The sequence below is a fragment of the Campylobacter sp. JMF_01 NE2 genome (assembly GCF_027737365.1).
Lineage (GTDB): Bacteria > Campylobacterota > Campylobacteria > Campylobacterales > Campylobacteraceae > Campylobacter_B.
On record NZ_JAOVTR010000003.1, the window covers coordinates 173,015 to 230,685 of the forward strand.

The window sequence follows — 57,671 nt, forward strand, 5'->3', positions numbered from 1 at the left end:
GCCGAGGCACTTGGTGGATTTTACAAGGGCAGGGCACTTGGCACGATTGGCGCGTGTGGTGCGCTAAGCTTTAATGGCAACAAAATCATCACTACAAGTGGTGGCGGAATGCTAATTTCGAACGACGAAGCCTTAATCGCCAAAGCAAGGTATTACAGCACGCAAGCCAGAGAGCCACTTTTGCATTATGAGCATTTGGATTATGGCTATAACTACCGATTAAGCAATGTTTTAGGCGCGATTGGCGTGGGACAAATGGAAGTTTTGGAAAAAAGAGTTGAGCGAAAAAGAGAAATTTTCGCACTTTATAGTGAGCTTTTAAAAGACTGCGCCGAATTTATGCCAGAAATCGAAAATTCACGCGGAAACAGGTGGCTTACAACCTTGGTTTTCAAAGAAAAAAATGCTCACTTACGCGTAATCGACGCACTCAATAAAGCCGATATCGAAAGCCGTCCGCTATGGAAGCCAATGCATTTGCAGCCAGTTTTCAAAGGCGCATTAAGCGTGGTTGATGGCACGAGCGAGGATCTATTTAGTCGCGGAATTTGTCTGCCAAGCGGAAGCGATATGAGCGACGAGCAGGTCGCAAAAGTCGCCGAAATTGTAAAGAAAAGCTTATGATTTTTAGACCGACCAAGCTCAAACGCTTCGCATTTTTTCTGATTTTAGATATTTTAATTTCGATTTTTAGCGTCGCAATCGCCTTTGTTTTGCGTTTTAGTGGCGATATTCCAAACGAATTTTACAAAGGCTTGCTACTAAGCGCGACCCTAATTACCGCTATTCGCATTGCGTATTTGTGGTTTATGAAAATTTACCTTGTGCCGTGGCGATTTTTCGGGCTTTACGAAGCGCGCAAAATTTTCTACACGCACATTTTCACAGCTTTGACATTTTTGGCGATTTTCTTTTTAATGGAAAAGATTTTCAATCCCTTCCCGCGCTCTGTGATTGCCATAGACGCGGCGATTTGCTTTATTTTAATCAGTGGCGTAAGAATTGCAAAACGCATGTTTTTACTCCACGAAAAGTCAAATTCTAACGCCAACGAACCCTGCGTCGTCGTGGGGGCAACTAGCAAAACCGTGCATGTGCTAAAAGGTATGCGCCAACACCACATAAACTACTATCCTGTGGGCGTCGTCGATGGTAGAAAAGAGCTAGTGGGCACATACTGCGAAAATTTCGTTGTGCGCGCAAAAAGCACAATCCCTGAAATGATAAAAGAAAGTGGCGCCAAAACCGCTATCGTGGCACTTTCCCTGCACCCAGAAGATCTCAAAGAGCTCTACGACGAGCTAATCGCGTATGGGCTAAAAGATATCAAGCTATTTTCGCTACTAGAAAACGAGCAGAAAAAAATCCGCGACATTTCGATTGAAGACCTGCTCGCGCGCAAACCAAAGGATTTGGATAAAGAGGCGATTAAAAATTTCATCGACGGCAAGGTAGTTTTAGTAACTGGCGCAGGTGGCACGATAGGAAGCGAGATTTGCAAACAATGCTTGAATTTCGGTGCAAAACGGCTGATTATGGTCGAGCATAGCGAATTTAACCTTTATCAAATCAACGAAGCCACGAACGCAGATTCTCGCAACGAATTAAAAATGATAAATATCGTTTATCGCGATGAATTCGATGAAATTTTTGCTGAATTTAAGCCTGATGTCGTGGTGCATGCAGCAGCGTATAAACATGTGCCACTTTGTGAATTTAACCCGCATTTAGCGGTGAAAAACAATGTCCTTGGCACGAAAAATGTCGTGGATTTATCCAAAAAACATGGCGTTAAAAAGGTCGTTTTAATCTCCACCGATAAGGCCGTGCGCCCTACAAATATCATGGGCACGACAAAGCGAATTTGCGAGCTTTACAGCCTAAATTCGAGCGATGAAGCCACTCAAATCGTGGCTGTGAGATTTGGAAATGTGCTAGGAAGTAGCGGAAGCGTAATTCCGAAATTTAAACGCCAAATCGAAGCAAACGAGCCACTCACCGTTACGCACCCTGATATCGTGCGGTATTTTATGCTAGTGAGCGAAGCTTGTCAGCTAGTGCTTCAAGCAGCCTCAATCGCCAAAGGTGGGGAGCTTTTCGTGCTTGATATGGGCGAACCTGTCAAAATCGCAGACCTTGCCAAACGCATGTTGCAGTTAGCCGGTAAAGAGGAACTTGGGATTAAATTTGTAGGACTTCGTCCCGGCGAGAAGCTTTACGAAGAGCTTTTGATCAACGAAAACGATAAAAGCACAAAATATCAATCGATCTTTGTTTCAAGCTTTACAAAATACGATTTAGAAAAGCTAAATTTGCAAATTTCAGAGCTTGTAAATGCCCAAAACTGCGAAGTTGCCGCAAAACTCAAAGAGATTGTGCCGGAATTCGACCATAAATTAAATAAGGATTGATTTTGATAGGGATTGTTGATTATGGTGCTGGAAATATACGAAGCGTGAAAAATGCCCTTAGCTTTTGTGGGGCGAAATTTGAGTTAGTGAGTGAGCCAGAAAAGCTTTTAAAATGTGATAAAATTTTACTTCCTGGCGTTGGGGCATTTGGCGAAGCAATGGCTAAGCTAAAAAGCGCAAATTTAGACGAAGCGATAAGAGAATTTGTCGCAAGTGGGCGGTATTTTTTGGGAATTTGCCTTGGCATGCAACTTCTATTTGACAAAAGTGCAGAATTTGGTTCGAGTGAGGGGCTTGGGATAATTAGTGGCGAAGTGGTGAAATTTGATGAGAGCAAATTTAGCGATAGTTTAAAAGTCCCGCACATGGGCTGGAATACACTAGAATTCACGCGCGAGGCGCCCATAAATTCGGGGCTTGAAAGCTCTGTTTATGCGTATTTCGTGCATTCTTATCACGCGCTTTGCGATGAAGAGTTTATCCTAGCAAAGACGGCGTATGGGTATGAATTTCCTAGCGCAGTTTGCAAGGAAAATGTCTTTGGCTTTCAGCCACACCCCGAAAAAAGCCACGAAAATGGCATAAAAATAATTAAAAATTTCACGGAGTTATAATGGAAATTTTACCTGCGATTGATTTAAAAGAAGGCCTTGCCGTGCGCCTTAGCAAGGGCGAAATGGGAAGTGCTAAAATTTATTCAAAGACCCCTTGGGAATTAGCTAAAAAATTCGAAGACATGGGGGCGAAATACCTGCATTTGGTAGATTTAGACGGAGCGTTTGCGGGAGAGCCGATAAATTTCAAAACGATTGAGAAAATCGTAAATTCGACAAATTTAAAGGTCGAAGTAGGTGGTGGAATCCGCGATGAAAAGCGCATAAAAGACTACCAAAATTTGGGCGTTTATAGATTTATTTTAGGCTCAGTTGCGCTAAAAAATCCAAATTTTGTCAAAGAAATGTCGCCAAAATACAATATCGTCGTAGGAATCGACGCGCTTGGTGGCATGGTCGCAACCGAGGGCTGGGCAGATGTGAGCAGCATTAAGGCGACTGATTTGGCTAAGCTTTACGCAGGAGCGGGAGTTGGCGCGATAATCTGCACGGATATCGGCAAAGATGGCATGCTATGTGGCGTAAATGTGGGATTTACCGAAGCAATCGCCGAAGCTAGCGGGATTGATACGATAGCTAGTGGCGGCGTGAAGGACATTGGCGACATTTTGGCGTGCAAAAACAGCGGCAAAATCGCGGGCGTGATTGTCGGCAAGGCATATTACGAGGGCAGTATAGATTTAGAAAAAGCGTTTAAAATTTTGTGATATCGTAATGGCTTTTAAGGTTTTGAGATGAAAGAATTTTATAATGAAATGAGTGTAAAGAGCCAAAACGGCTTGGAATTTTTCAAAGATTTTGTCTTTGAGCTTGGGATTTCGTGTATAGAAGAGCGTGAGGGCGAGTTTATCGTGCGCGACGAAGATAGCCTAGAAATGGTAAAATTCGCGCTAATCGAATTTAAAGAAGCCTTGCAAAAATCCACAGGGGCGCAAATTTCACTAGAAATCGAAATTTCGCAAAAGAAAAATCAAGATTGGATAAACGAGTATAAAAAGGGCGTAGAGCCGATTGAGGTGGGTAAATTTTATGTCCGCCCTAGCTGGTGCGAGAGCAGAGCGGGGCTAATAGATATTTTAATCGATCCAGCACTCGCCTTTGGCTCAGGGCACCATGAGAGCACGAATATGTGTTTGCAAATTTTAAGCGAGATTACCAAAGAGGGCGCAAAAGCCCTTGATGTGGGCTGTGGAAGCGGAATTTTGAGTATCGCGATGAAAAAGCTTGGCGCAAATGTCAGCGCGTGCGATACTGACGAGCAAGCCACTGATGCTAGCGTGCAAAATGCGCAAAAAAACGGCGTGAGCTTGGATAAAATTTGGACAGGAAGTATCGCAGGAGCGGGCGAAAAATACGATTTAGTCGTAGCAAACATAATTGCTGATGTGATTTTGATACTAGCCAGCGATTTGAAAAACGCGTTAAACCCGGGCGCACACCTCGTGCTTTCTGGAATTTTAGAAAATTACAAAGATAGAATAAAATCTGCATTTTCGGATTTGCGCTTCGTGAAAATGGAGCAAAAAAACGAGTGGTGTAGCTTTGTTTATGAGAAAGGTGAAAATGAATAATCAAAATAACAAAAATCAACAAAACGGCGGAGGAAATTTTTTCAACAAAAATCCTATTGGTATGTTTGTGGTTTTTGCGCTGATTTTAATTGTGATTTTTAGGGCAATTAGCCCAAATGGTGGCGGTTTTGGCGAGGGTGCGACCCTTGGAAATTTAGGCGTGGGACAGACTAGAAATGTCAGCTACTCAGAGCTAAAATCACAGCTTAAAACAGCTCAAATTTCAATGGTTTCTATCGGCAAAACCACGATAAAAGCCCAAAGTGGCGATACTATGTATGTAGCCCAAAGGGTCGATGATAACGAGCTTGTGAGTATTTTAGAGAGCAGAAATATCCCTTATGGCGCATATAACGAAACAAATTTACTCACAGATTTGCTTTTTAGCTGGGTTTTACCGCTTGTGATTTTCTTTGGAATTTGGATGTTTTTGGCCAATCGTATGCAAAAAAATATGGGTAGCGGTATGCTAGGAATCGGCAGTTCTAAAAATTTAATGAGCGCAGAGAAGCCAAATGTCAAATTTAGCGATGTCGCCGGTGTCGAAGAGGCCAAAGAAGAGGTCAAAGAGATAGTCGATTTCCTCAAAAACCCTGAGCGATACATAAGCTTAGGAGCAAAAATCCCAAAAGGCGTTTTGCTCGTAGGCCCTCCTGGCACAGGTAAGACACTGCTTGCAAAGGCTGTCGCAGGAGAAGCAGATGTGCCGTTTTTTTCGATTTCGGCTTCTAGCTTTATAGAGATGTTTGTAGGCGTGGGCGCAAGTAGGGTTAGAGATTTGTTTGAAACAGCCAAAAAGCAAGCACCCGCGATTGTTTTTATCGATGAGATTGACGCGATTGGAAAAAGTAGAAATTCAGGCGGAATCGGCGGCGGAAACGACGAGAGGGAGCAGACACTAAATCAACTTTTGGCAGAAATGGACGGCTTTGGCACAGAGTCTAGCCCAGTCATCGTCCTAGCAGCGACAAACCGCCCAGAGACGCTTGATGCTGCGCTTTTGCGCCCGGGTAGATTTGATAGGCAGGTTTTGGTCGATAGACCTGATTATGACGGCAGAATCGCGATTTTAAAGGTGCATATGAGAGATGTCAAATTTGCCCGTGATATCGATATCGAAGATATTGCGCGCCTTACCGTGGGCTTTGCGGGAGCGGATTTGGCAAATATCATAAACGAAGCTGCGCTTTTGGCAGGTCGAGAGGCGAAAAAAGAGGTTGAGCAAAAAGATCTGCTTGAAGCAATCGAGCGCGTGGCGATAGGACTAGAAAAAAAATCGCGCCGTGTAAATCCTGTGGAGAAAAAAATCGTCGCTTACCACGAGAGTGGTCATGCGCTCATCGCCGAGCTTACCAAAGGCGCAATGCCAGTTAGCAAGGTTACGATTGTTCCGCGCGGGCTTGGCGCAGCTGGATATACGCTAAATTCGCCGTTTGAAAATAGATTTTTGCACCAAAGATATGAAATTTTCGCTGAAATTGATGTTTTGCTATCTGGTAGGGCGGCCGAAGAGGTTTTTTTAGGCGAGATTACAGACGGGGCTAGTAATGATTTACAACGCGCGACTGATTGGCTAAAATTTATGGCGGCTAAGGTCGGTATGACGGACGAGCTAGGCTTAATCGTGCTTGAAAAACAGCAATATTCGTTTTTAAACGGTGGTCAGAGCATCAAGGATTACAGCGAGGAGACGGCGGTAAAAATCGACAACTATGTCCGCACAAAGCTCGATGAACGCTACAAAGCTGTGAAAGAGACCTTGCGAGTTTATGCGCCTGCAATCGAGGAAATGGTAAAAACTCTGTATGAAAAAGAGACCGTCGCTGGCGAGGTTATCGTGGAGATTATAGATAAATTTGAAAAAGAAAACAACTTGCCGACGCGTTTGGTGCGAAATTTAGCCAAAGAAAATCCAGAAGAAGAGGCGTAAAATGGAAGAAGAAAGAGGAAAATTAGTATATATTTTGCCAAATCTTTTCACCGCGGCTAGTATATTTTTGGCTATGCTAAGCATTTTTGCTTCGATAAATGGCCATTATGCTAGTGCGATTGCGTATATAATTTTTTCTTTGATTTTTGACGGACTTGACGGGCGCGTGGCAAGGCTCACACACACGACGAGCAAATTTGGCGTAGAATTTGACAGCCTTGCCGATATAGTGGCGTTTGGCGTGGCGCCAGCGGTGCTGTTTTATTTCGTAATCGGCAAGGATTATGGGCAGGTTGGCACTTTAATTAGCGCGCTGTATGTGATTTTTGGCGCTGTGAGGCTAGCGAGATTTAATGTCACTGTGGGCACCTACGAGCCAAATGTTTTCATTGGTTTGCCGATCCCAACTGCGGCTATTACGATTGCTGTGTGGATTGGGATTTACCTTAAATACGAGGTTTCATCTGTGTGGGGTGGCGTATTTATCATCGGCATGGCAATTTTGTCGTTTTTAATGGTTAGTAATATCCGCTTTCCAAGCTTTAAAAAGATAAATTTAAAACGGCCAAATGCGATTAAAATTTTGGTTTTACTCATTGTGGTGTTTTTTTCGTGTCTGTATCTTTTCAAGCTCGAATTCCCTGCATTTATCATTTTGCTATACATAGGATATGGGCTCGTGCGCGCGGGGCTAACGCTTATCGGGGTTAAATTTAACAAACAAAGCAAAGAGAACTAAATAATAAAATTTATCAATTCCAATTAAATTTAAGCTTAAAATTGCTATAATCGCCAAATTTTATCAAATGAAAGGGTAGGTTATGGATAAAAATAAAATTATTATTTTTGATACGACATTGCGCGACGGCGAGCAAAGCCCGGGCGCTTCGATGAATACAGAAGAAAAAATCCGCCTTGCACTCCAATTAGAAAAACTCGGCGTCGATGTTATCGAGGCTGGGTTTGCAGCGGCTAGTCCGGGGGATTTTGACGCGATTAATCAAATCGCAAAGGCTACTAGCAAGATTAGGGTTTGTTCGCTTTCTCGCGCGCTCGAAAACGATATCAAGGCCGCAGCGCAGGCTATCGCGCCAGCGAAATTTCAGCGCATACACACCTTCATCGCCACTAGCCCGATTCACATGGAATTTAAGCTAAAAATGAAGCCTGATGAGGTCATCAAACGCGCAGTTGCGGCTGTGCAATACGCGAAGACTTTCACAGATGATGTGGAGTTTAGCTGTGAGGATGCGTGCAGAAGCGATGTGGGCTTTATGAAGGAAATTTGTGAGGCGGTTATCGGCGTGGGCGCAACTACGATAAATTTACCAGACACCGTGGGATATCGCCTGCCAAATGAAATTTACGCTATTTTTAAAGAAATGGTCGAATTTATAGATGGTAGAGCGATAGTATCTGCTCACAATCACAATGATTTAGGGCTTGCCACAGCAAACACACTAGCGTGCATTGAAGCTGGCGCGCGCCAAGTCGAATGCACCATAAATGGCCTTGGCGAGAGGGCTGGAAATACTGCGCTCGAAGAGATTGCAATGGTCGTAAAAACCAGAAATGACCATTTCTCGCCACTTTATACGGATATAAATTTCAAAGAAATTTATCCTTCAAGCCGTTTGGTTGCAAGTATCACAGGTATCGAACCACAGCCAAATAAGGCAATCGTGGGCAAAAATGCCTTCGCACACGAAAGCGGAATCCATCAAGACGGCGTTTTAAAACACCGCGAAACTTACGAGATTATGAAGGCCGATGATATCGGGCTGGATAAAAACTCTCTCGTGCTTGGCAAACACAGCGGACGCCACGCTTTCAAGGATAAATTAATCGCCCTTGGCTACGAGCTAGACGAGGCGCAGTTGCAAGTAGCATTTGAGAAATTTAAAATTTTAGCCGATAGCAAAAAAGATGTCTATGACGAGGATTTAAGAGAGCTTGTAAATGACGAATTTATGGGTGCGAAAACCAAGGCTTACGAAATCGCGCTTCTTAGCTCAAATGGCTGCAACAAAGGCCACGCAAGCGCGGCTGTCACACTAAATCACGATGAAATTTTGCTAAGCGATAGTGCGCTTGGAAATGGTGGGGTCGATGCGATTTTTAAAGCGATTGATCGCATAAGCAAGGTTAGTGGCGAGCTCAAAGATTATCAAGTCAAGGCTGTATCCAGAGGCAAAGATGCTCTGGCCAAAGTAACCGTTAAGGTCGAATTTGAGGGCACTGGCGCGATTATGGGGCATGGGCTTGATGTCGATACGATGCTAGCCTCAGCTAAGGCTTATGTCGGCGCACTAAATACATATTTGGCTTCGAAAAAATAAAATTCATAAAGTGGCGAAATTTGGGCGAATTTTGCCACTTTTTTAAACTAATTAAAAGCAAAATTTCACTAGAATACCGCACTCAAAATGTTCTTAGTAGGGGACAGATCCGAAAGGCGTTTTGAAATTTTATTTTGGAGACTTTTATGAAAAAAGTTTTGGTTTTACTTTTCGCGCTTTGTGGCGCAGCATTCGCAGGTGAGGAGCTTAGCGCTTATACTCAAATCGTATCATACTCAGCAATCGCTGTTGGTATCGTTCTTGGTTTTGCCGCTCTTGGTGGCGCTGTTGGTATGGGTAATGCAGCTAATGCAACAATCCTTGGTATCGCTCGCAACCCAAGCGTAGCTAGCAAACTATCAACTACAATGTATATTTCGCTAGCGATGATCGAAGCACAAGTTATTTATGCGCTTGTTATCGCATTTATCTTGCTTTTCGCTAATCCTTTCGTTACAGACGCTCTTACAAAAGCAGCTGCGTAATCACTCGCCCGCACCTTCGCGGGCTTTCTCATGCGACCATGGTGGAATTGGTAGACACGCTATCTTGAGGGGGTAGTGCGCTTCGCGTGTGCGAGTTCAAATCTCGCTGGTCGCACCATTTCAAAAACTTAAAAGTCAATAAATTTTAATATCCGTTTTGAATTTTTCGTTTTCACTTTCGATAAATTTGACATAACGATTAAAAACCATTTCTGTGCTATTGTGTCCTAATTGTTTTGAAAGCTCATAAGGTGTTAAATTTGCGTTTTTAAGTATATTTGTAGCAAATGTATGACGCATAGTATAAAGCTTACGATATGGCAAATTTAACTCTTTTAAAATAGGTTTCCAAAAGTATTTTAAAAACGATGAAACGCAGTTATAAGGTTCTCTGTATTGATTGATAAAAAGGTAATCGCTTTGCAAATTTAAAACATAATTTTTCAAATCATCATAAATAAAATCATTTATAGGGATTATGCGAATACTTCCGAAAGTTTTAGGCGTATTTTCACCATAACGAGAGCGAGATTTTAAGATATTTATAGTTCGATTTTCTAAATCGATATTTGATTTTTTAAGAGCTAAAATTTCGCCTGTTCTCATACCTGTAAAAAAGCCGATTTTTAGGAAAATTTGATATTTAATTTGATACTTTTTTGAAATTTCTAAAATTTTAATTACTTCCGAAGCTGAAAACGGCTGAATTTTAGGCTTTATAAGAGCTGGATTTTTTACAAAATCAATCGGATTTAATTTTATTTCATCATCGTATTTCGCAAGTAAAAAGATTTGATTTAAACAGCTTTTGTAATCTCGCAAAGTCTTACCGCTTAAAATCTTGCTATTTTGCGAAAACCACAAACGCAATTCACTAGCTTTAATACTTTTTATATCTCTATCGAAAAGAAAATTTAACTTATGATTTACGATAATTGAATATTTACTAAAAGTTGATTTTTTCACTCATTAGATCCGATTTTTAAAAACATATCAGCAAAATATTTAAACTTCATAAATTTGCCTTAAAATGGAAAAGGTATCAAACCACGATTAGCAAATTCGTTTTGCAAAAGTTCAAAATCATCTTTAAAAGGCTCAATATGATTTTTAAATCTTTGCAAAAATCCGCGTTCAATCATTTCATTTTCTAATTTTGCAAAATCAATAAAATCAAAGCAATCATCGCTAATTTCATATTTATTATCCCTGTAATAGCGTTTTAAAAGCTCATCACTCATATTTTCCCAAGATTTTCTGAAAATTTTGCGTGGATTGTATCGAATAATTTTATCAGAATTAGCATTTTTAATATTTTCAAATTCAGCTGAATTGATTTTTAAATTTTCCTTGACACTAAAAGTCGATTTTTGATATTCGTGTTTTAACCTACCGCAGACATAATAAAGCAAATGACCATTTTCATAAATGAGTTCTTCGCTAGTATATGGGATTGAAATAAAAATCGATTGACTTTTATAATCCCACTCAATTAAAGTGTCATCAATATCAGTTAAAATATTTAAATTTGCAAAATCTCGCAATCCTTTTATAAAATTAATTTTGCGATAAACCCACAAAGGAATAGGAGTGCGAGAGCTTAAAAAACGCCTAATTTTATGTTTTATAAACCACGCTTGAACTTCGTTTATTTCATCGGTTTCATTGTAGTTTATAAAAGTTTTTGTAATGTATTTCATAACATAGCCAGTTGCATTTTTAAGCGTTGTTTGAAAGCCGTTAATTTCGCCGTTTTTGCGTTGTTCGATTGAAATTCTATCATTTCGCAAATTTTGCGGAGCGTAAAAAATATCCTTATAAGATTTTAAAAGATAAGGAATTGTAAATTTTGGCACATAAATTAAAGCGTGGATATGTGGCACTCCGTCCTTTTTATGTGGTTCAAAAGTGCGGATATATTGCATTTTTTCAGTCGGATAAATTTTACGAAATCGTTTATTAAATTTATCGAAATTATAATTTAGCACATTTACCAAATCCCTTATATTAAAGCACTCATTAGCATTTAATTTTCGTTTTTGCTCCAAAGGTAAGCTTTTTATATCCTTTGTCGTAAAAGTGCTAAAATTTCCAACTAACGCTTTACGAAAGCAACCGTTTAGAGTAATTGTCAAAAATACAGGCACAAGGGCATTTTTAACGGTTAAACTATGGATTGTATTTGTGCGATTAGCAATTTCAGCGTAATAATTACCGCTAAAATTAGCAGACCTTGAAACGCTTAAAAGCGTTTTTTCCTCGCCATAAGCATTAATAAAAGTATGAGTAAGCAAAAAATTCTTTTGTTTTTGCAATTTTTCACAAGCGAAATCAAGGTCAAATTTTGATAATCCGTAACGCATATTTTAAGCTTTATTTAATAGTGAGAGTTTTTTATTAAATTGACAAGGGGCGTTCTTTTCGCTCCCACTCACAGGCTCGCGGTCGCTCAAAGAAACGCCAAACAAAGCAAAACAAACATATAAATTCGCGCTTATCATCTTAATTTACTTCTATTGTCAAAGTTATAATATTTGTGCTTTTATAATCTTGCTCGATTGAAAACAAATATTTCAAAATAGGTATATCTTTTAAAAGCGGTATTCCATTACGCTTTGAATACTCGACATTTTTATTTATACCACTTAAAACCAAAATCTCGCCGCGCTTTAAGCTATAATTTGATTTTAACTCCTTTTTACTAGTGCGTGGAGTTAAAGAGCTATTATCGATAATATCTTCAACGACCAAATCCAAATCAAAATCAACCATATTTTCTAAAACAACAGGGCGAATTTTGATTTTAAGTCCGACATCTTTATAATCATAAGTATTTTGGGTAGTAGTGCCGTTATTAGAATAAGATGAAGTATTTCTAAGATAAGGAATATTTTCAACAGAGCTAAAATAAGCTTCTTTTCCGCTTTTTGCAACCAAAAAAGGGCTTTGTTTGATTGTAGTTACGCCGTTTTGTTCGAGTAGTGATAAAACACCATAAAAGCCTTTTTTCTTGTTTGTTATGATATTTGTTTCAGCAGTAAATGGCATAGTGATCAAATTTATAAAATAGTTTAAATCGCTATGAGTTACAAGATCACCAAGCGAATTTATGTGAGTTCCTAAATCTCTGTAATCATTTGAATTTGTTTCAAGTATAGTAAGCTTAAAATTTACCTGTTCTAGCTTTTTATCAGCCATTTTTGAAAACTCTAAAATTTCTGAATACTCTTCATCATCAGCCATAAACACCGCCGAATTTGTAGAGCTAATATAAGTCGTGTTTGTATCAATGCGAGCGGAAATAATTCCGTTTATATCATCAAATGAATTATTTTCAAGTGGTAAATAACGAAGTTTTTTATCAGCAAAAGTTACATTTTCATCATTTTTTGGCACAACATAATAAAAATCATCAGTTAAAATGAGTTTTAATCCTTTGCTCTCTATTGCCTTGCGAAAATGATTGATTTTAATCAGAGAATTTTTAGAAGTGAAAAAATAGTAATTATTTGGGTCTATTTCATCACTTATTAAAATATCTGTTTGTGAATTTTCACTAGCTAAATTTGCGAAATCGTGCAAATTTACTTCAATCTCATTTGCGCTCACTACTATAAACGCTAACACTATCAAAAATAGCTTTTTCATTTCTCTCTTCCTTTTTTAAATTTTCAAAAACAGGCTTTTCAAAGCCAACTAAATAAATCAAAACTCCTTTTCCCATAGTTTTACGCTTGACAAATTCAGGGGGCGAATTATTTAAAATAAAATTAAAATATGAAATATCAAATTTTTCATATTTAGAGCCAATATTGCATTTATCGTAAAAGCACCTAACTTCATAGATAAAAGGTAAAATTTTAGCTTCCTTTTTCTCTTGAATTACAGGGCGAATTTCGGCAGTTTTTACAGGATCAGTTTTTACTTCTTTTTTAGGATTTATGTAATTTACAAAAATTTTAAATCCAAAAATTGAAATTACAGAAAGCACAAGAGCCAAAGTAAAAAATTTAAGCACGACAGATGAGCCTTTAACCTTTGCGCCTGCAACATACATTTTAAAGACTTCATCGAGCGCAGGAAGCGTAAAGCCACCGCCTTTAATCAAATCAACACCGTTCATTTTATAGCTTGAAAATTGCTGATAACGAAAGCGAGAAGTTATAAGTCTTCTTGCAGGTTCAACAGCTTTATAAAAGTATTCAGCAACGGCTTTATAGCCTGTATCGATTAGGCTTAAATCTTGTGTTATAAGCCAAATATCTTGGTATAAATGGGCGTGATAAGTAAGCCACCAAGTCAAAATATCATCTTTTTTGGTAAAAAAGTTGTGCGCTTCATCAATTACGATTAAAGCGTGATTTAAACGAAATTCATCGGCTTTTAAATTTAGCTCCGTATCGTTCGCACCAGCTTGATACAAATCATAAAGAAGCGAAAGATTATATTTAAAATCATCTACTTTTAAAAGCTCGATTTTATCGCTTTTTGAAAAATCGAATTCATTTATATTTGTATAGCAAATTTCATATTTATTTTTTGGCGGTTCTTTTGCAAAAAGAGATTTTTTAGGCTCTTTTACGAAATTCTCCCAAATCTTATAAACAGCAAGGTAAGTTTTTCCGCTTTTTGGTATGCCTGTAAGATATGAAATAGCCATTAATCAATCCTTGAAATAAACAGATATAAAAGCGTTTTTCTAAAATGTTCAATAAATTTAATTACAATTTTAAGAGCGATTGCGACAATTAAAGAAAAGAAAATAGGCTTAAAAAGATTGTAAGCATCGCTGAAAGCATCGATAATACCAAGAGAGCATAAAACAGAAAAGAAAAGCGAAATCATATCATCGGTTGAACTCATACGAGAATTTATAAATTCAAGTAAAGAATTAACCTGCGAAAGTCCAAAATAAACAGCGTAAATAACAGAAGCAAAGAATAATAAACTAAATCCAATCAAAAAAACGCTAATACTAAGCATTGCACCAAAGCGAAAAATCGCAGAAGTCCATTTTTTAACATAAGCGCCAAAAAATCCAATAATAGCTAAAATAGGCATTAAATCAACCTTATAATAATTTTAAAAAGACTTACAGAAAACAAAGTTACAAAAAACGCATAAAAGACCAAATAAAGGACATTTTTTACGCTATCAGTAACACTACACAAATTTACTTCAATAGGAATTGTTTTATATTTTGGGATAGTAAATTCAAATTTACGACCGCAATTCATACCGCAAAATGAATTAAAAGAGCTTAATTCTCCGCCTTTGATTTTATCATAAACGCCAATTACACTATCTTTTGCATTATCAAACATATCAAGGATCTTGCCGACACCTTCACTGACATTTTTATTTAAATCATCAATTCCGTTGTAATCTACATTTCCGCAATCTTCGCCTTCGCAATCACCGGAAGGGGTTTCAGAGTTTTCTGGGTTTTCTGGGGCAGTAGTGCCAGAATCGCCAGAAGTTCCTGAATTTTCACCGCCAGAAGTTCCAGAATTTCCACCACCGGAATTTCCACCACCGGAATTTCCACCGCCTGAACTTCCACCGCCTGAACTTCCACCGCCTGAACTTCCACCGCCTGAACTTCCACCGCCTGAACTTCCACCGCCTGAACTTCCACCGCTAGGATCTTCATTGTCATCATTATTTGGGTTATTATTGCCACCGCTAGGATCTTCATTGTCATCATTATTTGAATTGTTATCGCCATTTGAACCAGTGCTACTATCGGATTGTTCGAGCAAAGTATCATCAACACTACAATAAATTTCTTCTGCATCAAATTCGCCATTACTACAAGTAACCTTACAAACAGTAGAAGAAGTTCCTTCATCATCGTCATCGCTATTTGTAAAAGTTGTAACTATACGAGAAGAAACATAAGAGCCTAAATTTTGTTGTTTGCAATGACAATCGGCACGAAATTTTAAATTTGGGATAATTTCACAATCTTCGGAACATGAACCAGTATCAGAATTAAAATATTTGCCATTACTACCATCACAAATAGCACATTTTTTATGACCATGAATACAAACGCCCTTATCATCATATTTTAAACAAGGATCAAGAACATTATCATAAATAATTAACAAATTTTCAGAATTAATAGCATAAACACCAGAAAATCTATAATCATAAGTAATTTTAGTCCATAAACCAGAAGAACTAGAACCATAAGTTATAAAATAAGTAAGATTATCTATATTGTTATTATTTTTATAAGCGCAATATTTATAATATGTTAATTCGGGGTCACTAGAATAAGGGTCTAATACATAAATTTCACTTGAATTAGCAGAAGTTAAAATATCTGAACTAGGAATAGGCTTTAATTGAAGATCAGCGCAAAAAGCTAAATTTAAAGCTAAAATCAAAAATAAAATAATCCGTTTCATTACTTACCATTTACGAGTAAAAAGAACAAAAACAAGCATTAAAGGCAAACAAAGAACGCACAGCCAAAAGAAAAGCGAAAAGAAATAATCAAAAGAGCCAAAGCCAGTCAAGGGGATAACTACAAATTCCATATTTCTACCTTAAATTTGCTATAAAAATAAAAACGCTCATACAAAACGCAAAGCCAAACAAACAACCGCAAAGGCTCATAAACCAACAAAATTCATTATAAGAAAGACCTGTGAGCTGATAAATTTCATAAATTAATTGCGGATTTTGCATAAAGCTACCTTTTTAAAATATCAAGTCCAACCAAAACGGATTTAACAACCAAAAATGCAATTATCAAAATTACAAAAAATGAATTTAAAATCAATCCTGCTTTAATTAGATCTATTTGCATTTAAACACCTTGAAATAGGAAGGACTACGCCCTTACCCTTTTTTTTAATGGCATTTTTTGTTTTGGTGCAAGTTCTGCGCTACACTTCGTTTCGCTTGAAATTGCACGCAAAACTAAAAAATGCCCATTTAGTTCAAAACGCTTCGAAAATTGAAAATTCGCCGTAATTTAAACTTTTTAAATTTGTTTTTTAGGGGCGAAAATTTGACGACTGCAAATATAATTGCCTTACGCAAGCAACAAATTTAAAAGATTTAACTTGCAACACACGCTCACCAGCTAAAAGCTTACGCTTTTTTAACGCTGGTGGCGTTGGTATATATGGGGGCAAGCCCCCATACCCCCAAGATTAGCGTAGTAAGCGCAAGCCTGCTTTTACTGCAAAAACAAGACCAAGCAAAACAACAACAATACCAGCCATTGAAGTAAATGGAGTAGTATCGATTGTGCCTGAAAACGCGCCGTTTGCAAATGAAACATCAGCCATTGCAGAATTTGCACCCACAAGAAGTGCAGAGCCAACAGCTACAACTTTTGCTTTCCCAGTTTTTAAAAATTCTTTAATTTTCATAAAGAACTCCTTTAAAAAAAATTTTTCCATATATGGTCTAATCAAGCCGACTTTTTTTTAAAATCGGCTTTGTTAGACTATTTAGTCTTTGATTTATCGACATTGTTTAAAAAATTGATAAAATACGCATCATCTTCATCAGTAGTAAGTGTGTAATTACCTGAATTATAAGAAGGAAGCCCAGCGGTGATTTTTAAAATACCGCCATTGCGAAAATATGTGTTAAATTTGTTTGTCAAAACCCCAGCGGTTAAGTCATCTTTACAAGGGATTTTAATTGTAAGTTCAGTTTCTTTGACATCGACGCAGTTTGTAACTTCGTTTTCTGCTTCAAAAAGGTTTCTAGTAGTTATGCGAACACTAGCCGAATAAGCTCTTCCGTTAATCTCACCCTTTGCGGAACTTTTTGCAATAGCCTTGTGAATTTCGTAATCCACCTTTAAATTTTGTTCTAAGTAATTCATACTCTCTTCCTTTTTCAATTTGATTTTCTCTCTAATTAAAACAACAGAGCGGAAAGAAAGAGAGTTTTCTAAAACCGCTCCGAAGCAGTTTTTTGAGAATACTTAGCTCAAATTCAAATTTACGCTAACTTCAACCCATAAGAACACACAAATCTTACGGCATAGCGTAAAGTGATTTTAATTTAAGTAAGAAATTTGTATAATTTTCTTGGTCTTTGGAATTATTGCAAATTTCTTAATGGAATTATTGCAACAATTTACTAAAAATTTACTTAAATTTTGGGAATATTTACAAAATGGACAAAAAAGAAGTTGCAAAATTCATCAAAAAAGATATAAAAACACTTTATAACTGGGAAAAAGAAAATCCAAATTTATACAAAATTATAGAATTTTATTTCCAAAAAGACAAAGAAATAAATCCAAAATTTAAAGAACTGAAAGAACTTTTTTCGCAATTATCAGAATTAGAGCAAGAATATTACATATCAGATATAAAAACACGAATTTTAAAAAAAGAGATTGAAAAAGAAGAATAAATGATAAATTTTTATACATTTTTATTTATATTATCAATTATCATAATTTTCGCATTTTTAAAAATTTTAATTATTTTAATAAAAAGAAAAACACATAATAAAACTACATATAAGCAAAAAATACAAAAAGGCAAAGAATACGAATATCAAATAATGCAATTTTACAAAAATAAAAATTACACAGTATATCCAAAAGGATACATAGAAAAAAAGCAAGATGAAGGAATTGATATAATAGCATACAAAGAAAACGAAATTTTATTAATACAATGTAAAAACTGGACTAATGCGCCAAAACAAAAAGAAATTAAAGTTTTTATAACAGACTGTGAAGTCTATTTAAACAAAAATAAAGAAACAATAAAAAACAAAACAATAAGAAAAATTTTCGTTACAAGTTACGAAAAAATAGATTATGGAGTTAAACTATTTTTAGATAAATTTAATAAAGAAAATCAAATAAAAATAGAATATATAATAATTCAATATAATAAAAATTAACAAAAAAAATAACAAAGATATTATAAATTTTCCGAAAGATCTTTGTATTATTTCTATACAATTTCAAACTTATAATTTTAAAATTCAAAGCGTAAGTCAAATTCAAATCTCGCTGGTCGCACCATAAATTTTATCCAAATTTACTATTTCAAATTCACCCGTTAACAAAATTAAACAAAAATCATATTTCTATCCTATGTCAAAAAACAATAATGTAAATATAATTTATGTGTTTTAATTTTTAAATCTAATTTAAGGGGGGGGGGGGGTATAATGGCTGAATTTTTTAAAAAGGCCATGTTGTGTATGAAATAAAAATAAAAAATCATTTCAAACGATAAAACCTAAGCAAACTCCAAAGATAGATGATTTTTATAAAATCAAAAAAGATTTTTTAGTTGCTAATGCGATTTTGATTTTCGGCTTGGTTCTTAAAGTGTTTTTTGAAAATTCAGATGATACGAGTATAGGTAAATTTTTTCTATTCATTGGGGGGTTATGTAGAATTTATGTGATTTATATGATTGGCAAATTTGCAAGTAGCAAAAAACTATTTGCATTTTTCATAGCATCAGGCATAGGGTCTAACTTGCTAGGAGGCGCAATTTTAGTAACGCAAGAATCAGCCTTATCTATTTCTATCGTCGCTGGAATATGTGGTGTTACTTGCTTTCTTTTTTACAAAGAAATGGTTGAAATTCTTCTTCAAAAGCTATTTTATATCCCATTTTTCGCTATTGCTTTGGGTATTGTGAGTGAGGAGTATATGGGGTATCTGCTAATTTTAGCTTTTGCGAGCGAGTTTGTCGTTATGATTTTTACAAGAGCAGGTGCGCAAAAACAAGAGAATTTTAAAGAAAATGATACAAATTACTCAGCGAAATATATCAATGTCGCCGACACTCAAAAAGAAGAAAATTTTAAAATTTTAGATAAAACACAAAAATTTAAGCAGAAAATTTCAAATTTACAACTTAATGAAAATTTTGTGATAAATATTTTTAGGATTTTATATTTTGTTGCGTTTGTATGTTTCTGCTATTTTCTTATCCGTTGGTCTTTGACAGAATATAGAGGAAGTGCTAGGTATTATTTGGGTAGAGTAAAAACATCTGCGATAGTGTTTGGTATAGTATATGTCCTTCAAATAGTAGTTTTGGGGCAAAAAATATAGTTTATTGTTTTAAAAATTTATTTTCTAGCATTATTAAAAAATAAAATTTGGAGAAAAAATGAAAAATTTATTTAGTATTGTTATATTATTTATGGCTTTTATGCTGGGAAAATTCGGATATATACAGTTTAAACAAAAATTTATGGGTGATGAGGAAATTTGCAGATTGCAAAATGAAATAAAGACAAAATTGCCAACTAGACTAGATGATGCAACCACTTTAACAAATATAGAGTGCAATCCGAAAACAAAGAAAGTAAGTTATTTTTATGATTTAAACGATGTGCAAAATATGCAAAATATCTCTTGGCGGGATTTCGTGGAGCAAGATTTTGATTTGTTTAAACAAAATTTTAAAAACGGCATAAAAGAACAATATTGTAATTCGGATATTAAAAATAAAAATTTCAAGGCTACATTTACTTATAATTTTGATAATGAATATTTCATGGATTTTACACTAGGTCTCTCTGATTGTCGCTAAATTTTAAAAGGCCAAATTCTGCCAAATTCAGCCTTTAAAAAGAGGTAAATTTAGATATTTAAACTACCGCCGTATTTGATTTTTTTGATTTCTGGTTCTTCGTCGATTTTTTGCATAATCTCTTCTATATTGTTGCTGTTCGCGGCGTCGATTTGCTCGTCTAGGTCTTGGTATGAGTATATCATAGCTACATCGCTTACGCCTTTTAGGGCTTGCATAGCCTTAAACGCGCCCAGCTCTTGATCTAGGCTCTCAGTTTGGATAGTCGCTACGATTTTGCCATCTTGTGCAGCCACGACTTCGCAAAACTCTATCTTTGCCACGAGAGCGCTAAGCTCGTCTAAATTTGTCTTATTATCTGTGTAGATTATCACACTTGAAATGTTCATTTATAACTCCAAAAATGAATTGTTTTGTCGTATCCTGCGCCAACTAAGTGATCGCCATAAAATGTCATGTTGTTTATGATTTCGCCATCATAAGGGATTTTTTTGATGATGCTTCCAGCTTTGTTTATGATATTTATGCCATCAAGTGTCGTAAATGCGCCAAAATCCTCGCTTAATGCCACGCTATACACGATAAAGCCAGTTTCGAAAAGCTTAGACTCTCTTGCGTTTTCGTAGTAGCAGGTTTTGTCGTTTGAGCCAGTTATCACCCTCTCGCCTACAAAGGCTACATTGAAGACATTGTCTTTGTGGATACTTTTTTCGCGTAAGAATTTTTTCTCTTTTGTGTCAAAAAAGTAAATCATACCGCCTTCGTTTGAAAGAAGCAATAAATTTTTCTCGCGGTCAAAGCTCACGCCACCAAAAGGCGAATCTGAAATTTTGTGCTCAAATTTCACAGATTTTGAGGCTATGTCGTAGTATAAAATTTCGCTTCCTACGCCTAGTAAAATGATAGTATTGCTATCTAGCAAAAATAGTCTTTTGATACCAGTTATCGGCAAATCAAAGGTGTCAAGCGTGCCATTTTCATACACGGCGAGTTTTTTGTGCATATAATCGCCATTTATCAAAAGGGCAAATTTTTCACCTAGTTTATCGACATCGATAACCTTAGAATCGATATCGCCATCGACATAGCTTTTGACTTGCGGAAGAGCTAAAACAAGAGTAGCGTTCTCATCGCTCCCGCTTATACTAAAAAGCTTTCCGGTGTCCGTGCCAGCATAGATTTTTTCATCCATTTGCTTTAAAATCGCGATGTTGCCATCTACTATGACTTTGTCATTTGCAAAAAGAAAGGTTGCTAAAAAGATAAAAGCAACGAATAATTTTTTCATTTTTTACCTCGTAAATTTTGTGTGAGTTTGGAAGTCCAAACTCACAACAAAATGGTTATTTGATATCAGCACCCTGATTTAAAATGTCAAGCAAATTTGAGCTAGTATTTGAGTCTGCAAAGCGACTAAAATCTGCTTCAAATTTGTTTTGAACTAGCTCGGTTGCGTTTGTTTGAATAACATGGCAAGAAACGCAGTCATATCTAGCCATAGAAAGTGCGCCATCAAGGCTCTTTTGATTCTCATCACGCAAATCTGCTAAGTGGCTTTGTGGGACTGATTTTATCTGCATAGCCTGTGCAGCCTCTGGAAGGTGGCATGTGGTGCACATGTTGTTTTCGGCCGTGATAGGTAGCATATCGTCCAAAGTGTGTGGGATTAGCGGAGGAGCGTTCTCGAAGCTTCTCTCGAATACCATATTTTCGCCTGGTGCGCCACCTTTTACCTCATAAGTAGGCAAGGTTAGGTTTTCGTTAGTGTAATCCTCTCTAAATTTAGGACTTTGCGCAAGCTCTAAATTTGGTATATCTTCCTTTTTCTCGACAACCGGCGCTGGTGCGGCTGGCTCTTGTGGTGCAGCAGCTGGCGCTACCTCTGCCTTAGGCGCTTCTGCTTTTACTTCGTTAGTAGCAGCAGGTGCTGAGGCGGCTTGTGTTTGCGCTACTGGTTGGTTTGTATTTGAGCTCGCTTTGCCTTTTTCATCTTGGCAACCGCTCAAACCCAAACAACAAATTGTAGCTGCAACAAGGCTTAAAAAAGCAAATTTCTTTTTCATTTTTTTACTCCTAGTATGCTAAAATTTAACGCATCATCATCGCAAATTTGGACACATCTACCGCAACTTATGCACTCAGAATCGATTTTAAAACTCTCTTTTGAGACCATTTTTAACACCTGAACCTCAGGGCAAACGCTCTTGCATTTGTTGCATTTGGTGCATTTGTTTGCATTATGATAAATGCGAATTAAGCTAAATTTACTTGCTATCGCCCAAAATCCCCCTAGTGGGCATATATGGGAACATATTATTCTATTTCCTGCGAAAATTTCAAATATCACAATGATTGCGGCTATACTAAATGCGCTAACGCTAAGGCTAACGACCGCTCTTGTGAAAAATCCGACGAAATTTAGTATCTCAAAGGCTGCTATACTAAATAATCCGCTACAAAGCAGGACTAAAACTAACAAATAGTATCTAGCGTTTTTGCTGACGCTAAACATTTTGGTTTGGATATTTAAAACTTTTCTTATCCAAGCTGCCAAATCTGTTAGGATATTGATAGGACATACCCAACCGCAAAAAGCTCGTGGCGCAATCAAAGCGTAAAACGCAAATATGATTAACGCGCCAACTATGCTAAGCGCACCTAGGCTAAAACTTGCTAAAAATAGTTGAAGCACGGCAAAAGGATCGCTTAAATTTATAACTCCAAAAAGCACTGACGAACTTAAATTTCCTTGCAAAATTTTAAATCCATAGCAGTTTCCGGCTATGAAAAGGCCAAGGATTAGGAATTGAACTAATCTTCTTAAAAGTGTGTATTTCATAGCTCGCCTCCGTTTAAGTAATCAATACCTTTTTTCAAATTTAAGTTGATTTGGCTATCAGCGTCTTTTAGCTTCGCGTCATCGCCTTCGATCCAACCTTTGACATAGTTGTCATTTACCTTGCCTAAAACTGAATTTCGTGGTAGCACCGTAATGGCTGCTTTTTCGGTTATACAGGCTTTTTCGCATTTTCCACACCCTGTGCAGTAATCGCTATCTACAACAGGTAGTAAAAATGCGTGTTTTTCTGTCCTTGTGTTGCGTTTGTATTCGATAAATAGTGCCTTATCCATGACAGGGCAGGCTCTATAACATGCGTCGCATTGAATTCCAAAGTATGCAACGCAGTTTTTCTGATCTACTACCGCAACGCCCATTTGTGCTTTGTTGATATTTAATTTGTCATTTTCGCTAACATTTTGTTTATCTAACGCGCTAGTCGGGCACGCTACTGTGCAAGGTATATCTTGGCACATATAGCATGGAGTTAGTCTTGGCTGGAAAAACGGAGTTCCGTTTGGCACTCCGCTATCGCCAAATTCTGCTAGTTTTAGCGTATCAAATGGACATGCTTCGACGCACAGCCCGCAACGAATACATTTGCTCATAAATTCTTTTTCATCAAGGGCACCTGGCGGTCTTAGACGGATTTTATCCTCTGCTCTGGCAAATTCACAAAATCCACTTCCGCCTGCTACAAGCAGTCCTAATAAACCTAAAACTTCGCGTCTTTCCATAATTATGCCTTATAAATTTTTACTGCGCATTTTTTATAGTCTGTCTCTTTTGAAAGAGGGCAGGTCGCGTCTAGACAAACTTTGTTGATAAATACATTTTCATCAAACCAAGGAACATAAACAAGACCCACAGGCGGAACATTTCTACCTCTGAAATCTACTCTTGCTTTAACTTTTCCTCTTCTTGATTCTACCCATACAATATCATTTTGAGCTATGCCCATTTTATCGCCGTCTGCTTTGTTCATAAAGCATAGAGCTTCTGGAACAGCGCGGTAAAGCTCAGGAACACGCATTGTCATAGAGCCTGAGTGCCAGTGTTCTAGGACGCGTCCAGTACATAGCCAGAACGGATACTCTTCGCTTGGCATTTCGCATGGATCCATGTAAGGGCGGAAGAAAATTTTACCTTTGTTTTTAAATGAAGTTTTCTCATCGCCTGAGGTTGCACTTTTCATATCGCCTGTCGGAAGTGCGCCTTGGTTACCATAAAATGCGAAATCGCCGTCTGGATTAGCTTTTTTAGCGTAAGTGTCGTATTTGGTATTAAATCTCCATTGAGTCTCTTTACCATCGACAACTGGCCATCTAAGACCTCTAACTCTGTGATATGTATCAAAATCAGCTAAATCGTGTCCGTGTCCGTCGCCGAAAATTCTATACTCTTCGAATAGATATTTATGCACGAAGAATCCATAGCCTTTAAATACCTCTCCGTCGCTTCCTACGACATTTCTGCTATCGCCGAAAACTTCGGTGCAGTCAAAGCCTGCGATGATTGGATCATCTGCTTTGTATTCAAGTGCGCGTTTGTTAGCGAACAATACATCAAATAGAGTATCTTCTGGATCGTAACCCATTTTTTTCGCTTCTTCTAAAACATCTGGCAAGGTTAGCTTATCATCGATTTTTCTCTCGCCCCAGAAATCTTTAATTTTAAAGCGTTTTGAGAATTCTAAAATTTGCCATGTATCACTCATCGCTTCGCCTACTGGTAATACTTGTTGTCGCCAGTGTTGAGTTCTACGCTCAGCATTACCATAAGCTCCCCATTTCTCATAAATCATAGCAGTTGGTAAGATCAAATCCGCTACTTTTGCAGATACGCCCGGATATGGATCGCTTACTACGATGAAGTTATCCATCTCTCTTGCTGCTTTGATCCAGTGGTTAGCATTTGCAGTGTTGTGCCATGGGTTATTTACATGAACCCAAGCGAATTTAACCGCGCCGTCTTCAATATCTCTCATTAGTTTTACATAAGGGAAGCCTGGGCGTGGGTTGATTGTGCCAGCAGGGATTTGCCATACTTTTTCTGTCATTTCTCTGTGTTTTGGATTTGCTACGACCATGTCAGCTGGCAATCTGTGGCAGAAAGTTCCTACCTCGCGCGCAGTTCCGCAAGCGCTTGGTTGTCCTGTTAGCGAGAAGGCGCCTTCGCCTGGTTTGGCTTGTTTGCCTAGCAAGAAATGCACCATATAGCTTTGCTCATTTACCCAAGTTCCTCTTTGGTGTTGATTCATACCCATTGTCCAGAAGCTTACTACTTTTCTACCTTTTTCGACATATAAATCAACTAAGCCTTGAAGTTTTTTCTTGAAAGTTTCTAAATCCTCGTTGTCATCGCCTTTGGCAAGCTTGGCAACGAAATCTAGTGTATAAGGCTCTAATGCTTTTTTGAAATCTTCAAATCCTATTAGCCAGTGAGCATCAGCTTTGCCATTGTTTTTATTTTCTAGCGTATCTCCTGCTTTCATGCCAAGATAAGCTAGTGTTACGCCCTCATCTTCGCTAAGAACTTTTGATAGCTCTTTTTCTACTGTATCGACCTCTTTTGGATCAAATTTAGGGTGTTTTGGATTTGGTCTCATACCATAACCGATATCAACTGGACCTGTTGCAAACACACAGTGCTCTTTGACAAATTTCTCATCAAACGCTTCTGGGTGGTTATATACAATCTCGTGAGCGATTAAATTCCAAATCGCAAGGTCAGTATGAGGTTTGAAAATAATCTCAATATCAGCTATGCTTGAAGTTCTGCTTGAAAAAGTTGATAAATTTACAACTTTGTATTTATCAGGATTTTTAAGTTTAGCGTCATTTACGCGAGACCAAAGCACTGGGTGCATTTCTGCCATATTGGCACCCCAGCAAACAACTGTATCAGTTAGCTCGATATCATCGAAACAACCTGACGGCTCATCTATGCCAAATGTTTGCATAAACGCAACAACCGCACTTGCCATACAGTGGCGAGCATTCGGGTCGATATTGTGAGATCTAAAACCTGCTTTGATAAGTTTGACAGCAGCGACACCTTCCATGATAGTGTATTGACCGCTACCAAATACAGCTAAACCGCTTGGACCTTTTTCCTCGTAAGCTTTTCTGAATTGCGCTTCCATGACATCAAAAGCTTTTTTCCAGCTAACTTCGCCGAATTTACCTTTTTTGTCAAATTCGCCTTTTTCGTTCATGCGCAAAAGAGGTTTTGTGATACGGTCCTCGCCATACATAATCTTAGCATTAAAATAACCTTTAATGCAGTTAAGACCACGATTTACAGGGCATAGTGGATCGCCTTTTACAGCTACGATTTTTCCGCCTTTTGTGGCAACCATAATACCACAACCGGTTCCGCAAAAACGACAAGCCGCTTTGTCCCAGCGCCAGTCTTTTTCGCCATCCGCTGCACTAGCTAGGCTTGGGGCAGAAATTCCAGCGGCACTACACGCAGCAGCAGCTGCTGAACTTTTGATAAATTCTCGTCTGTCCATAGAATTATCCTTTCTTTCAAAGAAATTTGTGAAACACAAGGCAAATTATAACAAATTATTAATCAATTTTATTGATTTAAATCAATAAAATTTGCAATAAATCCCTAAATTTCTAATATGTATAAAATTATAATTTTTAAATTTAAATAAATTTAGCACGATTTTGTGCTAATAATCGAATTTCTGCAAATTTTGTATTGATATAGAATATTAATGTATGTGGATAAAATTAAAATTTGATATTTTGGAAATTTGGGCGGAAATTTGAGCTAGCAAGCTAGCTCAAATTTTATTTATTCGACTTCTGCGTCGATGACATCATCGTCTTTTTTAGCGTTGTTTGAATTTGCGCCTTGGTTTTGGTTCGCGCTAGCTGCCTTGTAAAGATCCTCGGCCGCCTTGCTTAGGGCATTTACCTTGGCATCTATTTGATCTTTTGTCGCGTTTTCGTTTTTGAGAACTTCTTTTAGATCATTTAGTGCGCTTTCGATATTTGCTCTTAGCTCGCCTGGGACTTTTTCGCCCATTTCAGCAAGTGATTTTTCTGTTTGGTGAGCGATAGCGTCAGCATGGTTTCTAGCATCTACGCTTTCTTTGCGTTTTTTATCCTCTTCTTTGTGAAGTTCGGCGTCTTTTACCATTTTGTCGATTTCCTCGTCGCTTAGACCGCTTGAACCAGTAATGCGAATATCAGTTGCCTTGCCTGTGGCTTTGTCTTTTGCGGTAACTGTTAAAATTCCGTTTGCGTCGATGTTAAACTCAACCTCGATTTGAGGCACACCGCGAGGGGCTGGCATAATGCCTTCTAGGTTGAAATTTCCTAGCGATTTGTTATCTCTGGCAAACTCTCTCTCGCCTTGCAAGACATTAATAGTAACGGCTGATTGATTATCCTCAGCAGTCGAGAAGACTTGCGATTTTTTAGTTGGGATTGTAGTGCCTTTGTCGATAATCTTTGTCATTACGCTGCCAAGTGTTTCGATACCAAGGCTAAGTGGCGTAACATCAAGCAAAAGCACATCTTTTACATCGCCTTTGATAACAGCACCTTGCACGCTTGCGCCGATTGCGACGACTTCGTCAGGATTGACGCTTTTATTTAGCTCTTTGCCAAATGCTTTTTTGACCTCTTCTTGCACAAGTGGCACGCGAGTCGAGCCACCGACCATAACGACCTCTTTGACATCGCTCATACCAAGACCTGCTTCGCTAACGACGCGTTTTAGAGTGTCGATTGTCTCATCTACCAAACTATCAATCATACTTTCAAATTTAGCCCTAGTTATGGTTTTCATAAGGTGTTTTGGGCCTGTGGCATCGGCTGTGATGAAAGGTAAATTTACCGTTGTTTCCATTGCGCTTGAAAGCTCTTTTTTAGCGTTTTCTGCGGCCTCTTTTAGGCGTTGCATAGCCATGACATCGCCTTTAAGGTCAATGCCGTTTTCTGCTTGGAATTCGCTTGCTAAAAAGTCGATTACTTTGTTATCAAAATCATCGCCACCAAGGAAGGCATTTCCGCCAGTTGAAAGCACTTCGACCACGCTATCGCCGGTTTCTAGCACGGTGACATCAAATGTTCCGCCACCCAAATCATAAACTACGATTTTTTCGGCTTCTTTTTTGTCTAATCCATACGCCAAAGCTGCCGCGGTTGGCTCATTTACGATACGAAGGACATTTAGCCCTGCGATTGTGCCGGCTTCTTTTGTCGCTTTTCTTTGGCTATCGTTGAAATACGCAGGCACAGTGATGACTGCATCGACCACAGGCTCGCCCAAGAAGGCCTCTGCGTCCTCTTTTAGCTTGATTAAAACTTTTGCTGAAATTTCTTGTGGGGTATAGACTTTGCCTGCGATTTCAACCGCACACGCGCCGTTTCTATCGACTATCTTATAAGGAAGTCGCTTTTTGGCCTCTTGCGCGTTTTTCTCGTTCATCATTAAACCCATAATTCTTTTGATTGAATAAATCGTTTTTTCAGGGTTTGTTACGGCTTGGCGTTTGGCGCTGTCGCCGACTAAAACCTCGCCTTTATCTGTAAAAGCGACAACTGAGGGAGTTGTGTTTTTGCCCTCTTTGTTTGGTATGATTTTGCTCTCGCCTCGTTCAAAAATGCTAACGCAAGAGTTGGTTGTGCCTAAATCAATTCCAATGACTTTTCCCATTTTTTATCCTTTTTATTAAATTTTGTTTTCTTTAAATTTTGTAAATTTGCGAATTTACTTCGCCAAAATAACCATTACAGGGCGTAAAATTCGCTCTTTGTAAAGGTAACCTTTTTGCAAAACTTGGACTATGTCGTTTGTTTTGGCTCCCTCTTTTTCTACGAGTTGGATTGGGTAAAATTTACCGCTTTCGCTCTCATAGCCCTCATCGGTCGAAATCGGCGTAATGCCGTATTTTTCAAATGTGCTTAAAAACAAATTTATGCATTGCTTCACGCCTTCTTCGATTTTATCGGCTAGTTCGTTGCCCTCAATGTCGATTTTCGCGGCTTCTTCGAGTGCGTCGATTATCGGCAAGAGATCTTTTGCAAATTTTTCCGCCGCATATTCCACGGCTGTGGTTTTTTCGCGCTCCAAACGCTTTTTGATATTGTCGAAATCGGCACTAGCGCGGTAAAATTTATCCGTAATCTCGCTAAGTTCGTTTTGTAGCTTAGTGATTTCATCATCTTGCGCGCTTTCGCACTCACACTCGCTTTGTATCTCTTCGCTAAATTCATCGCCGTCGTCCGCTAGCGGGCTTTGGCAGCCGCAACCAGCCCCGCAGTTTTTGTGCTCTTTTTCCTCAAATTCACCTGCTGAATTTTGCATTTTTTCGTCAAATTCTTGGCTCATGCTACTCCTTTACTAAATTTAAAAAATTTTTCATAATCCTCATAAACACTTCCAGCGCAAATCATCGTAGCGTCCTTGTTTTCGAATTTTACTGGGCATTTTATCCCCATAAAACCAGGCTCGAAATAGGGCGCAAAGATTAAATTTTTGTCAAAATTCACGGCGATTGAGGGGTTTAACAAAATTTTAAATCTCTCATCTTTAAAAATTTTATACGCCATAACTTCGTTTGCGATAAACTCGATTTTTGAGTTTTTCAGCTCGCGGATTTTGGTGTTTAGCTCCCTAAGACCGATTTGCATAGAGGCGACTTCCAAATCTTTGAGCGAAATTCCGATTAAATTCGACAAAAGCTCGAAAATTCTGTTATCAAATTTCAAAATAATCTCATCTTTGTCGAAAACCAAAATCATAAAACGCTCATCGTGCTTTATGACCTCGGTCAAACACTCGCTTTCTGCGCTAAAAATCATACAATAAATATCAAAATCCTCTAAGATTGCTTCTAACTCATCGCCGTCTCTTAGCGATAAAATCTCGCTAAAATCGAGTTTAGCGCGCCAGTAATCTTGCATTGTCGCTACTGTGGGGATACGCCCGCCACTGACATGAAGCTGCGTGATTGCGCCCTCGTCGCTGAGTTTTTTGAAATACACCCTAATCGTCGAGGCTGGTATAGCGACCTCCATGCGCCCGCCTAACTGCGACGAGCCAATCGGAGCGTTGAGGTCCAAATAGGCTTCGATGATAGAATCAAGTATCAAATCACGCTTGTTTGTTTTCATTTATTAGCACTCTTTCGTTTTGATTGCTAATATTATACAACATTGAGTGGCAAAATGTCAAGGTTTTTTAAAAATTTTAGCACTTTACTTCTTTGTTTGCTAAAATTTTGAAATTTCAAAATTTGGTTTTGAGTGCAAAATTCGGCGGTTTCATAGCTAAATTTCCCCCTTGAAATTCTTGGAAATTTTGTAAAATTTTATGTTTGTTTTATGAGAAATTCTGTATAATTCACACGATATAACGCAAAAATTTACTAATTTTGCTTATAAATAATACAAAATTTAGATAAACTATACAGATTAATGTATAATTAATCCTAAAACTTGTATAATTTTGGCATGTTAGAAACGAGCGATATATTCAATATTTTGCATAATGCCGTAGAGGCAAAAAATATGGGCAAAAAGATTTCTCACGCTGTAATGGCGAAAAAGCTTGGCGTGTCGATGAGGACATACCAAGATTGGCGCCTTGGCACGACCAAACCGCAGGCAGCGACCGCGATTTGTCAAATGCTCTGCGAGCTCGATAGCGACGAGGCGTCTTTTGTGCTACATAAAATAAAAAAATTATTAGGAGACTGATATGTATAAGATCACATTGCAAGAAAAAATGGATTTACAAAGTGTATTTTGCGCAATTTATGCAAAAAAAGAGTCAAAATTTAGCGCATTTTATCGCGCGTTTTTTAGACGAATTTTGGCTAGATAATTTTGCTAAATTTTTATAAAAATTGCAATCATTGATAGTTTTTTAGCTATCGATGATACTTTTATGTCTGAATTTGATTTTTGCAAATTTAAATCTAACGCATTGGGTTTAAATTTTTTAATTTTATAGCCGTAAAAATCGCAATTAAAAGTAATAATATTCCTAAAAATGCAGTTATCTTGCGTTCCAAAATCCATGTGTTTAAATGTCTGAATAAATATATTGTTTCGCCATTGCAATATTCCATTTTTAAAATCGTGCTATTGTAATATTCTATAAATACACACTTCTTTTCATAATAAGCAATCTTCAATAAATCACTTAAATTTGCCCTTTTAAGACCATTTTCTCCATTATTAAAACTATCTACAAAATCGTTTCTAAAAAAATAATTATCTATTTTTACTTTGCAATGTGCCGAGTGTTTAAAACCTGCTGGATAACATTTTAACTCTGTTATTATTCCAGCAACAGCCATTTTTTCATTTTCATTTGGAACATTATTATACGCCATTAAAAAGCACACTGGCGATAAAAGTGCCGACATTAAAAGTGCAATTCCTAAAAAAATATGATTATTTTTAAAAGCAAATTTGATTAAATTATTAAATTTATCCACATAGTAAATCGGATTTTTAAATTTCATATTTTTCCTTATTTTTTTATTATTGCAAAAATTTATAAAACAAAATTTAAAGTAACTTCTAGTAATCAAATTTGCGAATTTTAAAATTTATATTATATAAAAAAATCAAGCTTTATGATGAAATTTAGGTATTGATTAGGATTTTGACCCGTCAAGAGAGTTAGCGACGGGTCAAATTTAAAGTTAAAATAAAATTAAAAAGCCAAATTATGCTTTTTCGCCTTCTTTTGCGATCTGCTCTTTTAAGGCGCGTTTTAGAACCTTGCCAGTGGCGTTGCGTGGCAGGTCTGGTACGAAATGCACGACCTTTGGAATTTTGTAGTTTGCTAGGTGATTTTTCAGATAAGTTTTGATTTCGCGTTCGCTTAATTTTTGATTTTCTTTGAGTTGCACGAAGGCTACGACTTCTTCATCAGCGTATTCGTCTCTGATACCCACGACTGCGCAGGCTTCGACTTGTGGCATTTTGTAGATGATTTCCTCGACCTCGCGCGGATAGACATTTATGCCTTTGGCGATGATGATATCTTTGATACGATCGACGATATAGATAAATCCCTCATCGTCCATATATGCAAGATCTCCCGTGCGAATCCAGCCGTTTGTCAGCGTCTCTTCTGGTGGGATGTTTAGGTAGCCTTCCATGACGCAATCCCCGCGCACGATAATCTCGCCGATCTCTCCACGAGCTACTTCCATGGTTTCATCATTTACGATTTTGACCTCGTATCCGTCAAGCGGTGTGCCTACGCTTAGGATTTTTTGTTTGTCGTAATAGTTTAGCGATACGATAGGCGAACACTCGCTAAGTCCATAACCCTCGATAAGGTGGGCTTTTGGGAATTTTTTGTAAAATTCGTCGATTGTTTGTTGTGCAAGAGGGGCTGCACCCGACATAAATACTCTAAGCTTATTAAACCATCTGAATTTCCAGCCAAGTTTTGCCTTGCCTAGCATTGTATAAACAGACGGAATTCCCAAAAATACCGTTGCTTTGCGTTTTAGGGCGGTATTTAGGACATTTGTGATAGGGAAAACTGATTTTAGAGCGATTATGCTCGCGCCGTTGTATAGCGATAAAATCAGCGTCGCAGTCAGCGTGAAGCTATGAAACATCGGTAAAAATACCAAAAATCTATCCTTGCCACTCACATTGTAGCGAGGGGTTGCTTTATCGGCGTTTGAGAGTATGTTTTTGTAGCGAATCATAGCGCCTTTTGGCCTGCCTGTCGTGCCTGAGGTATAGACGATATGGCTTAAATCGTTTTCGGTCGGAGATTTCGCTATTTCTAGTTTGGTTTTACAGGCTAGCACAGTATCAAAGCTGACATTGTGCTCGCTAAGTGCGCCTTGTGTTTGCGCGTTTGGAAGGGCTGAATTTGGGGTTGGTTCATCGCTTTTGCCCTTGACCCAAATTATGCGTCTGATATCTGGTGCGCTAATGCTTTTAAGCTCCTTGCTAAGGGCGGTCGAAGCGAAAATCATGCGTGAGCGCGAATTGTCTAAAATATACTCAATTTCCTCGTTTTTAAGGAAGGTATTCATAGGCACAGCGACCGCGCCGATTGAGGTAATACCTAGAAAAATGGTGAAAAACTCATAGCCGTTTTGCACATACATAGCCACTCTATCGCCGAAGCGAATTCCGCTATTTTGCAAATACGCGCCGATTGCATCGACTTTGGCTTTAAGCTCTGCGTAGCTAATCTCCATATCTTCGTCATAAATCGCTATATGGCGAGATTTTTCGCTCGCATAGAAACTTAAATTTTGGTATAAATTTTCGAATTTATATGTCATGTTTTACCTTTGTGTGGTTTGGTTTCCCGCGAATTTTATCAAAATTTATATAAATTTAGTTAAATTAAATCAAAAATTTAAGAAAAGATAAATTTAGACGCACAAACGGCGTCTAAATTCGGTTATTTTTTATCTTTTGGCTTACCTGTGCCTAGTTTTACCTGTTTTTCGGCTTTTTGCGCTTTTTTTAGGGTTTCTAGTTTTTCCAAGCCCTCGTTTCTAAGGCTATTTTCCATAAGCATGATTTCTTCTGTGCCGGTTCTGACCAAATCCACATCGACTTTAAATTCGTTAGGATCGATTTTTTCATCATAATCAATTCTGGCTAAAATGCAGCGAAACGCATTTAGTCTTGCGGCTTTTTTGTCATTGCTATCTAGCACGATCCATGGCGCGATATCGGTGTTTGAGGCTAGTAGCATTGAGTATTTTGCCAAAGTGTATTGCTCCCAAAGTTCTTGCGATTTGGCATCTACTGGGGAGAGTTTGTATTGTTTAAGAGGGTCTGTGCGGCGCGCTTCGAAGCGTTTTTGTTGCTCCTCTTTTGAAACTGAGAAATAAAATTTGAATAAAATAATGCCAGAATTTGCTAGCATTTCCTCGAATTTTGGCACTTGTCGTAAAAATTCTTTGTGTTCAGCATCGGTGCAAAATCCCATTACAGGCTCGACCATAGCGCGGTTATACCAGCTTCTATCAAAAATCACAATCTCGCCCGCACTTGGCAAATGCGCGACATAGCGTTGGAAATACCATTGTGTTTTTTCGACATTGCTTGGTTTTTCAAGTGCGACTATACGGCAGCCGCGTGGGTTTAGGTGCTCGGTTAGGCGTTTGATTGTGCCGCCTTTGCCCGCTGCGTCGCGACCTTCCATGATGATTAGGACTTTTAGCCCTTTATCTTTGACATAGCGTTGAAGTTTGAGTAACTCGATTTGAAATTTTACAAGCTCGCTCTCGTAAAATTCTTTGTTCATTTTTTTGATTTTTTTGCCCTCGTATGCGATTTGTTTGAGTTGTGTATCGCTAGTTTGTTCAGCCATTTTGTTCTCCTTTTTTGAAAATAAAACTTAGATTATACATTTAAAAGAATTAAAATTTAATATCTTTTTGATAATATTAGGAAAAAATTTCAAGGCAAATAATGAGAATTTTATCTTTTATTTTTCTATTTTTTATCACGCTTTTTGGCGAAGTAATCGCGCCAAATGAGGCTTTCATCGTCGATACAAACACAAGCGAAAGTGAAATTAGCTTAAATTTTCGCGTCGCAGATGAGATTTATATTTACAAAGATGAGATAAAAATTTTCATTGATAGCGCGGAAGTTAGCACACTTTTAAATTTACCAGAGCCAAAAGAGTATAAAAATCATCAAATTTATGACGGAAATTTCAGCATTGCTCTGCCTATGGGGCTGGTGCTTGCAAACGCAAAAGATAGCAAAAATTTTCAAATTTTAGTGAAATTTCTTGGTTGCACTGTGGGTGGGTTTTGCTACGAGCCACAAAACAGAGGCTTTGCGCTAAATAAAAGTGGCAAGAGCTATGAAATTTCGGCGTTGAAAAATCCCGGCGCAGGTATTTCGGGGCAAAATTTAAGTCAAAATTTAGAACAAAATTTAGAACAAAATTCGGGGAATTTTGGCTCAAATTTAAGCCAATTGCAAATTTTAGAAATTTTCGAAAACAAAAGCTTTTTTATGACCTTGATTTTGTTTTTTGGTTTTGGCGTTTTGCTATCTCTGACACCTTGTATTTATCCGCTCATACCGATACTCTCGTCGATTATCGTGGCTAAAACAGCTAGCAAGCCAAGCGTGAAATTAAGCCTGATTGTAAGCGTGATTTATGTGCTTGGCATGGCGAGTTCGTATGCGGTTTTGGGCGCTGGGGTGGCAGTTTTGGGCGAAAATTTGCAAGGGATTTTGCAAAATAAAATCGCCTTAATCATCACGGCTGCCATTTTTGTGGCTTTGGCGTTTTCGCTTTTTGGGCTTTATGAGATTAGGCTTCCTGGCAGATTGCAAAATTTCCTAAGTGCCAAAAGTGACGCGAGAAGCGGATTTGTGGGCGTTTTTTTAATGGGGGCGATTTCATCACTTATGGTTAGCCCTTGCATTTCAGCCCCGTTAAGTGCTGCGCTAATATACATCGCAAATAGTGCAAATATAGCACTTGGTGCTAGTGCGCTTTTTGCCTTGGGGCTTGGAAGCGGGGTTTTGCTCATTATAATCGGGCTTGGAGGCGCGCTACCGCGTCCAGGCGAGTGGATGGAAGTGGTGCCAAAAATCTTTGGATTTTTGCTTTTGTTTATGGCGGTTTGGATAGTGCGCTTCATAATCGGAGAAAATTTAGCACTGCTATTTTACGCTATTTTGTGCGCTTTAATGGCTGGGGTTTTGGGACTGTTTGATGCGCGCGCAAACGCACTAAAACGCGCGCTCGCGCTTTTAATGCTAGTTTATAGCGTGCTTTTGCTAATCGGATTTGCAAGCGGGGCGAGGGATTTTACTAAGCCACTTAGTGAAATTTCGCTACAAAAGGGCGTAGCTATGCAAAAAGGCGATATGACGCAAAGTGCGAAAAACGGGGAAAGATTTATTTTCGTGCGAGATTTGGGCGAGTTGCGCGAGATGATTAAAGGCTCGCAAAAGCCCGTGATTGTGGATTTTTGGGCGCAGTGGTGCAAAAACTGCGAAGAGAGTGAGGCGGCGTTTGGCGATGAGAGTTTGGCTGAAATTTTGTCAAATTTCATGCTTATCAAGGTTGATTTGACCCAAAATAGCCCCCAAATGAGCGAGATTAAAAAAGAATTTGGCATTATGGGACCGCCTGCGATTTTGTTTTTCAAAAACGGTAGCGAGTTAGAAAACCTGCGCCAAATCGGCTCGCTAAATTCAGCGAAACTAGCGCAAATTTTATCACGGATTTAGGTGCAAAATGCAAACAACTCTTGCTTTGGCGTTTCTTGGATTTTTACCACTTTTATGGTTGATTTCGCTTTGTTTTGTGATTTTTTATATCATAAAATTTGCGCGCACGCCGAATTTTAGCGACCAAAGAGCGTATTACAAAAGGCGAATAAAAAGTGCGCTTTGCATTTTTGCGATAATCTTGCCGATTTTGTTTTGTTTGGTTTATATTTTTTCGATTTTTATTTATTAACCAAAGCTTTAAAATTTTACTTTAAAATGGCTGTTTTATAAGCAAAATTTGGCTAAAATCATTAGCTTTTAAATTTACAAATTATGGGAAAATTTATGATAAAAATTATTTTTTTAGATGTCGATGGTTCGCTCACTGACGGCGCGCTGTATCACGCAGAGAGTGGCGAGACGATGAAGAGATTCGATGTCAAAGACGGCTTTGGGATCCAAGAGTGGCAAAGGTGCGGTCTTTACGCTGCCATAATCACGGGCAAAAGCTCGCAAATCGTGGCAAATAGGGCAAAGGAGCTTAAAATTCCTTTTGTTTTCCAGGGCGAAAAGGACAAATTCGGCAGAGCTAGCGAAATACTTGCGGAACTCGGGCTCGATTTTAGCGAGGCTGCGGCGATTGGCGATGATTTAAACGACGCGAAACTGCTAAACGCCGTTGGCATGAGTTTCAAGCCAAGCGACGCGCTAAATTCGCTAAGGGCTGATTATACGCTAAATGCGCGTGGCGGGCATGGGGCGGTGCGCGAGATGATTGAAATCTTAGTCGATAAAAACAATATGCGAGAGATTTGGAACTCTAAATGGTTATAAAAATTTTCTATGTCGTAATCGCGATTTTTAGCGTCGCTATGGTGTTTCTAAGCGTGCAAACTCCGTATTTCGAGGAGATGTTTAAGGAAAATTTAAATGTCTCAAATCTCGAAATGCAAGGCGTGAGAGATTATCAAGTGGGCGAGAAAATCACTGGCGAATTTAGAGCCAAAAACGGGATTCGCTACAAAGACCGCGATGAATTTTACGAATTTGACGCTGTGATTTTAGATGATATAAATCACACGATTAACTCAAATTTAGCCGTTAAAAAGGGCGATAATATCAAATTTAGCGGTTCGGCGCATTATCGCAACAGCGACGAAATAGATTACAAATCCGAGCAAATCACCTACAATCTCAAAAACAAAATCGTTCGCTCAGATGTGCCATACACCCTCACTCAGGGCGAAAACAAAGTAACTGGCGAAAAAATCAGTTACGATACAAAAAATAAAAAAACAAACTCAAAAGGAATTCACGCATGGTATTACACGCAGGACAAAAATTCATCAAATTAGCGATTTTTTCATCACTTTTGGCTTGTATGAGCGCATTTGGCGCACCTGAGCTAGTCGAGGTTACGGCGGATAATTTTTTCGCTGACGAGGTCAAACAAATAAGCACTCTAACTGGCAATGTAAAGATAAAAAAAGGCTCGTATGATACGCTAACTTCGGATAAGGTTACGATTTATTTCGACGCCAAAAAGCAACCCACAAAATATGTCGCCACAGGAAATGCGAAATTTAAGGTACTAGTAAATGACAAACACTACGATGGACAGGGCGCAGTGCTGACATACACGCCGGGAGTTGAGACATACACGCTCGAAGGAAACGCGCATTTGCACGAAACTGAAACCAAAAAAGAGGTCTTTGGCGAGCAGATTGTGGTCAATCGCACCAAAGGCACCTACGAAGTCAAATCCGCGCCAAGTGGCGGTGCTGGCAAAAAGCCTGTGAGATTAATCTTTCAAGTAGAAGATCAGCAAAAATGATAAACATAAACGACGCGAAATTTATAACTTCCGCCGCAGGGATTGCCGATAGTCCAGAGTTTGCGATGAGCGAGGTAGCGTTTTTGGGGCGCTCAAATGTGGGCAAATCCAGCCTGATAAACGCTCTAACTCAGCGCAAAGGGTTAGCCAAATCAAGCTCGACGCCGGGCAAGACGCAACTTGTGAATTATTTCGAAGTAAAATTTGGGCAAAAATTTAGCGAAAATGAAAAATTTGATGAAGCTTTGGCAAATTTAGGCGAGAATTTTTCGCTTATGTTTGTGGATTTGCCGGGTTTTGGATATGCAAAAGTATCGAAAAAAATGCACTATATCTGGCAGAAAAATTTGGACGAATTTATCAAAAACCGCCCAAATATCAAACTTTTTGTCCATTTGATAGATTCACGCCAATTTGATTTGGATATTGATAGAAATTTGCGCGAGTATGTGGAGAGCTTTTTGCGGGGCGATCAGCAAATTTTGCGCCTTTACACGAAAGCTGACAAACTAAATCAAGCTGGGCGCGCAAAATTGCTTAAAAGCGATCCTGGCGCACTTTTTGTTTCGACGCTAAAAGGTTCTGGCATAGCCAAAGCGCGCGAATTGATCATAAAAAAGGCGTTTGGACTATGATAGTGCTAGAAAAACCGCGTCTGTGCGACATAGGCGCAATGCAAGAAATGATAAAAGCCGAAGTCGAAAGCGGTGTGATTTTGCCTAGAAGCGACGACGAGATCGCCACATATATCCGCTCATACACGCTAGCGTATGTCTGTGATGAGGCGTGCGCCAAGCCAGAAAACACTGAGCCGAAATTTGATAGTGCAAATTTAGGGGCAAATTCTAGCGAAATTTCAAATCAAAATTCCCAAATTTGCGCCTCTTACACGCAGTATTTCGCCCAAAAACCACAAAACGCCGAGCTTGCAGGATATGCGTCTTTGAAAATTTTCAATGCAGAACTTGCAGAAATTCGCTCGTTTGTCGTCTCGCCGAAATTTCGCAGGCGAGGAATCGGCTCAAAAATCGTCAAAGCTTTATTAGACGAGGCGAAATTTTACGGCTTAAAAAATGTCTTTGCTCTGACATATCAAAAGCATTTTTTCGAGCAAAACGGCTTTAAAGAAATCAGCAAAGACGAGCTTCCAGCTCAAAAAATTTGGGCAGATTGTATATCTTGCAAAAAGTTTCCAGTATGCAACGAAGTCGCGGTAATTTATACCTTATAGTCGATTTTGCCCTGAGCTTTGGCGTCGCGTTTTATCTGCTTTTAAGCGTGATGTATCGGGGACTGCCGCCACTTTTGGGGTTTTTTTTCGTGACTTTGGTGGTGCTGAAATTCGAGCATGAAAACAAATTTAAAAAATACAATTTCACTTACTATTTTGCGATTTTTTATCTATTTTGCGCCGAGCAAATTTACGGATTTAACCTATTTAGCATTGCACTAGCTTACATTATTTTTTACACTTTTATCTATGAATTTAGCCTGCGAAATATCAAATTTCGCAACTTTTTGCTGGCTTTGTATGTGCTAATCGCCTATGCGCTGATTTTGGGGGTAAATGGCGCGATTTCGTATATCAAAAAAGCTGATGCTATGAGTGTGGGAAGCGAGTATTTAAGCTATATCGTGGTCGATATTTTGCTTAGTTTGCTCTTTTTTAAGGGGCGATTTGTATGAGATTAAAATTCGTCTTTTTCTTTGTTTTGGCGTTTTTTACCATGCTTTTGGTTAGGGTGTATTATCTAGCTATCAAATCAAATGAATTTTACGAGCAAATCGCCAAAAACAATGTCGTCTCGACCGAGTATATCCCGCCTGTGAGGGGACAGATTTTAGACGCCAAAAATCGCCCGCTAGCGATTAATAATATCGGATTTTCGCTTTTGATTGCGCCACATTTAAAAGATAGTGCGCTGGACGCTGAGCTAGCAAATATCAGCAAATATTTCGCGGATTTAAACACCACGCAAATGCGCAAAATTTACAAGGACGAAAACTCTGTCTATAATCAAAATTTTATCGAAGTCGTTAAATTTTTGGATTACAACGAAACAATCACGCATTTTGCGAATTTAAATCTGCACGAAAATATCCGTGTCGAGCCTGCTTCGCAACGCTACTATCCGCACAATCATCTCGCCTCGCATATCATCGGCTATGTCGGACGCGCGAATAAAAAAGATATCAAATCCAACCCTCTCTCAGCACTTACTGGATATAACGGCAGAAGCGGTGTGGAGGGGTATTATAATGAAATTTTACAGGGCAAAAGAGGCGAGCGCAAGACCAAGGTAACTGCGCTAAATGAGGTTGTCGAGGAGATTTCATACGAAGAGCCAAGCAGTAGCGAGATTTCGCTGACGATTGATTTGGAATTCCAAAGATATTTAGAGGAAATTTTCAAAGACAAAGACGGCGTGGCGATCGTGATTGATCTCAAAGACGGCGCGATACTGGGCGCTGGAAGCTTCCCTGAGTATAATCTAAACACCTTTGTGGGCGGAATTTCGCAAGCCCAGTGGGACGAGCTAATCAAAGATCCGCGCCACCCATTTACAAACAAGCTCGTAAATGGCCTCTATCCGCCAGGCTCGGTAATCAAAATGGCTGTGGGAATGAGCTTTTTAAATAGTGGCAAGATAAATGAGAATTGGAGCGCGTTTTGCGGTGGTGCGATTGAGCTTGGAGGGCGCAGATTTAGGTGTTGGAGTAGTGGAGGGCACGGCAGAGTGAGCCTAGTGCAGGCTATCAAAAGTAGCTGTGATATATATTTTTACGAAGGCTCGCTGATTGTGGGGATTGATTATATGTCAGCCTACCTTAACCGCATGGGATACGGCGTGAAAACGGGCGTGGATTTGCCGAACGAATTCGTAGGCACCATGCCAAATAAGGCGTGGAAAATGCAGAAATTCAAACGCCCATGGTATCAAGGCGAGACCGTAAATGCCTCAATCGGTCAAGGCGATGTGCTAGTAACGCCTATGCAAGTAGCCAAAAACACAGCCCAAATCGCCACAGGCAAGGCGATAATCCCACATTTTTTAAAGAGCATTGACGGCGAAGAGATTAGCTTCGAGCCGGGCGAGCTTTTCACTCCGGCTGAAAAAAACCAACTCCCGCTTGTAAGGCGCGGTATGTATGAGGTAGGAAACAACCCAAACGGCGGAACTGCGTATAAAATCATGAAAGACGCTGTCGTCCCGCTCGCGGTCAAAACCGGCACCGCGCAGGTTGTAGGACTATCGCAAAAGACAAACAAACGCCTAAAAGAGTCGCAAATGGATTATTTCCACCGCTCGCATGCGTGGATGACGAGCTTTGGCCCGTATGAAAACCCAAAATACGCCGTCACGGTGCTAGTCGAGCACGGAGGCGGTGGCGGAAGCGCGGCTGGTCCTGTGGTGAAAAAAATCTTCGAAAAACTCGTGGATATGGGCTATATCGACGCAAACGCCACGGCAAATTTTACGCAAAATTCAAAGAAAAAGTAGAATAAAATTTCAAATTTCTTGCTGACGCAATCCTTAAACACTGCGCCGAAATTTTAAAATTTGGGCTCATGGCTTAAAATTTGCAAAATTTGCCCCTAAGTGTCATTGCGAGAATTTTGCGTAGCAAAATTCGTGGCAATCTACAAAGTTGAAATTAAGAGCAGGGCAAATGGCATAATTTCGTAGAATTTTGAATTTTAAAATTTTATGCGCATAGCCCAAATTTGGCGTTTGTGAAATTTAAGCATAAAAAGCTATAATTGCGCTTCGGCGTGGCGAGCGGTCGCTTGTGATAAACAAGAGGAAAGTCCGAGCTGCAATAAGACAGAGTTGCGTCTAACGGACGCCGTGGGAAACCATAGGGAAAGTGCAACAGAAAGCAAACCGCCATAGCGTTCGCGCTGTGGTAAGGGTGAAAGGGCGGGGCAAGAGCCCACCGCGCGCATGGAGACATGGGTGGCAGTGCAAACCCAACTCGCAGCAAGAATAGAAGGTAAGGTCTTATGAGATACTATTCGCTAGAACTGGTTTGCAAAAACCAGTGTAGATAAATGATCGCACAGACAGAACTCGGCTTATAGCCACGCCTTTTATTTATTTTTGCAAAATTTTCACAATAATAGTAGTAAATGTAGTTAAATTTCTCATTGCGAGCGAAGCGAAGCAATCTACGAGTCTAAAATTTAGGGTTAGTTTGTTTGCTAAAATTTTGAAATTTATGGAATTTTATAAAATTTGCGAATTTATCGTTCGGTGATTTTAGCTCGTGACAATGACAGATTAAAGGCTATGGAATTTTTCTGGATTGCTTCGCTATGCTTGCAATGACAGATTAAATGATAAATCAAAATTTCGGGGCAGTGTTTTAGACTTGCGGTAGCGAAATAAATTTAAAATTAATCACATAAATTTTTTGTTAGTTAGTGCGTTAGTTGGCCAAAATGGGCGTTAGTTTGGTTTGTCATCGAGATTGACGGCGTCGATGATCTCTTTTTTGAAGCGCAAAAACTCGATATTGTTTTTAAGCGCGCGGTTTTCTTCGAGCAAGACCTCGTGTTTGGTGCGAAGCTCTGCGATGTCGCGCGAAATGTAGTAAATCTCGTTTCGGATAAAAATCGCCGGCACGGTTAGCAAAAACACGAACATCATCACCAAATAGGTCATCAAAAGTTTGTTTAAGGATAAATTTACCTCTTTGAAATTTGTGGTTTGGTAGTTTTGCAAAATTTGGTTTTGTTCGTCGCTGATATATTCGCTCGTCTTGGGCGCGGATTTGGCTCTGTTTGGGACGGAATTATTTATGATAAAATCATATTCGTTATTCAAAATTTTCTCCATTTAAATTTTAAAATTTTCAAAATTCTAAAAATTATAAGTAAAATTTAGCATAATATTTTACACAAAATTTTGCTTATAATTTTTAATAAAATTTTACTAAAATAGCCTAAATTTGGCTATTTTATCTGAAAAATTCTCAGCTTAGCACTGCTTGCGCGAGAATTTTGTGCTAGCTCTTCACTGCTAGCGGTGATTGGCTTTTTGCTTATGATTTTGCCTAGATTGTGGTTAGCTCCACACTCACATTTTAGTGCAAATTCTGGGCAAATACACGCTTTTTCCCACTCTTTAAAACGCGTTTTTACGATACGATCTTCGAGCGAGTGAAAGGAGATTATAGCAATTTTTGCATTAGTTAAGACTTTATTTTTTGCTTTTTGTTCGATTAAATTTAAAAGCTCGCTAAGCTCGCCAAGTTCGTTATTTACCTCGATTCTGATTGCCTGAAATGCGAGGATTGCAGGGCTTACGCTTCTGTTTTTGGCAGGTTTAGTGCCGATTATTTGCGCCAAATCTTTTGCGCTGGTAATAGGTGAGAGTTTGCGTGCTTGGATAATTTTTTCAGCGATTTGATATGCGTTTGGAAGTTCGCCGTATTCGCGCAAAATCCGTGCAAGTTCATCTTTTGTATAATTATTTACTATAAATTTCGCGTCTTTTGAGCATGAGCTGTCCATGCGCATATCTAGCTCGTCGCTTCCTAGCCCAAAACCCCGCTCGTTTTTGTCGATTTGAAGCGATGAAACGCCGATATCGGCTAAAATTCCCCTTATGTTTTTTATTTTTTCATCTGGCAAAATTTTTAAAATTTCACTAAATTTTGCCTTATGGATTTGCACGCGATCTTTGAAATTTTCTAGCCTTTTACTTGAAAAATTTATCGCCTCGCTATCCCTATCGCATGCGATTAAATGGACATTTGGTAGGCTTTGCAAGATACCTTGGCTATGCCCTGCGTATCCTAGGGTGCAATCAAGTATGTAGCCACTCTGGGTGTCCGAAAATGCGCTAAGTGTTTCGTTAAATAAAACTGGAATATGAGGAATTTGCAAACTTAATCCTTTTAAAATTTCTAGTTTAGTATAATAGCGCATTTTTTAGGTAAAAGGTAAAAAATGGACGAGTATTATTACGAAATTTTGCGTAGAATTTCGCTTTCGATGTTTAGAAAGGAGCTTTTTGGCATTTTTCACGGCTCGATTTCAGCCAAAGTTAAGGATAATCAATTCATTATCAACAAAAAAAATGCCATTTTTGACAGTCTGGGCTTGGACGATTTCGTGGCGTTGTTTGCCAAAAAAGATTATCGCTGGGAAGAGGCGAGTATAGATAGTGATATACATTTAAATATATATAAAAATATTAAAGAAGCCAAATTCGTTGCTTACGCTATGCCGCCATATTTGCTTGCATATACCTTAGAACACGACTTTATCATACCGCGTGATTATTATGGTGCGACTATCATCAAACGGCTTGAAATTTACGATCCGAAAAATTACGATGATTGGCACGATAGGGCACCGCACGAAATTTACAATTATATGATGAGTGAAAATAGTGATATCATCGTGGTTAGGGGATATGGCGTGTTTGCGTATGCCAGAAGCGCACAGAGTCTTGCGAAAAAAATCGCGGTTTTGGAAAATAGTTGCAAAATGCTTTTACTAAACCATAATTAACTTTTTTGTAAAAAAATGTTACTAACGCGTTATAAAATGACAAAAATGCCTATTTTTCAGTGTTACATAAGGTTTTTATCTGTATAATACTAACACATTTTGTTAGTTGATTAAAGGGAAATAATTTATGATCAATTGGATGCAAAAGCATAAAAAGTCGCTCATACCTACTATCTGGATTAGCACGATAGCTTTCGTCGGTGCTGGTTTTGTGGGCTGGGGCGCGTATGATATGAACGCAAACAGAGCTGGTTCTATCGCCAAAGTAGGACAAATTTCTGTTACTAACCAAGAACTAAATACGAAATATTCCGAGCTTTACAATCGTCTTTATAGCATGAGTGATGGCAGATTTACTAGGGAGCAAGCTGATCAAATGCGCCTAGACGAAATCGCTGCAAACGAGCTTATTAAAGAGGCATATTTTTTAAATTTCGCTAACGATTTGGGGCTAAGGGCTACGGAAAAAGATGTGGCCCAGTTTGTGGTAAATGCGCCAGCCTTCCAAGAAAATGGCGTTTTTAATCAGACTTTATACGATAACAGCGTCAAAAATTCAGGTCTTACCAAAAAAGAATTTGAGCGAAATTTGCAAAAAGCAATCACGCTAGAAAAGCTTAGCGACGCGATAAAAGTCGTGCCAAATATGGATATCGTCGAGGCTATCACGGCCTCTGGTTTGGTGCAAGATAGCGTGCAAGCACAGATGATTTACACTGATGATAATGTTAGTTTTAGCGACGATGAGTTAAAGAAATTTTGGGAGGGCGAAAAAAATCACTATATGAGTGAGAAAAAATACACCCTAAATACATACTTCATGCCGACTAAAACAGCAGAGGCTAGCGACGCTGAGTTAGAAAAATTTTATAACGAAAATCGCTCAGCATATCGTGGAAGCGATGATAAGGTGCTAGATTTCGCCGCAGCAAAAGATAGTGTGATAAAGGATTTTAGCATCGATCAAGCCAAAAAAACAGCGCTAAAAAAATATTTGGAAATCAAAAAAGGCGAAGCCGATACCAATGAAACCATTATTGCCACGCCTAGCATATTTCCTGTGGATGAGCTTGGAGAGGCTAAGGTCGGCGAGATTTTAAAACCTTTTGCTTACAATGACGGAAATTTAATCGTAAAAATCGCTAGCATAGACGAGCCAAAACCTCTTAGTTTCGAAGAGGCAAAAGAGTTAGCGGCGGCTGATTACCGCGTGGTTAGGGCTAGCGAGGTTTTAAACGAAAATGCGCAAAATGCACTTAAAGATTTCAAAGGAACTGAATTTGGCAAATTTACGCTAAATTCACAAAATACAACTTCGCTTAGAGATGATGAATTTTATAAATTTATCAGCGAAATGTTTTCTAAACCTGCCAAAGAGGGCGTTGTGCTTTTTGACGATAAGGCTTTGGTCTATAAAATCACAGAACAAAGCTTAGGCGATGATACTAGCATAAACGAAAACAAATCTATGGTAGCGCAAAAAATCGACGGTATGATAAATTCAAATCTTCAAGGCGATTTGTTAAAACTTCTTGAAAAGCGTTATAAACTCGAAAGATATTATAAAGGTAGAGATAGTGAGTGAGTATATCTTAGGCTTAGACATCGGGTCTAACAAAATTCGTGCTTTAATAGCCAAAAATGACGGCGAGTTGAGCATTAGCGGAGTAGGTGTAGCTGATACCTTGGGTATAAAAAAGGGTGTGATTACTAACATCGAGCAGGCTGCTAGCTCAATCAAACAAGCTGTAAAAGGTGCTATCAAAAGTGCTGGTCGCAACTACGATAGAGCGGTGGTTTCGATATCTGGTTCGTATGCCAAAAGTGTCAAATCGCGTGGCGTAATCACTATGGAGCGCGAGATCGGTATCCACGAGATAGATCGCGCTATGAAGGTAGCCCAAGCGCAAGCCAATGTCCCGAACGACTATACTATTTTGCATGTGCTTCCTTATGATTTCAAAATCGACGAGCAAGAGCATATAGAAGATCCTCTTGGCATGAGTGGATCGAGGCTAGAAGTATCGGTTCATATCATAATCGCTCCAAAAAGCTCAATCCAAAATTTGAAAAAATCAGTAGAAATGGCAGGGGTAAAGGTTAGCAATATAGTCTTATCTGGCTATGCCTCATCAATTTCTACGCTAACAAAAGATGAAAAAGAGTTAGGCGTAGTGCTTATCGATATGGGTGGAGCGACTTGCGATGTGGTTATTCACCTAGGCAATTCATTGCGTTATAACGATGTTGTTATGTTAGGTTCGAATAACATCACTAACGACCTTTCTCGCGCGCTTCACACACCGCTACCTTATGCAGAAAATATAAAAATCACATATAATGATTTGATAAACGAGGGCGATAGCGAGGTAAATTTGCCTATCATGGGCGAAAGGGAAGATGAGAGTAAGTTGATTTCCCTTGAAATTATTTCGCAAGTAATATTAGCAAGAGTTAAGGAAATATTCGATCTTTTAGCCGATAAAATCGATAAAAGTGGCTACAAAGATAGGCTTGGTGCTGGCGTAGTCATCACTGGTGGTATGGCTAAGCTAGATGATGTCAGAGACCTAGGCACTATGGTTTTTGATAACATATCTGTTAGAGTGGCTAGACCAAAGAGCGTTAGTGGGCTTTCTGAGATTTCTTATGATAGCGCTAATGCTTGTGCGGTTGGACTTTGTATGTATGGATTTGGCGATTTTACGCCGTATGAGATTGATTCTAACGGCGAGCTTCGTTACAAAGACGAAACTATAAAAATCTCTACGAGCAGAGAGAGTTCGACATACTATGAAAAAGAAGTAACGCAAGCGATAGAAACAGAAGAGGTAAAAAGCAGTGTTACTAACACTAACACTACGGCAAATAACGGCGGGCTTGGCATTGGGCTTCCAGAGAAAAAGAAGCCAAATGTGTTTGAAAAATTTATGACAATGATTAAAAATAGCTTTTAAATTTAATAGAGGAGATTGCAATGAAAGGATTTATTGTGGAAGAAAACAAAGGTGTTTATGGCGCCAAAATGAAAGTAATCGGCGTCGGCGGCGGCGGTTGCAATATGATTAATCACATGATTAGAGAGGGTTTTACTAAGGCTGATGTCGAGCTTATGGTAGCTAACACAGATGTGCAAGCGTTAGAAAAATCAATTGCAAAAACTAGAATTCAACTTGGACCAAATTTAACCAGAGGGCTTGGTTGCGGTATGGATCCTGCTATGGGTCGTGGCGCTGCTGAGGAGAGCTATGAGGATCTAAAAGATCGCCTAGATTACGCTGATATGGTGTTTGTAGGCTCTGGTTTTGGCGGTGGCACAGGCACTGGCGCAGCTCCAATCGTAGCAAAAGCCGCTAAGGAGAAAAAGGCCCTAACAATCGGTATCGTTACAACTCCGTTTGATTTCGAGGGTAAAAAACGCATGCGCCTAGCGCAAGAGGGCTTAGAAGAGCTTAAAAAAGAGTGTGATTCTGTAATCGTAATCCCAAATCAAAATTTATTGAAAATCATTGATAAAAAAACAGGTATCAAAGAGGCTTACAAAAAGGTCGATAATGTCCTAGCCCAAGCTGTAAATGGTATGATTTCTGTGATTTTAGAATCAGGCGATAGCGATATGAATGTGGATTACGCTGATGTTCGCAAGGTAATGCAACACCGCGGTATGGCGCTAATGGGCACAGGTGTATGCGACGGCGAGGACGCAGCAGAGGAAGCGATAAAAGCAGCTATCCAATCACCGCTACTTGATAATGTTTCAATCAACGGCGCACAAGGCGTTTTGGTTCATTTCAAAATTTCACCTGATTGCTCGCTTATCGAAATCGAGTGCGCTATGAATATCATCAGAGAGGCTGTCAGCGAGGACGCGGACATAATCTTTGGAACGACAACAGATGATAGTATCGAAAATAACCGCGTAGAGGTAACTCTGATAGCTACTGGTTTCGAAAAGAGCGCCGCTGAAAAAAAGCAGGTAACTAAACAAAGCGTCGCTGATAGCAGACAAGCTATCCTAGAAAGATGCGCTAGAAGCTCATTTTTCGCTAAACAAAAAGTAGCTAGTGGCGATTTCAACGGCGATGAAACTTATGATGAGTTAGAAGAGCCGACATTTTTACGCAAACAAATGGATTAATAATCCTTTAAAAGCAATTCTTCTATTATCGGTGCGCACCCCGCGCACCGGTTTGATTTAGATAAATTTTTAAAATTTAGAAAATTTTATAAGCCTTTGTTTCATGCAATACGAGCTTGGATTTTGAGCGTGGTTTGCTCATATTTAAAATGAGTTATTTTGCCATTTTTTATGGCATTTATAAATTCGTTGTCAAATTTTATCTCATCGTAAATCACAGGGATAAACTCCTTGAATTTTCATCAAATAAGCCAAATTTACTATCTTTTTTCACGAGCAAAATAAGAGTTTTTGCTAGTTTTATCTTTGTCGTAGTGGCATAGCTGTTTTTGGTTTTTAAATTATCATCTGCTCGACTTCAAATTTTTCGATTTTGTTTATAAAATCGCGTAAAATCTCAATAACCCTTTGGTCTTAATTTTCTGCACATTTTGATGATTTCATTTAGTTCAAACGAATTATGGCTATAATAACTAATGTAGCCCCCATACAATATAGATCCAATGTCTGATTTTTCTTTGAATTTAAGCATTTCAAAACCACAAAAGGCAATTTGTTTAATCTCATCATCATCATCGTTCCTGCCACTTTGTAGATACAGGCTTAAATTTTGCTTTTTTCTATCTCATCTACCAAAAGATAAATCCCCACATATTTGTAAGAGAAATTTAATGAATTTATTTTTTTGCTCCTTTTTTATCTCTTAATCCGTAAAATTTGGCTAGTTTCATTTGTGATCCTTTGGGGTTTATTTATTTTTTGTTTTGTTTTTTTAATAGATAACTTTATTAAGTGAATTATTAATCACCATATACGACATAGGGAGTAAATTCTTCTTTTTTATTACTGTCTTCTTCGTTGCGCTCATATATTTCAGGGTTTATTCTATTCCCATTTTTATCGATGCACTTGGTTATTCCATTTTTTTTAATTAAAAAACATTCCGTTTCTAATTTACGAATTTCATCGTATTCGCAAGGAAGTATTTTATTCCCATCCTTATCGATTAAACCAAATTTATTATCCATTTTTGTTATGTAAAACTCAGATAATACAATAATGTCATCATAAAGCCAATAGCAAAATGTTTTTCTGTTTGTATCAATTATTCCAAACTTTCCATTTTTACTAGTTTTCAATATAAGACGATTTGATGAGTAGTGCGTATCATCGCAATCACATGCTTTCCAAATTTTCTCGATTTTATCAAAATCACAAGGAATTATTTCATTTCCATACTTATCACAAAGTCCAAATTTATTATCTTTTTTGACTTTTATATAATCTCCAAAATTTTCAATTTTATTATATATATAATCAATAATTTTATTTAAATTTTTGTCAGTAAGTCCAAATTTATTATCTTTTTTGACTTTTATAAAATTATTGTCAAATTCATCGATTTCATCAAAATCACAAGGAATTATTTCATTTCCAATATTATTAATCAAACCAAATTTATTATCTTTTTTGACTTTTATATAATAACTATTAAATTTTTCTATTTCGTCAAAATCGCAAGGAATTATTTTATAGTAAAGTCCTATATAGTAAAGTCCAAATTTATTATCTTTTTCAAGCAGTAAAAAATCATTATCAAATTTATTGATTTCATCAAAATCACAAGGAATTATTTCATTTCCAATATTATTAATCAAACCAAATTTATTATCTTTTTTGACTTTTATAAAATTATTGTCAAATTTATAGATTTCATCAAAATCACAAGGAATTATTTCGTTTCCTCGATTATCGTAAAGTCCAAATTTATTATCTTTTTCAAGCAGTAAAAAATCATTATCAAATTTATTGATTTTATCAACAATATAATATGGAATTTTTTCTCCGTTTTTATTAATACATTTTATATTATTGTCATTTATAATAAGAGTAGAAGTATCATTGTATAAAATATTTATATCAACATAATGACCAATTTTGATATCCTTCCTTTTAATAAGTTTTTTGATTTTTTCATTTATATATTCTTCGTATTCATCTTCTATGGGTGTGCCATAACCAAATAATTTTATTAAATTATCTATTGTATTCCCGCAGTATATAATTTCATCGCCTAATTCGTTGATTGCGCCAAATGAATTATCGTTTTTTCTAATATAAACTATTTTTTTAGAAAATTTATCATAAAGACAAGGCACAATTTTATTATTGTTTTTCTTAATAAGCCCAAATTTATTATCTTTTTTGACTTTTATAAAATTATTGTTAAATTTATCGATTTCATCAAAAATACAAGGAATTATTTCATTTCCTTGATTATCGTAAAGTCCAATTTTATTATCTTTTTTGACTTTTATAAAATTATTGTTAAATTCATCGATTTCATCAAAAATACAAGGAATTATTCCATTTCCAATATTATTAATCAAACCAAATTTATTATATTTTTTGACTTTTATATAATAACTATTAAATTTTTCTATTTTATCAAAATCACAAGGAATTATTTCATTTCCAATCTTATTAATCAAACCAAATTTATTATCTTTTTTGACTTTTATACAATAAGTATTAAATTTTTCTATTTCATCAAAAATATAATGAATTATTTTGTTTCCGTCTTTATTATAAAGTCCAAATTTATTATTTTTTTTGACTTTTATACAATGAGTATTAAATTTTTCTATTTCATCAAAATCACAAGGAATTATTTCATTTCCTTGATTATTGCAAAGTCCAAATTTTCCATTTTTTTTAACCTTTTTAATACCGTTCCCATAATCTTCAACAGCAGAATCACCAAAGAAAAATTCAAAAACTTCTTTTAAAAAATCAAACATGCTTTTTACCTTTTAGTATTTTTATGCATTTTACCCTCCCCCATATAAAAAAACTTAAAATTTTAATCGTTTCGATGAAAAAGATTTTTGCAAATTAGTAGATAAGGCTTCGCAGTTTTGGGTTGAATTTAAAATTTATCAAATTTATCGCTGGGAAATTTGGGGAATTTATCGAATTACAGGGGGAAATTTGGCGAAATTTATCGAAATTTAGCAAATTTGGCTCATAGCCCAAAATTTCAAATTTCGCTAAATTTTCAAATCTCCCCGCCGAGTTCTAAAATTTTGCTACGCAAAATTTCGATCTCTTTTTCGTATTCGCTGATTTGATCTTGCAGTCTAAAAATCACATCCACGCCCGCTAAATTCACGCCGAGCTCCTTTGTGAGATTTACTATCATACGGATTTTATCCATATCGCGCGCCGAATACAGCCTCATTTTGCCGTCCGTTCTACCTGGCTTGACTAGCCCCTCGCGCTCGTATTGGCGCAGGGTTTGGGGGTGGATATCTAGCACCTTGGCTACGATTGAGATTAGATAAACCGGCTCGTCATAATCGTGCATATTCTCTCCTTATAAGCTTTCTAATGCCTCGCGAACCTCGTCGCTTAGGCTATCGGCGTCTGGCAAGACGATATTTACTACGGCGTAGAGGTCGCCTAAAATTTTGGTTTTGCGGTTTTGCACGCCATAGCCTTTGAGGCGGTATTTTTGGCCGTTTTTGGTGTTTTTGCTGATTTTAATCGTGGCTGTTTTTTTGGGTGTGGCGACCTCGATTTTGCCACCAAAAAGCGCAGTTTTTAGCGGGACATCGATTTTTTTGCTTAAATCATCGCCGTTACGCTCATACTCAGCGCTTGGCGAAATTTTAATCTCCAAAATCAAATCTCCATTTTGGTTACCGTTTGAATTTCCTTTGCCTCTAATTCGCAGTTTTTCGCCAGTATTTATCCCTGCTGGGACTTTAAATTTGATATTTTCACCATTTAAATTTACGCTCATCTCCCCGCCATTTATCGCGGTATCAAAGGGGATTTCGATCGCGCTGTGTTTGTCTAAATCCGCGCCAAATCCACCACTAAACCCAGCACCGAATCCAAACGGATTAAACCCGCCACCAAAATCAAAGCCCCCACGAGAGCTTTTTGCGCCAGAAAATCCGCCAAAAATGCTGTTTAAAATATCGTTTAAATCGCCCATGCCAGCCGAACCCTTGGCGAAATCGTGGAAATTTTGGCCACCAAACATAGAATCTCCGTATTGGTCATACTGAGCGCGTTTTTTCTCATCGCTTAAAATTTCATACGCTGCGTTGATTTCTTTGAATTTCTCCTCTGCGCCAGCTTCTTTGTTGATATCTGGGTGATACTTTCTAGCGAGCCTGCGATAGGCTTTTTTAATCTCGTCAGCACTGGCAGATTTGCTAATGCCGAGAGTCTCATAAAGGCTAGAATTTGCCATTTTACCTTCCTTTTTTGTCTAAATTTTATATTGATTATATCATAAAAGTTTAGTCTATGTCAATCAAGTTTAATATATTTTGTTTATAAATCTTGTAATTACATTAAACAAATATTAGCCCTAGAAATTTATAATTGCACGAAAATTTTATTCAAAAGGAATTTAAATGAAAAAAACCATTTTGCTATCTTTGGCACTTAGCGCTTCGCTTTTTGGCGCAAATATCGATATCAGCGAGGCTGGGGCGAAATTTGATCGTGTAAATCCTGAGTTTAGCAAGGATGTCGTTCTCTCATACCACAGCTCGATTGCCGAGGCGAAAAAATCTGTCGTAAATATCTCGACCAAATCAAAACACAAAGTCGCAAACAACCCAATGGCGGAGATGTTTAACGATCCGTTTTTTAAGCAATTTTTCGATTTTAACCTGCCTAGACAAGAGCGCGAAGTAAGCTCTCTGGGCTCTGGTGTGATTATCTCAGATGACGGCTATATCGTTACGAATAACCATGTCGTCGAAAATGCCGATGAAATCGTAGTTACGCTGCTCGATAATGACAAAGAGTATAAAGCCAAGGTCGTAGGAACGGATTCGAAGACGGATTTGGCGATTATCAAAATCGAGGAAAAAAGGCTATCTGCGATTAAATTTGGGGATTCGTCAAAGGCTGTGGAGGGCGATATAGTTTTTGCTATCGGAAATCCATTTGGCGTGGGTGGCACGATTACGCAAGGAATCGTCTCTGCGCTAAATAAAAATAATATCGGTCTAAATCAATACGAAAATTTTATCCAAACAGACGCTTCGATAAATCCGGGCAACTCAGGCGGTGCGCTAGTCGATAGCCGTGGCGCGCTTATTGGTATAAACTCAGCGATTTTAAGCAGAAGTGGCGGAAATAACGGCATAGGATTTGCAATCCCGTCAAATATGGTCAAAGATATCGCCAAAAAGCTCATTAGCGACGGCAAAATCGAGCGCGGATATATCGGCGTAACGATTAGCGATATGTCAAAAGAGCAAAAAGAGATTTACAATAGCAAAGAGGGTGCGCTGATTTCGAGCGTGGAAGAGGGCTTGCCAGCGGATAAAGCGGGCATTAAAAGGGGTGATTTGATTATAAAAGTCGATGACAAACCTGTCAAAAATGCAAACGAGCTTAAAAATTTGGTCGGCTCGATGAATCCGGGTAGCAAGGTCGAAATCGAGTTTGAGCGCGACGGCAAAAACCAAAAAGTAACCCTCAAACTAGATAGCATGGATAAATCATCTAACGCTGGTAGCTCAAATGTCGATGAGGGCGCATTAGAGGGGCTAAGCCTAAAAAACCTAGATGATGAAATTCGCTCAAAATATGCGCTAAATAAAGATCTAAAAGGCGCAATCGTAACAAATGTAAAAGCTGATTCAAAAGCGAGCGAGTATGGGTTTAGAAAGGGCGATATAATTATCCAAATCGGTCAAAACGATGTCGAAAATATAGATGATTTTAACAAATACATCAAAGCCTACAAAGGCAAAAAAGTCCTAGTTTGGGTTATTAGAAACGGTATTCCACAAGGGCTAGTAATCCGCTAAATTTGGCAAATTTGGCAGGGCTTAGGCTTTGCCAAATTTCAAATTTTATTTACAAATTTCACTTGGCGAAGTCAAATTTCAAACGACTTCGCCGATTTTATTTTTAATTTTAATTATATTTTTTTGGGAAAAAATTATTTCTTCTCCACGACTTCGTAAATCACGCCCTTTTCGCTGATATATTTCTCCACGGCTTCGAGTTGGGTTGGTAGGACATTTATCACGAGCGAGCCCACGACGCTTTTATCAAGGCGTTCAAGTTTGCCCCAGACGATATTAAAATTTATCCCAAGCTCGTGCGCCATGTGCGTGATAATACTATCAAACGCGACATCTGGCGGGAAAAACAGCCTTACATTTATATTATTTGGTGGTAGCACTTCCTCCTCGCCTAGGAATTCCTTCATGTGCTCATCAGGGTGCAAAAACAGCTCCACGATATCGCCAGAGCCCACGACGACGCCGTGTTTTAGGAGCATTGCGCGGTTGGCTATGCTTTTGACGACCTCCATTTCGTGCGTTACCAAAACTATCGTAATGCCAAGCGAACGGTTGATTTCTTTAAGTAAATTTAAAATTTGCGTCGTTGTGTTTGGATCGAGCGCAGATGTCGCCTCGTCGCTAAGTAAAATTTGCGGTTTTAGCGCCAATGCCCTAGCAATGGCTACTCTTTGCTTTTGACCACCGCTAAGCTCGCTAGGATAGGCGTTTGCTTTGTCTTTGAGGCCGACTAGTTCGAGCAGTTCGGCCACGCGCTCTTTGATATATCCTTCCTCAAATTTCCAAAACCTAAGCGGTGTGGCGACATTTTCGGCGACCGTTTTTCGGCTCATCAGCGCGAAATGTTGAAAAATCATACCGATATTTTTGCGAAATTCGCGCACTTCATCGCCTTTTAAATCCGCCACCTCTTTGCCAGCGACTTTTAGACTGCCGCTTTGGTAATTTTCTAGTCCGTTTATACAGCGAAGTAGGGTGCTTTTGCCTGCGCCACTTTGTCCTACGATAGCGAAAATTTCGCCTTTTTTGATCTCGGCGCTGACACCTTTTATGATTTCGGATTTTCCGAAACTTTTATGCAAATTTTCGATTTTTATCACTAAATTTCCTTTATTTTTTCCATAATTTTACTTAAATTTTCAAAATTTTAGCTTTGTAATTTTTGTCTTAACGCCTCTTGCAAAAGCGAGCCAGCTAGCATGCGCTCTTCCTTCATAAATATAAAATTCTCTCCAAATTCGCCCTCTAATTCGACCTTGCGATACGGCCCTGAATACATCACAATGATTTTTGCGCTTAAATTTTCCTTATTTAGCATATTTGTAACGATATCGAGTTTTTCTTGGTTTGTGAGCGTTAGGATTATCACAGAGGCCTGACGCAGGCTAAATTCGTCGATGACGCTTTTTTGCATCATATTTGCAAAATGCACATTTTCTCCGCGCGATTTACCAAGATCCACAAGCTCCAAATCGCTTTCAGCCACGATATATGGCAGGCCGTTATCGCGCAGTCTAAGCAGTATTTCTTGTCCGACTCTGCCGTATCCGACGATGACGAAGTGGTTTTTCATAGGCGAAATTTTGACCTTATGCACCTCGTCTTCGAGTTTTTCGACATTTGATTCGAAGCGGTTTGCGATGCGGTTTAGGTTTTTTAGGATAAATGGTGTCAAAATCATCGTGGCAACGACGATTGCGATTAGAATTTGCGCATTTTCTTTGTTTATTAAATTTTTGGAGATTAAAAGTGCGAAAATCGCCAAAGCAAATTCGCCGATTTGCGCCAGAGATAGGGCTGATTTGAGCGCGATTCTTTTGTGAGTTGATATGATGAGTATCGCATATACAATACCTGCTTTTAACGCCATTATAATGATAATTCCTAGTAAAATCACGCCGTAGTGGTTGGCGATAATGTCAAATTTAATCTGAATTCCAATGGTAATAAAAAATAGACCAAGCAAAATATCTCTGAGCGAACTCATGCCGGCTGCAATTTCGCGCTTGTATTCGGTTTCGGCGATAATCATACCAGCGATAAATGCGCCCAGTGTGTAGCTAAATCCAAACACATGAGCCAAAAAGCTAGCCCCGATTACCACGAATAAAACCGTAGCGATAAAAATTTCCCTCGAATTTGCCTTGATGACATAGGTAAAAAGGCTATTTATGACAAATTTGCCAAGGATTATGAGCGAGACTATCACAATCGCAGCACTTATGGCGGTGTGGATAATCAGCTCATTTACGGGCGTGCTATCTGTGGAGGCAAAAATATCAATCATCAGCAAAATCGGAATTACAGCCAAATCTTGAAAAAGCAAAATTCCAAGCACTTTTCTTCCGTGATTGCGATTTATTTCGCCAGAGTCATTTAGACTTTTTAGCACTATTGCAGTAGAACTTAAAGATAGGGCAAGACCGATAATAATGGCGGTTTTGATATTTTCGCTTAAAACTTGATCTATTATGAGAGTGAGTATCAGCCCAGTGCCCGCAACCTGCAAAAATCCGTTGAAAAAGACATCTTTTTTCATACTCATTAGGTGCTTGAAGCTAAACTCTAATCCTATGCTAAACATCAGAAAAACCACGCCAAATTCGGCGATTTGCGACATATACATACTCTCGTCGCGCGTAAGACTATAAATCTGCGTAAAACACACGCCAGCGACGATATATCCGATAATGCTAGGGATTTCAAAAACTTTAAAAACTATGTTTAGAACGATTGCAAGTGCAGTAATCGTCAAAAATAGCTCGATAGCAAAATCCATTTGCAACCTTTCTGTGAAAAATTTTAAATCTTTAATTTTACTAAAATTTTGCTTAAAATATCGCAAATTTAGGGTAAATTTGGCGATAAAATTTCGAATTTTAACTGGTTTTTAGTGAAATTTAACTATAATCATCAGTTTTTAAAATCAAATAAAAAGGCAGTTAAAATGGCAGATTTTTACAATCCAAAAGAAGTTGAAGAAAAATTTTATAAAATTTGGGAAGAACGCGGTTATTTCGAGATCGACGGCAACAAAAATATCCAAGAAAAGGGCAAAACATTTTGCATTATGATGCCGCCACCTAATGTAACGGGCGTTTTACACATAGGACACTCCCTGACTTGCACCCTCCAAGACATTATGACGCGCTATAAACGCATGGATGGATACAAAGCGCTGTATCAACCAGGACTCGATCACGCTGGAATCGCTACTCAAAATGTCGTCGAACGAGAGCTTTTAGCCAAAGGCATAAAAAAAGAAGAGATCGGCAGAGAAGAGTTTTTAGAACATGTTTGGAAATGGAAAGAGCAAAGCGGCGGCACGATAGTTCGCCAAATCCGCCGTCTTGGCGTGGGTCCAGCGTGGAGTA

Annotated in this window: 58 protein-coding genes, 1 tRNA gene and 1 other RNA gene (2 of these 60 running past the window's edge); 32 read left to right on the forward strand and 28 right to left on the reverse strand. The window is 38.2% G+C overall.

Features of this window, described 5'->3' with window-relative positions; translation table 11 throughout:
- From pglE to OFO01_RS06545, 10 genes are all read left to right on the forward strand, one after another.
- Positions 1–624, forward strand: the 3' portion of a protein-coding gene (gene pglE / locus OFO01_RS06500; RefSeq protein ID WP_270859390.1) for a UDP-N-acetylbacillosamine transaminase. It extends 471 nt beyond the left edge of the window; 624 of the gene's 1,095 nt are visible here — the last part of the coding sequence; the start codon falls outside the window, past its left edge; it ends in the stop codon at positions 622–624.
- A complete protein-coding gene (locus OFO01_RS06505; RefSeq protein ID WP_270859391.1) occupies positions 621–2,411 on the forward strand; it encodes a polysaccharide biosynthesis protein in 1,791 nt (596 codons plus the stop codon). The genes pglE and OFO01_RS06505 overlap by 4 nt, the downstream gene beginning before the upstream one ends.
- A 2-nt stretch (positions 2,412–2,413) precedes the next feature.
- Complete coding sequence (gene hisH / locus OFO01_RS06510; RefSeq protein ID WP_270859392.1) at positions 2,414–3,025, forward strand: imidazole glycerol phosphate synthase subunit HisH; 612 nt, start codon at positions 2,414–2,416, stop codon at positions 3,023–3,025.
- Positions 3,025–3,732 carry a 1-(5-phosphoribosyl)-5-[(5-phosphoribosylamino)methylideneamino]imidazole-4-carboxamide isomerase gene (hisA, locus tag OFO01_RS06515; protein WP_270859393.1) on the forward strand — a complete coding sequence of 236 codons (708 nt, stop codon included), beginning with the start codon at positions 3,025–3,027 and terminating at the stop codon, positions 3,730–3,732. The genes hisH and hisA overlap by 1 nt, the downstream gene beginning before the upstream one ends.
- Before the next feature lie 27 nt (positions 3,733–3,759).
- The gene (locus OFO01_RS06520) at positions 3,760–4,596 is read left to right on the forward strand and encodes a 50S ribosomal protein L11 methyltransferase (RefSeq protein ID WP_270859394.1); all 837 of its coding nucleotides are present in this window, start codon (positions 3,760–3,762) and stop codon (positions 4,594–4,596) included.
- Complete coding sequence (gene ftsH, locus OFO01_RS06525) at positions 4,589–6,526, forward strand: ATP-dependent zinc metalloprotease FtsH (RefSeq protein WP_270859395.1); 1,938 nt, start codon at positions 4,589–4,591, stop codon at positions 6,524–6,526. The genes OFO01_RS06520 and ftsH overlap by 8 nt, the downstream gene beginning before the upstream one ends.
- A gap of 1 nt (position 6,527) precedes the next feature.
- Positions 6,528–7,265, forward strand: coding sequence for a CDP-diacylglycerol--serine O-phosphatidyltransferase (pssA, locus tag OFO01_RS06530; RefSeq protein WP_270859396.1), 738 nt, complete (start codon positions 6,528–6,530; stop codon positions 7,263–7,265).
- Between the two features lie 82 nt (positions 7,266–7,347).
- The gene (locus tag OFO01_RS06535) at positions 7,348–8,865 is read left to right on the forward strand and encodes a 2-isopropylmalate synthase (protein ID WP_270859397.1); all 1,518 of its coding nucleotides are present in this window, start codon (positions 7,348–7,350) and stop codon (positions 8,863–8,865) included.
- 146 nt (positions 8,866–9,011) lie between these two features.
- Positions 9,012–9,350, forward strand: coding sequence for an ATP synthase F0 subunit C (gene atpE / locus OFO01_RS06540; RefSeq protein ID WP_270859398.1), 339 nt, complete (start codon positions 9,012–9,014; stop codon positions 9,348–9,350).
- Between the two features lie 32 nt (positions 9,351–9,382).
- Positions 9,383–9,468, forward strand: a tRNA-Leu gene (locus OFO01_RS06545).
- Between the two features lie 17 nt (positions 9,469–9,485).
- Here the strand turns inward: OFO01_RS06545 and OFO01_RS06550 are convergent.
- The 9 genes from OFO01_RS06550 to OFO01_RS06590 all read right to left on the reverse strand — a co-directional run bounded on the left by OFO01_RS06550 (position 9,486) and on the right by OFO01_RS06590 (position 17,205).
- Positions 9,486–10,316 carry a tyrosine-type recombinase/integrase gene (locus OFO01_RS06550; RefSeq protein WP_270859399.1) on the reverse strand — a complete coding sequence of 277 codons (831 nt, stop codon included), beginning with the start codon at positions 10,314–10,316 and terminating at the stop codon, positions 9,486–9,488.
- Between the two features lie 59 nt (positions 10,317–10,375).
- Entirely contained in the window at positions 10,376–11,713 is a 1,338-nt protein-coding gene (locus OFO01_RS06555; protein WP_270859400.1) for a rolling circle replication-associated protein, read from the reverse strand.
- A gap of 139 nt (positions 11,714–11,852) precedes the next feature.
- Complete coding sequence (locus OFO01_RS06560) at positions 11,853–12,998, reverse strand: type II secretion system protein GspD (protein WP_270859401.1); 1,146 nt, start codon at positions 12,996–12,998, stop codon at positions 11,853–11,855.
- The gene (locus OFO01_RS06565; protein ID WP_270859402.1) at positions 12,946–14,010 is read right to left on the reverse strand and encodes a zonular occludens toxin domain-containing protein; all 1,065 of its coding nucleotides are present in this window, start codon (positions 14,008–14,010) and stop codon (positions 12,946–12,948) included. Before OFO01_RS06565 ends, OFO01_RS06560 begins: the two co-directional genes overlap by 53 nt.
- Positions 14,010–14,411 (reverse strand): hypothetical protein, encoded by a 402-nt coding sequence (locus OFO01_RS06570; RefSeq protein WP_270859403.1) that lies wholly within the window; start codon positions 14,409–14,411, stop codon positions 14,010–14,012. The genes OFO01_RS06565 and OFO01_RS06570 overlap by 1 nt, the downstream gene beginning before the upstream one ends.
- Positions 14,411–15,766 (reverse strand): hypothetical protein, encoded by a 1,356-nt coding sequence (locus tag OFO01_RS06575; protein ID WP_270875523.1) that lies wholly within the window; start codon positions 15,764–15,766, stop codon positions 14,411–14,413. Before OFO01_RS06575 ends, OFO01_RS06570 begins: the two co-directional genes overlap by 1 nt.
- A gap of 136 nt (positions 15,767–15,902) precedes the next feature.
- On the reverse strand, positions 15,903–16,049 hold the full coding sequence (locus OFO01_RS06580; protein ID WP_270859405.1) for a hypothetical protein: 147 nt from the start codon (positions 16,047–16,049) through the stop codon (positions 15,903–15,905).
- 470 nt (positions 16,050–16,519) lie between these two features.
- Positions 16,520–16,741, reverse strand: a complete 222-nt coding sequence (locus OFO01_RS06585; RefSeq protein WP_270859406.1) for a hypothetical protein — start codon at positions 16,739–16,741, stop codon at positions 16,520–16,522.
- A gap of 77 nt (positions 16,742–16,818) precedes the next feature.
- Complete coding sequence (locus tag OFO01_RS06590) at positions 16,819–17,205, reverse strand: hypothetical protein (protein WP_270859407.1); 387 nt, start codon at positions 17,203–17,205, stop codon at positions 16,819–16,821.
- A 296-nt stretch (positions 17,206–17,501) separates the two neighbouring features.
- Between OFO01_RS06590 and OFO01_RS06595 the strand changes: the two genes are divergently transcribed.
- From OFO01_RS06595 to OFO01_RS06610, 4 genes are all read left to right on the forward strand, one after another.
- Positions 17,502–17,744 carry a TetR/AcrR family transcriptional regulator gene (locus OFO01_RS06595; RefSeq protein WP_270859408.1) on the forward strand — a complete coding sequence of 81 codons (243 nt, stop codon included), beginning with the start codon at positions 17,502–17,504 and terminating at the stop codon, positions 17,742–17,744.
- Positions 17,745–18,245 carry a restriction endonuclease gene (locus OFO01_RS06600; protein WP_270859409.1) on the forward strand — a complete coding sequence of 167 codons (501 nt, stop codon included), beginning with the start codon at positions 17,745–17,747 and terminating at the stop codon, positions 18,243–18,245.
- A 436-nt stretch (positions 18,246–18,681) separates the two neighbouring features.
- The gene (locus OFO01_RS06605; RefSeq protein WP_270859410.1) at positions 18,682–19,419 is read left to right on the forward strand and encodes a hypothetical protein; all 738 of its coding nucleotides are present in this window, start codon (positions 18,682–18,684) and stop codon (positions 19,417–19,419) included.
- A 58-nt stretch (positions 19,420–19,477) separates the two neighbouring features.
- Positions 19,478–19,903 carry a hypothetical protein gene (locus OFO01_RS06610; RefSeq protein WP_270859411.1) on the forward strand — a complete coding sequence of 142 codons (426 nt, stop codon included), beginning with the start codon at positions 19,478–19,480 and terminating at the stop codon, positions 19,901–19,903.
- Between the two features lie 50 nt (positions 19,904–19,953).
- On the opposite strand, the gene OFO01_RS06615 is transcribed toward OFO01_RS06610, so the two are convergent.
- From OFO01_RS06615 to OFO01_RS06655, 9 genes are all read right to left on the reverse strand, one after another.
- Positions 19,954–20,292 (reverse strand): chaperone NapD, encoded by a 339-nt coding sequence (locus OFO01_RS06615; protein ID WP_270859412.1) that lies wholly within the window; start codon positions 20,290–20,292, stop codon positions 19,954–19,956.
- On the reverse strand, positions 20,289–21,191 hold the full coding sequence (locus OFO01_RS06620) for a WD40 repeat domain-containing protein (RefSeq protein ID WP_270859413.1): 903 nt from the start codon (positions 21,189–21,191) through the stop codon (positions 20,289–20,291). Before OFO01_RS06620 ends, OFO01_RS06615 begins: the two co-directional genes overlap by 4 nt.
- Positions 21,192–21,246: 55 nt before the next feature.
- Positions 21,247–21,966 carry a nitrate reductase cytochrome c-type subunit gene (locus OFO01_RS06625; RefSeq protein WP_270859414.1) on the reverse strand — a complete coding sequence of 240 codons (720 nt, stop codon included), beginning with the start codon at positions 21,964–21,966 and terminating at the stop codon, positions 21,247–21,249.
- Complete coding sequence (gene napH, locus OFO01_RS06630) at positions 21,963–22,742, reverse strand: quinol dehydrogenase ferredoxin subunit NapH (RefSeq protein WP_270859415.1); 780 nt, start codon at positions 22,740–22,742, stop codon at positions 21,963–21,965. The genes OFO01_RS06625 and napH overlap by 4 nt, the downstream gene beginning before the upstream one ends.
- On the reverse strand, positions 22,739–23,479 hold the full coding sequence (gene napG / locus OFO01_RS06635; RefSeq protein ID WP_270859416.1) for a ferredoxin-type protein NapG: 741 nt from the start codon (positions 23,477–23,479) through the stop codon (positions 22,739–22,741). Before napG ends, napH begins: the two co-directional genes overlap by 4 nt.
- Before the next feature lie 2 nt (positions 23,480–23,481).
- On the reverse strand, positions 23,482–26,259 hold the full coding sequence (napA, locus tag OFO01_RS06640; protein WP_270859417.1) for a nitrate reductase catalytic subunit NapA: 2,778 nt from the start codon (positions 26,257–26,259) through the stop codon (positions 23,482–23,484).
- A gap of 293 nt (positions 26,260–26,552) precedes the next feature.
- Positions 26,553–28,424: a molecular chaperone DnaK gene (gene dnaK / locus OFO01_RS06645; protein ID WP_270859418.1), complete on the reverse strand. Its 1,872-nt coding sequence runs from the start codon at positions 28,422–28,424 to the stop codon at positions 26,553–26,555.
- A gap of 54 nt (positions 28,425–28,478) precedes the next feature.
- Positions 28,479–29,099, reverse strand: a complete 621-nt coding sequence (locus tag OFO01_RS06650) for a nucleotide exchange factor GrpE (RefSeq protein ID WP_270859419.1) — start codon at positions 29,097–29,099, stop codon at positions 28,479–28,481.
- On the reverse strand, positions 29,096–29,884 hold the full coding sequence (locus OFO01_RS06655; RefSeq protein ID WP_270859420.1) for an HrcA family transcriptional regulator: 789 nt from the start codon (positions 29,882–29,884) through the stop codon (positions 29,096–29,098). Before OFO01_RS06655 ends, OFO01_RS06650 begins: the two co-directional genes overlap by 4 nt.
- Positions 29,885–30,223: 339 nt before the next feature.
- Here OFO01_RS06655 and OFO01_RS06660 point away from each other — a divergent pair, with 339 nt between their 5' ends.
- Positions 30,224–30,469 carry an XRE family transcriptional regulator gene (locus tag OFO01_RS06660; RefSeq protein ID WP_270859471.1) on the forward strand — a complete coding sequence of 82 codons (246 nt, stop codon included), beginning with the start codon at positions 30,224–30,226 and terminating at the stop codon, positions 30,467–30,469.
- A 1-nt stretch (position 30,470) separates the two neighbouring features.
- Positions 30,471–30,596: a hypothetical protein gene (locus OFO01_RS06665; RefSeq protein ID WP_270859421.1), complete on the forward strand. Its 126-nt coding sequence runs from the start codon at positions 30,471–30,473 to the stop codon at positions 30,594–30,596.
- A 94-nt stretch (positions 30,597–30,690) separates the two neighbouring features.
- Here the strand turns inward: OFO01_RS06665 and OFO01_RS06670 are convergent, their stop codons facing one another.
- The 3 genes from OFO01_RS06670 to ppk2 form a co-directional block, all read right to left on the reverse strand.
- Positions 30,691–31,242 carry a hypothetical protein gene (locus OFO01_RS06670; protein ID WP_270859422.1) on the reverse strand — a complete coding sequence of 184 codons (552 nt, stop codon included), beginning with the start codon at positions 31,240–31,242 and terminating at the stop codon, positions 30,691–30,693.
- Between the two features lie 207 nt (positions 31,243–31,449).
- Positions 31,450–33,042: a long-chain-fatty-acid--CoA ligase gene (locus OFO01_RS06675; protein ID WP_270859423.1), complete on the reverse strand. Its 1,593-nt coding sequence runs from the start codon at positions 33,040–33,042 to the stop codon at positions 31,450–31,452.
- A gap of 122 nt (positions 33,043–33,164) precedes the next feature.
- The gene (gene ppk2 / locus OFO01_RS06680; protein WP_442868037.1) at positions 33,165–34,085 is read right to left on the reverse strand and encodes a polyphosphate kinase 2; all 921 of its coding nucleotides are present in this window, start codon (positions 34,083–34,085) and stop codon (positions 33,165–33,167) included.
- Between the two features lie 101 nt (positions 34,086–34,186).
- Between ppk2 and dsbD the strand changes: the two genes are divergently transcribed.
- The 10 genes from dsbD to rnpB all read left to right on the forward strand — a co-directional run bounded on the left by dsbD (position 34,187) and on the right by rnpB (position 41,890).
- Positions 34,187–35,977, forward strand: a complete 1,791-nt coding sequence (gene dsbD / locus OFO01_RS06685; protein WP_270859424.1) for a protein-disulfide reductase DsbD — start codon at positions 34,187–34,189, stop codon at positions 35,975–35,977.
- A gap of 7 nt (positions 35,978–35,984) precedes the next feature.
- A complete protein-coding gene (locus OFO01_RS06690) occupies positions 35,985–36,209 on the forward strand; it encodes a hypothetical protein (RefSeq protein ID WP_270859425.1) in 225 nt (74 codons plus the stop codon).
- A gap of 95 nt (positions 36,210–36,304) precedes the next feature.
- The gene (locus OFO01_RS06695; protein WP_270859426.1) at positions 36,305–36,793 is read left to right on the forward strand and encodes a KdsC family phosphatase; all 489 of its coding nucleotides are present in this window, start codon (positions 36,305–36,307) and stop codon (positions 36,791–36,793) included.
- Entirely contained in the window at positions 36,784–37,314 is a 531-nt protein-coding gene (lptC, locus tag OFO01_RS06700; RefSeq protein ID WP_270859427.1) for an LPS export ABC transporter periplasmic protein LptC, read from the forward strand. The genes OFO01_RS06695 and lptC overlap by 10 nt, the downstream gene beginning before the upstream one ends.
- Entirely contained in the window at positions 37,278–37,793 is a 516-nt protein-coding gene (gene lptA / locus OFO01_RS06705; RefSeq protein WP_442868038.1) for a lipopolysaccharide transport periplasmic protein LptA, read from the forward strand. Before lptC ends, lptA begins: the two co-directional genes overlap by 37 nt.
- Positions 37,790–38,428 carry a GTP-binding protein gene (locus OFO01_RS06710; RefSeq protein ID WP_270859428.1) on the forward strand — a complete coding sequence of 213 codons (639 nt, stop codon included), beginning with the start codon at positions 37,790–37,792 and terminating at the stop codon, positions 38,426–38,428. Before lptA ends, OFO01_RS06710 begins: the two co-directional genes overlap by 4 nt.
- Complete coding sequence (locus OFO01_RS06715; protein WP_270859429.1) at positions 38,425–39,024, forward strand: GNAT family N-acetyltransferase; 600 nt, start codon at positions 38,425–38,427, stop codon at positions 39,022–39,024. The genes OFO01_RS06710 and OFO01_RS06715 overlap by 4 nt, the downstream gene beginning before the upstream one ends.
- Positions 38,991–39,479 carry a hypothetical protein gene (locus OFO01_RS06720; RefSeq protein WP_270859430.1) on the forward strand — a complete coding sequence of 163 codons (489 nt, stop codon included), beginning with the start codon at positions 38,991–38,993 and terminating at the stop codon, positions 39,477–39,479. Before OFO01_RS06715 ends, OFO01_RS06720 begins: the two co-directional genes overlap by 34 nt.
- The gene (mrdA, locus tag OFO01_RS06725; protein WP_270859431.1) at positions 39,476–41,296 is read left to right on the forward strand and encodes a penicillin-binding protein 2; all 1,821 of its coding nucleotides are present in this window, start codon (positions 39,476–39,478) and stop codon (positions 41,294–41,296) included. The genes OFO01_RS06720 and mrdA overlap by 4 nt, the downstream gene beginning before the upstream one ends.
- 267 nt (positions 41,297–41,563) lie before the next feature.
- An RNA gene (rnpB, locus tag OFO01_RS06730) (RNase P RNA component class A) lies at positions 41,564–41,890 on the forward strand.
- Positions 41,891–42,244: 354 nt separating this feature from the next.
- On the opposite strand, the gene OFO01_RS06735 is transcribed toward rnpB, so the two are convergent.
- On the reverse strand, positions 42,245–42,622 hold the full coding sequence (locus OFO01_RS06735) for a hypothetical protein (RefSeq protein WP_270859432.1): 378 nt from the start codon (positions 42,620–42,622) through the stop codon (positions 42,245–42,247).
- A gap of 128 nt (positions 42,623–42,750) precedes the next feature.
- Entirely contained in the window at positions 42,751–43,686 is a 936-nt protein-coding gene (gene rsmH, locus OFO01_RS06740) for a 16S rRNA (cytosine(1402)-N(4))-methyltransferase RsmH (RefSeq protein WP_270859433.1), read from the reverse strand.
- A 63-nt stretch (positions 43,687–43,749) separates the two neighbouring features.
- On the opposite strand from rsmH, the gene OFO01_RS06745 reads away from it, so the two are divergent.
- From OFO01_RS06745 to ftsZ, 4 genes are all read left to right on the forward strand, one after another.
- The gene (locus tag OFO01_RS06745) at positions 43,750–44,316 is read left to right on the forward strand and encodes a class II aldolase and adducin N-terminal domain-containing protein (protein ID WP_270859434.1); all 567 of its coding nucleotides are present in this window, start codon (positions 43,750–43,752) and stop codon (positions 44,314–44,316) included.
- A 127-nt stretch (positions 44,317–44,443) separates the two neighbouring features.
- A complete protein-coding gene (locus OFO01_RS06750) occupies positions 44,444–45,901 on the forward strand; it encodes a peptidylprolyl isomerase (protein WP_270859435.1) in 1,458 nt (485 codons plus the stop codon).
- Positions 45,894–47,273 carry a cell division protein FtsA gene (gene ftsA / locus OFO01_RS06755; protein WP_270859436.1) on the forward strand — a complete coding sequence of 460 codons (1,380 nt, stop codon included), beginning with the start codon at positions 45,894–45,896 and terminating at the stop codon, positions 47,271–47,273. Before OFO01_RS06750 ends, ftsA begins: the two co-directional genes overlap by 8 nt.
- Before the next feature lie 20 nt (positions 47,274–47,293).
- A complete protein-coding gene (ftsZ, locus tag OFO01_RS06760) occupies positions 47,294–48,454 on the forward strand; it encodes a cell division protein FtsZ (RefSeq protein WP_270859437.1) in 1,161 nt (386 codons plus the stop codon).
- A gap of 800 nt (positions 48,455–49,254) precedes the next feature.
- Here ftsZ and OFO01_RS06765 read toward each other — a convergent pair.
- From OFO01_RS06765 to OFO01_RS06775, 3 genes are all read right to left on the reverse strand, one after another.
- Positions 49,255–51,255, reverse strand: coding sequence for a WG repeat-containing protein (locus OFO01_RS06765; protein WP_270875524.1), 2,001 nt, complete (start codon positions 51,253–51,255; stop codon positions 49,255–49,257).
- Positions 51,256–51,512: 257 nt separating this feature from the next.
- Entirely contained in the window at positions 51,513–51,821 is a 309-nt protein-coding gene (locus OFO01_RS06770) for a heat shock protein transcriptional repressor HspR (protein ID WP_270859439.1), read from the reverse strand.
- A gap of 9 nt (positions 51,822–51,830) precedes the next feature.
- Entirely contained in the window at positions 51,831–52,718 is an 888-nt protein-coding gene (locus OFO01_RS06775; protein WP_270859440.1) for a DnaJ C-terminal domain-containing protein, read from the reverse strand.
- Positions 52,719–52,884: 166 nt separating this feature from the next.
- Between OFO01_RS06775 and OFO01_RS06780 the strand changes: the two genes are divergently transcribed.
- Complete coding sequence (locus tag OFO01_RS06780; protein ID WP_270859441.1) at positions 52,885–54,297, forward strand: DegQ family serine endoprotease; 1,413 nt, start codon at positions 52,885–52,887, stop codon at positions 54,295–54,297.
- Positions 54,298–54,431: 134 nt separating this feature from the next.
- Here the strand turns inward: OFO01_RS06780 and OFO01_RS06785 are convergent, their stop codons facing one another.
- Positions 54,432–55,397, reverse strand: coding sequence for a methionine ABC transporter ATP-binding protein (locus tag OFO01_RS06785; protein WP_270859442.1), 966 nt, complete (start codon positions 55,395–55,397; stop codon positions 54,432–54,434).
- A gap of 47 nt (positions 55,398–55,444) precedes the next feature.
- Positions 55,445–57,076: a cation:proton antiporter domain-containing protein gene (locus OFO01_RS06790; RefSeq protein WP_270859443.1), complete on the reverse strand. Its 1,632-nt coding sequence runs from the start codon at positions 57,074–57,076 to the stop codon at positions 55,445–55,447.
- 168 nt (positions 57,077–57,244) lie between these two features.
- Between OFO01_RS06790 and OFO01_RS06795 the strand changes: the two genes are divergently transcribed.
- On the forward strand, positions 57,245–57,671 hold the 5' end (the start) of the coding sequence (locus OFO01_RS06795; protein WP_270859444.1) for a valine--tRNA ligase. 2,192 nt of this gene lie beyond the right edge of the window; 427 of the gene's 2,619 nt are visible here — the first part of the coding sequence; it begins with the start codon at positions 57,245–57,247; the stop codon falls past the right edge of the window.

Bases quoted from the DNA above. Each gene is read 5' to 3' on its own strand.
- OFO01_RS06505 (WP_270859391.1), top strand. From the start codon at position 621: ATGATTTTTAGACCGACCAAGCTCAAACGCTTCGCATTTTTTCTGATT.
- hisA (WP_270859393.1), top strand. From the start codon at position 3,025: ATGGAAATTTTACCTGCGATTGATTTAAAAGAAGGCCTTGCCGTGCGC.
- OFO01_RS06520 (WP_270859394.1), top strand. From the start codon at position 3,760: ATGAAAGAATTTTATAATGAAATGAGTGTAAAGAGCCAAAACGGCTTG.
- ftsH (WP_270859395.1), top strand. From the start codon at position 4,589: ATGAATAATCAAAATAACAAAAATCAACAAAACGGCGGAGGAAATTTT.
- pssA (WP_270859396.1), top strand. From the start codon at position 6,528: ATGGAAGAAGAAAGAGGAAAATTAGTATATATTTTGCCAAATCTTTTC.
- OFO01_RS06535 (WP_270859397.1), top strand. From the start codon at position 7,348: ATGGATAAAAATAAAATTATTATTTTTGATACGACATTGCGCGACGGC.
- atpE (WP_270859398.1), top strand. From the start codon at position 9,012: ATGAAAAAAGTTTTGGTTTTACTTTTCGCGCTTTGTGGCGCAGCATTC.
- OFO01_RS06555 (WP_270859400.1), bottom strand. From the start codon at position 11,713: ATGCGTTACGGATTATCAAAATTTGACCTTGATTTCGCTTGTGAAAAA.
- OFO01_RS06560 (WP_270859401.1), bottom strand. From the start codon at position 12,998: ATGAAAAAGCTATTTTTGATAGTGTTAGCGTTTATAGTAGTGAGCGCA.
- OFO01_RS06565 (WP_270859402.1), bottom strand. From the start codon at position 14,010: ATGGCTATTTCATATCTTACAGGCATACCAAAAAGCGGAAAAACTTAC.
- OFO01_RS06570 (WP_270859403.1), bottom strand. From the start codon at position 14,411: ATGCCTATTTTAGCTATTATTGGATTTTTTGGCGCTTATGTTAAAAAA.
- OFO01_RS06575 (WP_270875523.1), bottom strand. From the start codon at position 15,766: ATGAAACGGATTATTTTATTTTTGATTTTAGCTTTAAATTTAGCTTTT.
- OFO01_RS06580 (WP_270859405.1), bottom strand. From the start codon at position 16,049: ATGCAAAATCCGCAATTAATTTATGAAATTTATCAGCTCACAGGTCTT.
- OFO01_RS06585 (WP_270859406.1), bottom strand. From the start codon at position 16,741: ATGAAAATTAAAGAATTTTTAAAAACTGGGAAAGCAAAAGTTGTAGCT.
- OFO01_RS06590 (WP_270859407.1), bottom strand. From the start codon at position 17,205: ATGAATTACTTAGAACAAAATTTAAAGGTGGATTACGAAATTCACAAG.
- OFO01_RS06595 (WP_270859408.1), top strand. From the start codon at position 17,502: ATGGACAAAAAAGAAGTTGCAAAATTCATCAAAAAAGATATAAAAACA.
- OFO01_RS06600 (WP_270859409.1), top strand. From the start codon at position 17,745: ATGATAAATTTTTATACATTTTTATTTATATTATCAATTATCATAATT.
- OFO01_RS06610 (WP_270859411.1), top strand. From the start codon at position 19,478: ATGAAAAATTTATTTAGTATTGTTATATTATTTATGGCTTTTATGCTG.
- OFO01_RS06615 (WP_270859412.1), bottom strand. From the start codon at position 20,292: ATGAACATTTCAAGTGTGATAATCTACACAGATAATAAGACAAATTTA.
- OFO01_RS06620 (WP_270859413.1), bottom strand. From the start codon at position 21,191: ATGAAAAAATTATTCGTTGCTTTTATCTTTTTAGCAACCTTTCTTTTT.
- OFO01_RS06625 (WP_270859414.1), bottom strand. From the start codon at position 21,966: ATGAAAAAGAAATTTGCTTTTTTAAGCCTTGTTGCAGCTACAATTTGT.
- napH (WP_270859415.1), bottom strand. From the start codon at position 22,742: ATGAAATACACACTTTTAAGAAGATTAGTTCAATTCCTAATCCTTGGC.
- napG (WP_270859416.1), bottom strand. From the start codon at position 23,479: ATGGAAAGACGCGAAGTTTTAGGTTTATTAGGACTGCTTGTAGCAGGC.
- napA (WP_270859417.1), bottom strand. From the start codon at position 26,259: ATGGACAGACGAGAATTTATCAAAAGTTCAGCAGCTGCTGCTGCGTGT.
- dnaK (WP_270859418.1), bottom strand. From the start codon at position 28,424: ATGGGAAAAGTCATTGGAATTGATTTAGGCACAACCAACTCTTGCGTT.
- OFO01_RS06650 (WP_270859419.1), bottom strand. From the start codon at position 29,099: ATGAGCCAAGAATTTGACGAAAAAATGCAAAATTCAGCAGGTGAATTT.
- OFO01_RS06655 (WP_270859420.1), bottom strand. From the start codon at position 29,884: ATGAAAACAAACAAGCGTGATTTGATACTTGATTCTATCATCGAAGCC.
- OFO01_RS06660 (WP_270859471.1), top strand. From the start codon at position 30,224: ATGTTAGAAACGAGCGATATATTCAATATTTTGCATAATGCCGTAGAG.
- OFO01_RS06665 (WP_270859421.1), top strand. From the start codon at position 30,471: ATGTATAAGATCACATTGCAAGAAAAAATGGATTTACAAAGTGTATTT.
- OFO01_RS06670 (WP_270859422.1), bottom strand. From the start codon at position 31,242: ATGAAATTTAAAAATCCGATTTACTATGTGGATAAATTTAATAATTTA.
- OFO01_RS06675 (WP_270859423.1), bottom strand. From the start codon at position 33,042: ATGACATATAAATTCGAAAATTTATACCAAAATTTAAGTTTCTATGCG.
- ppk2 (WP_442868037.1), bottom strand. From the start codon at position 34,085: ATGGCTGAACAAACTAGCGATACACAACTCAAACAAATCGCATACGAG.
- dsbD (WP_270859424.1), top strand. From the start codon at position 34,187: ATGAGAATTTTATCTTTTATTTTTCTATTTTTTATCACGCTTTTTGGC.
- OFO01_RS06690 (WP_270859425.1), top strand. From the start codon at position 35,985: ATGCAAACAACTCTTGCTTTGGCGTTTCTTGGATTTTTACCACTTTTA.
- OFO01_RS06695 (WP_270859426.1), top strand. From the start codon at position 36,305: ATGATAAAAATTATTTTTTTAGATGTCGATGGTTCGCTCACTGACGGC.
- lptC (WP_270859427.1), top strand. From the start codon at position 36,784: ATGGTTATAAAAATTTTCTATGTCGTAATCGCGATTTTTAGCGTCGCT.
- lptA (WP_442868038.1), top strand. From the start codon at position 37,278: ATGGTATTACACGCAGGACAAAAATTCATCAAATTAGCGATTTTTTCA.
- OFO01_RS06710 (WP_270859428.1), top strand. From the start codon at position 37,790: ATGATAAACATAAACGACGCGAAATTTATAACTTCCGCCGCAGGGATT.
- OFO01_RS06715 (WP_270859429.1), top strand. From the start codon at position 38,425: ATGATAGTGCTAGAAAAACCGCGTCTGTGCGACATAGGCGCAATGCAA.
- OFO01_RS06720 (WP_270859430.1), top strand. From the start codon at position 38,991: ATGCAACGAAGTCGCGGTAATTTATACCTTATAGTCGATTTTGCCCTG.
- mrdA (WP_270859431.1), top strand. From the start codon at position 39,476: ATGAGATTAAAATTCGTCTTTTTCTTTGTTTTGGCGTTTTTTACCATG.
- OFO01_RS06745 (WP_270859434.1), top strand. From the start codon at position 43,750: ATGGACGAGTATTATTACGAAATTTTGCGTAGAATTTCGCTTTCGATG.
- OFO01_RS06750 (WP_270859435.1), top strand. From the start codon at position 44,444: ATGATCAATTGGATGCAAAAGCATAAAAAGTCGCTCATACCTACTATC.
- ftsZ (WP_270859437.1), top strand. From the start codon at position 47,294: ATGAAAGGATTTATTGTGGAAGAAAACAAAGGTGTTTATGGCGCCAAA.
- OFO01_RS06765 (WP_270875524.1), bottom strand. From the start codon at position 51,255: ATGTTTGATTTTTTAAAAGAAGTTTTTGAATTTTTCTTTGGTGATTCT.
- OFO01_RS06770 (WP_270859439.1), bottom strand. From the start codon at position 51,821: ATGCACGATTATGACGAGCCGGTTTATCTAATCTCAATCGTAGCCAAG.
- OFO01_RS06775 (WP_270859440.1), bottom strand. From the start codon at position 52,718: ATGGCAAATTCTAGCCTTTATGAGACTCTCGGCATTAGCAAATCTGCC.
- OFO01_RS06780 (WP_270859441.1), top strand. From the start codon at position 52,885: ATGAAAAAAACCATTTTGCTATCTTTGGCACTTAGCGCTTCGCTTTTT.
- OFO01_RS06790 (WP_270859443.1), bottom strand. From the start codon at position 57,076: ATGGATTTTGCTATCGAGCTATTTTTGACGATTACTGCACTTGCAATC.